Source organism: Pseudomonas sp. 3MAES_34.3B (assembly GCF_058145875.1).
Genome location: NZ_CM176960.1, coordinates 5,281,027 through 5,336,665 on the forward strand (window position 1 = coordinate 5,281,027; position 55,639 = coordinate 5,336,665).

The following is a 55,639-nucleotide window of genomic DNA, read 5'->3' on the forward strand; positions in this document are numbered from 1 at the left end:
GAAGTCCAGCTTTTCGCCCGACTGCTCGAACACGATTCGAACCAACATTTCGTTGAGCAACTCATCGGAGGAATCGCACATCCACTTGCCACTGGCTTCGTCGTAGTCGAAATGGAAGCCGCCCGAACGGGCCGCGAGCCAGAGCTGTCGCAGCGGCTCCTGCCGGCTGAAGATCAGCTGTGTACCGTTTTCAAACCTGACGGTGAGCACACCGGCAGAGTTCTCGACATCGGCGTCCAGATCGCTTTCGTCAAACACGTCTTCCAGGGCTTCCTGGGTGCTGTCCACCAGATCGTGGAAACGCGCTTCGGTCAAACTCATGGGCAACCTCGGTATCGGACGGGCCAAACAACTGCGGCAAGATACGAGCAGATTCCCTCGATTGCAAAGACTATCGGCCAGTAGCGCCGCCGCCCGGCGGGGCGGTCATTTCATAGGCAAGGCAGCGGCTCGCCGGTATACTCGGGCGCAACTGACGGTTTATACAAAGGATTTCGCCATGAAGCGCCTTATCGCCTCATTCGCTGCGCTTGTCGCGGTTGCCTGCCTCGTATCCGCGTGCGGCCAGAAGGGTCCTCTATACCTTCCGGACGACGCCAAACACGACGGCCACAGCCAGTCGCATCAACACGAATAAGGGCCGATATGAACGCTTTTCAATACCGTGACGGCGAGCTGTTCGCGGAAGGCGTAGCGCTGTCGGCCCTGGCCGAGCGCTTCGGTACGCCGTTGTACGTGTACTCGCGGGCGCACATCGAAGCTCAATATCATGCCTACGCAGACGCCCTCCAAGGCGTCGACCACCTGGTGTGCTATGCCGTGAAGGCCAACTCCAACCTGGCCGTGCTCAATGTACTGGCCCGGCTGGGCGCGGGTTTCGACATCGTTTCAGGTGGCGAACTGGAGCGTGTGCTGGCCGCGGGTGGCCGGGCCGACCGCGTCGTGTTCTCCGGCGTGGGCAAAACCCGAGCCGACATGCGCCGGGCCCTGGAAGTGGGTGTGCACTGCTTCAACGTGGAGTCGGCCGATGAACTCGAGCGGCTGCAATCAGTGGCTGCGGAGCTGGGCCTGCGGGCGCCGGTTTCGTTGCGGGTCAACCCGGACGTGGATGCGGGCACTCACCCGTACATCTCCACCGGCCTGAAAGAAAACAAGTTCGGCATTTCCATCGAGCAGGCCGAAGACGTGTACTTGCGCGCCGCTCAATTGCCGAACCTCGAAGTCGTGGGTGTGGACTGCCACATCGGCTCGCAACTCACCACCCTGGCGCCCTTCCTGGATGCGCTGGACCGGCTGCTGGCCCTGGTGGACCGGCTTGGCGATTGCGGCATTCACTTGCGGCATATCGACCTGGGCGGTGGCGTGGGCGTGCGTTATCGCGACGAAGAACCGCCCGAGGTCAGCGAGTACATCCAGGCCGTGCGCGAGCGCACCGAAGGCCGCGACCTGGCCCTGCTGTTCGAGCCTGGCCGGTTCATCGTGGCCAATGCCGGCGTGCTGGTTACCCGGGTGGAGTACCTCAAGCACACCGAACACAAGGATTTCGCCATCGTCGATGCGGCCATGAACGACATGATCCGCCCGGCGCTGTACCAGGCGTGGATGAACGTGGCGGCCGTGAGCCCTCGCCAGGGCGAGCCGCGCACGTATGACATCGTTGGCCCCATCTGCGAAACCGGCGATTTCCTCGCCAAGGACCGTTCGCTGGCCCTGGCCGAAGGCGACCTGCTGGCGATGCACTCTGCCGGCGCGTATGGTTTCGTGATGAGCTCCAATTACAATACCCGCGGCCGTTGCGCCGAGGTGCTGGTGGACGGCACCGAGGCCCATGAGGTTCGCCGCCGCGAAACCATTGCCGAACTCTATGCCGGCGAAAGCCTGCTGCCGGAGTAATGGCCATGCTGCTGCGTTTCACCAAGATGCACGGCCTGGGCAATGACTTCATGGTCATCGACCTGGTCAGCCAGCATGCGCACATCACCCCCAAGCACGCGCGCCAGTGGGGCGACCGGAACACCGGTATCGGTTTTGACCAGCTGTTGCTGGTGGAGGCGCCGACGAATCCGGACGTCGACTTCCGCTATCGGATCTTCAACGCCGACGGCTCGGAGGTGGAACAGTGTGGCAACGGGGCCCGGTGTTTTGCTCGCTTCGTGCTGGACAAGCGGCTGACCGCCAAGAAAAAGATCCGCGTAGAGGTCAAGAAGGGCATCATCGAGCTGGACGTGCGCAACGACGGCCAGATCAGCGTGGACATGGGCCCGCCGCGGCTGTCACCGGCCGAAGTGCCCTTCCAGGCCGATCATGACGAGCTCACCCATGTACTGGAGATCGACGGCATGGCGTATGACATCGCCGCGCTGTCCATGGGCAACCCTCATGCCGTGATGCGCGTGGACAACGTTGACACGGCGCCTGTGCAAACCCTGGGCCCGCGCATCGAGCACCATCCACGCTTCCCCGAGCGGGTCAACGCCGGTTTCCTTCAGGTAGTGGACCGCCAGTACGGGAAGCTGCGGGTATGGGAACGCGGTGCTGGTGAAACCCGGGCCTGCGGTACAGGTGCCTGCGCGGCGGCCGTGGCGGCAATCGCCCAAGGCTGGATGGATTCCCCACTCACCCTGGAGCTGCCTGGTGGCCGGTTGCTGCTGGAATGGGCCGGGGCCGGCCAGCCAGTGATGATGACCGGGCCGGCGGTTCGGGTGTATGAAGGCCAAGTACGCTTGTGACAATGGGAGAGCAGCGACAATGAGCGATGAGCCACAGGTTGTTGCCCATGCCGGCGATACTGATGCCGAGGCCGTGGCGGCTTACCTTCAACGGCACCCTGAGTTCTTCACGGGCCACGAAGCGCTGCTGGCCGACTTGCGCATCCCACACCAGCGAGGCGATACCGTCTCGCTGGTGGAGCACCAGCTCAAGCTGCTGCGCGAGCGCAATACCGAGCTGAGGCAACGCTTGAGCCATCTGATGGACGTAGCCAGAGACAACGACCGGTTGTTCGAGAAAACCCGTCGGCTGATGCTCGACCTTCTGGACGCTACCAGCCTTGAGGAAGTAGTGATGGCCGTGGACGACAGCCTCCGCCAGTCCTTCAAGGTGCCTTTCGTAAGCCTTGTGCTGTTCACCGAGGCGCCGACACCCGTGGGGCGCTCCGTAACCCTTGCCGAGGCACAACAGGCCATAGGCGCGCTGCTGGTCGACCCCCGTCCGGTCACAGGCGCGCTTCGGCCGCATGAGTTGGAATTCCTGTTCGGGGCCGAACATTCGGCTGTCGCCTCCACGGCGCTCGCGCCGCTTGTGCATCAGGGTGTTCAAGGCATCCTGGCCATCGGTAGCGCCGACGCCGATCACTACCGTAGTTCGGTGGGCACATTGTTCCTCGCGCATATCGCCGAGGTTCTGGGCCGCGTGTTACCGCGCTTCACCGGCGCGGTGCGCCCGGCACGTTGACGATGCAAGCGCATGTGGAAGGTTACTGCCACCACCTGCGCACCGAGCGCCAGGCGTCCCCCCATACCCTTCGGGCCTTTCGCAGCGACCTTGCCAAGGTGGCCGAGTACTGCGAGCAGAACGAAATCGCTGCCTGGCCGGACCTCACCGCAGCCAGGCTTCGCCGCCTTGTTGCCCGGCTTCACCAGCACGGGCAGGCGCCCAAAAGCCTTGCCCGGTTGCTATCGGCGGTGCGGGGCTTCTACGGGTGGCTGCTACGCGAAGGGCTCTGCGACCATAATCCTGCGGTAGGCCTGTCGGCGCCCAAAGGTGAGCGGCGTTTGCCGAAAGTGCTCGACACCGACCGCGCCCAGCAACTACTCGATGGCGCAGTGGAAGATGATTTCATCGGGCGCCGCGACCAGGCCATGCTCGAACTGTTCTATTCGTCCGGGCTGCGGTTATCCGAACTTGCCGGGCTGGATCTCGATGCCCTGGACCTCACCGAAGGCCTGGTACGGGTTCAGGGCAAGCGCAACAAGGCACGGGTAGTGCCTGTGGGCGGCAAGGCCCGGGAGGCAGTACGCGAGTGGCTGCGGATGCGTGGCCTGGCAAGCCCTGCCGACAACGCCCTGTTTATCAGCAAGCGCGGCGAACGCCTTGGGCAGCAGGCAATACGGCTGAGGGTTCAGGCCGCCGGCCAGCGTGAACTCGGCCAGCGCCTGCACCCTCATATGCTTCGCCATTCGTTCGCCAGCCATGTGCTGGAGTCCTCCCAGGACCTGCGAGCGGTACAGGAAATGCTCGGCCATGCGGACATCTCCACTACGCAGATCTACACCCATCTGGATTTCCAGCACCTGGCCAAGGTGTACGACAGTGCTCATCCACGCGCCAAGCGCCTAAAGGACGGTGAACAGCCATGACCCTCACATTGGTGACTTTCGACCTGGATGACACCCTGTGGCACACCGCCCCGGTGATCCAGAGCGCCGAGATCGTGTTGCGCGAATGGCTGGCAGCCAACGCACCGAAACTGGGCCCGTTTCCCCCTGAGAGGCTGCACCAGATACGGCAGCGACTGGTAAGCGCCAACCCGGGCCTGGCGCACCGTATCAGCCAATTGCGCCAGCAAGTGCTGTTTATCGCGCTTGAAGAGGCTGGTTACCCCCACGCCCAGGCGCAAGCGCTCGCCCGTGACGGCTTTGAAGCCTTCCTAGAAGCACGCCATCAGGTCAGCTTCTTCCCGGACGCACCGGCCACGCTCGAAGCCCTGTCACAGCGTTACACCCTAGGTGCGATTACCAACGGCAACGCAGACGTTCGACGGCTCGGGGTGGCGGACTATTTCAGCTTTGCGCTATGCGCCGAAGATGTAGGCGTGGGAAAGCCGGACCCACGGCCCTTCGAGGAGGCGCTGCGACGTGGTGGCGCGACGGCAGAGGCCGCGGTGCACGTAGGGGACAACCCGGAGGATGATATCGCTGGCGCGAAGCAGGCGGGGTTCCGGGCAGTCTGGTACAACCCGGCACGCCTGCCATGGAAAGGCGGCAGCGTACCGGACGGTGAGATCGCCACGCTTAGCGAATTGCCCGCGTTGCTGGCCAGCTGGGGCTGACGCAGCGCAAGAAAAAAAACCCACGGCGACGATGGGTTTTTCTTTTTCAGCAGGCAGGCTTCAGATAGGCCGGCTGCCGTACTTGTTGTCCGGCTTGCGAGGCGGGTCCGCCACTACGTTGGGCTCGACTTCCTGAATTCGCCCACCCCGGGACAAGAACTCTTCCATTGCCCTGGCGAGCGCGTCGCGCTCCTTCTGCTTGGCTTCGATGCTGGGAAGTTCGTCCACGCTTACCGCGGCCTTTTTACCCTTGCCAGCAGGGGCCGGGCTATCGCCGGCATCGCTATCGTCCTCGGCAACGTCTTCGGCAGCCGTCTCCAGGCCTTCCTCGGTGTCGTCCTCGTCGCCTACTTCCAGGTCGTCTTGTTCCAGATCGTCGTCGCTCATCGTCCTACCTCATTGTTGCCGGAGCAGTTGTATATAGCCCAGCCGCGCCGGCGAGTTCGGCACAGCCGGAAGAAATACCGAGGGCCCGCGCCCTCACCCTTCGCCATGCAGCGTGGCGATCAAGCGCCTGGGCCCACCGTGGTCGCGGTGCTCTCCCAGGTAAACCCCTTGCCAGGTTCCCAGTGCCAGACGGCCCGAGCGCACCGGCAAGCTGAGCTGACAGCCCAGCAGGCTCGCCTTGAAATGCGCGGGGAGATCGTCGTCGCCCTCATCGTTATGTTCGTACCCTGATGCGCCGTCCGGTATCAATCGGTCAAAGAACCGTTCGAAGTCACGACGCACCGCCGGATCGGCGTTTTCATTGATCGTCAGTGAAGCGGAGGTATGTTGCAACCAGACGTGCAACAAGCCCATCTTGCAAGCCGCCAATTGAGGGAGGCCGGCCAGGATCTCATCCGTTACCAGATGAAAGCCGCGAGGCCGGGCGGCCAGCGTGATGATCGTCTGCTGCCACATGGCGTTCTCCCCCGGTTTCGGGCGCATTCTAGCGCGCTCGAAAAAAAAGCAAAGTCCTGTATCGGTGTAGGCGTTTCCTACAAAAGCAAAAAAGCCCGGCAGCACCTGTAAAAGCCCTGAGGGCGTTTAGGCAGGCGTTCCAAGCAATGACAGATACAGACATAAAAAATGCCCGGAAAGCCGGGCATTTTTTCGCGAGTGGCACGCCAAATGGCGGGCCATGCGTTTTCAGAGGTTGTAGCCGCGCTCGTTGTGCTGAGCGAGGTCCAGGCCAACCGCTTCTTCTTCTTCCGAAGCGCGCAGGCCCATCAACATATCCAGCACCTTGAGAATGACGAAGGTCACGATCGCGGTGTAGATCACGGTAAAGCCAACGCCTTTGGCCTGAATCCACAGCTGTGCGCCGATGTCTTCGACGGTACCGAAGCCGCCCATGGCAGGTGCTGCGAAGATACCCGTGAGCAGTGCGCCGATGATGCCACCGATACCGTGCACGCCGAAGGCGTCCAGGGAGTCGTCGTAGCCCAGCTTGCGCTTGAGGGTGGTTGCGCTGAGGAAGCACAGCACGCCGGCCACCAGGCCGATGATCAGGGCGCCCATCGGGCCCACTGTGCCTGCGGCGGGGGTGATCGCAACCAGACCTGCGACAACGCCAGAGGCGATGCCCAGGGCGCTTGGCTTACCATGGCTGATCCATTCGGCGAACATCCAGCCCAGCGCGGCGGCGCCAGTGGCGATCTGGGTAACCAGCATGGCCATGCCGGCAGTGCCGTTGGCGGCTGCGGCGGAACCGGCGTTGAAGCCAAACCAGCCGACCCACAGCATTGCGGCGCCAACCAGGGTGTAGCCCAGGTTATGGGGGGCCATCGGGGTGGTGGGGTAGCCCTTGCGCTTGCCCAATACCAGGCAGGTCACCAGGCCAGCGATACCGGCGTTGATGTGCACCACGGTGCCGCCAGCGAAGTCCAGTACGCCCCAGTCCCACAGCAGGCCGCCGTTACCACTCCACACCATGTGCGCGATCGGTGCGTAAACGAGGGTGAACCACACGCCCATGAACACAAGCATGGCCGAGAACTTCATGCGCTCTGCGAACGCACCGACGATCAGCGCCGGGGTGATGATCGCGAAGGTCATCTGGAAGGTCACGAAGACCGCTTCCGGGAACAGCGCAGTGGCCGAGGTGAGGCTGGCCGGAGTGATACCTGCCAGGAACGCCTTGCCCATGCCACCCACGAAGGAGTTGAAGTTGATTACGCCCTGTTCCATACCGGTGGTATCGAAGGCAAGGCTGTAGCCGTAGATGAACCAGAGCACGGTTACCAGGCCGGTAATCGCGAAACACTGCATCATCACCGACAGGACGTTCTTGGAGCGCACCATCCCGCCATAGAACAGGGCCAGCCCTGGAATGGTCATGAACAGCACCAGCGCGGTAGACGTGAGCATCCAGGCGGTGTCGCCGGAATTGAGCACAGGGGCCGCCGCCTCATCGGCCAGGGCAAGGCCTGGCATTATCAGAGACAACAGGGCTCCTAGCCCTGCGAATTGACGCAGAGTCATATTGTTTACTCCTGGGGCTTTTTTCTATGGGTCGGCTTAGATAGCGTCGGTATCGGTTTCGCCGGTACGGATGCGGATCGCCTGTTCCAGATTGACCACGAAGATCTTCCCGTCACCGATCTTGCCGGTGTTGGCGGCCTTGGTGATCGCTTCGATCACGCGGTCCAGATCCTTGTCATCAATAGCAACGTCGATCTTCACTTTCGGCAGAAAATCCACAACGTATTCCGCGCCACGGTACAGCTCGGTATGGCCTTTTTGCCGACCGAAGCCCTTGACCTCAGTGACGGTAATGCCCTGCACGCCGATTTCCGACAGCGACTCGCGCACGTCGTCCAGCTTGAACGGCTTGATGATGGCAGTGACTAGCTTCATGAAACTCTCTCCCGAATTGGTGGACTTGCCCCAGGAAAACAAACCCGGCTCAAGTCTAAGCGCAGTGCCCGCCTTTGTAACGCACCGCCGGCTAGGGCCGGCCCGGCCACGGACACTGCTCCTGACGAAACACTTCCCGCTCCGCCTGCACACTGCGTTCGCCTTTCAGGTCGCCATCAGTGCATGGGTCGATTGGCTCCAAGCAGAAACCTTGCCATCTCTGTGTGCCGCTTTGAAATCGGGGCAATCGGAGGTTTTATGCGGCGTGGCCCAGTTCATGGGGTGAGCCCGCGCACAGCAATGGTGCGGGCCAGTGCAATGGCTCGCCCAACAACTGTGCAGCGCTTTGTACCAGGCTGTTCAACCACTGCGTGATACACTTTCGGCAATTTCCTTGTCATGGATCCGCCGCACATGCTTGCGCCAAAAGCCTTCCTCGACGCGCTCACCGATCAGGCCAGCCGCCTGCTTGGCGGCGATGCGCTGCCGCCCCGGCAAGAATTCGAAAGCCAGTTCCGCACGTTGCTCAATAGCGCATTCGCCCGCCTCGACCTGGTCAGCCGCGAAGAATTCGATACCCAAATGGCAGTACTGGCGCGCACCCGTGCCAAGGTGGATGCACTGGAAGCGCGGCTCGCGGAGCTTGAGGCACGTCTGCCGCAAGCCCCTGCCGAAGCGCCCTCGCCGGCTCAGGACTGAAACCACGCACCTCGCAGGTGCTTGCCCTTCCCGCTTGCAGATGCCCGCCGATGAATCGCAACGAACTGCGCAAGGCCGATATCAACCTGATGGTCGTGTTCGAAGCATTGATGCTCGAGCGCAATGTCACCCGCGTCGCGGAGAAGCTGTTTCTCGGCCAGCCTACGATCAGCGCGGCACTCAACCGCCTGCGCGCACTGTTCAACGACCCGTTGTTCATCCGGGTCGGGCATCGCATGGAGCCCACGGCCCGTGCCGAGGAGTTGATCAAGCACCTTTCGCCAGCGCTGGATGCCATGTCTGTAGCACTGAGCCTCAGCCACGACTTCGAGCCCTCGACCAGCAAGATGACCTTCCGTATCGGGCTGTCCGATGACGTAGAGTTCGGATTGTTGCCGCCCCTGCTGCGAGCTCTACGCCAAGAGGCACCCGATGTTGTCGTGGTAGTGCAGCATGTGGACTACTGGCGCATTCCCGACCTGCTTGCCGCCGGTGACATCACCGTGGGAATCAGCCAGACCCGCGGGCTGCCGGCCAATGCCAAGCGCAAGCTGCTGCGTCGAATGCATGCCCGGGTACTGCGAGCTGACATTTCAGGTAGCCCACTCACGTTGGATGAGTACTGCAGTCGGCCTCATGTGGTGGTGTCGCACACAGCCAATACCCGGGGCATAGCCGACGAATGGCTCGATGAAATTGGCCGCACCCGAAAGGTAGTGCTGTCGGTGCCCCAATTCAGCTCACTCCCGGCCATACTTGCGGGGACCGACCTGCTGGCGGGCTGCCCTGATTACGCCGCGACCGCCATGGAAACCTGGGGCACGCTGCACGCCGAGCCGCTCCCCTTTGAAACGCCTGCACTGGAATTGTCCATGGTGTGGCTGAGCATCACCGACACCGACCCCGCCGAGCGCTGGCTGCGAGCACGGCTGGAGCAGCACATGGGCGACGGTGGGGTTTGGGTGTAGGCCGAAGGCTTCGCCTTTCAGGCAAGGTATCGGTTGAACCAGGCCAGGGTACGCTCCCACGCCAGGTTGGCGGCGGCCTGGTCGTAGCGAGGCGTGGAGTCATTGTGAAAGCCATGATTGGCGCCCGGATAAATGTAGGCCTCGTAGGTCTTGTTCGCGGCCTTCAGCGCCTGTTCATAGGCGGGCCAGCCTTCGTTGATGGCGGTGTCCAGTTCGCCATAGTGCAATAGCAGGGGTGCCTTTATCCGGGGAACGTCTTCGGCCTTGGGCTGGCGACCATAGAACGGCACCGCAGCGCTCAGCTCGGGGTAGGCGACCGCAGCGGCATTGGACACGCCACCGCCATAACAGAAGCCGGTAATCCCCACCTTGCCGGTGGCTGCCGGGTGCGCCTTCATCCATTCGATTGCCGCGAAGAAGTCGTTCATCAGCTTCTGCGGGTCAACCTTTTGCTGCAGTTCGCGGCCTTTATCGTCATTACCTGGATAACCGCCTACCGAGCTCAGGCCATCCGGGGCGAACGCCACGAAACCCGCCTTGCCCAGGCGACGTGCAACGTCTTCGATATACGGGTTAAGGCCCCGGTTCTCATGGACCACTACCACGGCTGGCGCTTTTTCCTTCTTCGCCGGCCGTACCAGATACCCTCGCACCTGGCCGTGCCCTTTGGGCGAAGGGTATGTCAGGTATTCGGGAAGGATATCGGGGTCGGTAAATTCGACTTGCTGCGCCAGGGCGTAATTGGGGCTAAGGCTGGCAAGTAACGCCGATGCAGAGAGCCCGGCGACAGTGAAGGCTGCGGCGCGGTCGAGAAAATCCCGCCGGCTGATACGGCCATGGGCGTAGTAGTCATAAAGCTCAAGCAGTTCGGGGGCAAAGTCCTTGGCAGTCAGGCGGGTCATCGGGCGCTCCTTGAGCGTTCAGGCGGGCGTCGAATGACTATAGCCGAGCGGCGAGCAAGCGCAGCCTCGAGGTCAGCTCACTGCCTCGGCGAAAAACCGTGGCAGCACCCAATCCCGGGTAAGCGGCGCCAGTTGTAGGGCCGGCGCTTGTTCGGCATCGACCCAAACCGCTTCTTCTATTTCCGCCGCAGGTTGCACCGGGCCGTCGATCGTCACCTCGAACAGCTCGCAACGCACCTCAAAGCCAGGCTCGTTCGCCGCCGGCGCGGCAAAGGCGCCAAGGTAAGTTGCTTGGGCTGGCTCGATCCGCACGCCCAACTCTTCTTCCAGCTCCCGCGCCAGCGCCTGTACCGGCTGCTCATGGGGCTCGATCTTGCCGCCGGGCTGCATGAAAAAGGCGGTGCCGCGCTTGCGCACGAGCAAGGTACGGCCCTGTGGGTCGAGCAGGAGGGCGGCGGCGATGAGGATGGACTTTGACACTATGAATGATCTCAGATTAAGGAAAATAGACCTCGCCCAGGCGGGACGATCAGCGGAAGCTGAGTAACATCGTTACTTCAGAAAGGTCCGGGATAGGTTTGAAGCCGATCCGTGAGTAAAAAGCCTCGAGTCGGGCATTCAGTGGATGCACGATGATGCCAGTGGACGCGACGATCTGCGCTGCGTAGATTGCCCTCTCGATCGCGTCTTGAACCAGATCCGAAGCTACGCTTTTACCCTGCATTGAAAGCGTCACGCCCATTCGCCCCAAGAGCGTCAGTGGGTGCTCGGCAGGGGAATTGCGCTGTAGCTTTTTAGGCATGATGTCCCTGGCCACGGACGCGTTAGTCAACGTGTAGTAGGCAGCCACTTCGGTGGTGCCTTCGAAGCGACTGACATAGACGGCAGCATGCCTCGTAGTGCTAGCCCGGCGTCGCAGGAAGTCATTGATAGAGGGCTCCCCGCAATCGAACGCACTTAAATCATGGGCTCCGTTCAGTCGTTCAGGCGCGGTGAGGCCCAGCGTTTCGGCCGCTGAAGGAATTGCTGTAAACACTGGTTCTCCCCGATCGGGCTGGCATCCAAGGCTTTTTCAAACCGGTCGAATGCCATGTCATCTAGCACAAAAAGGCGCTGATCGAGCAGCACCTCACGGGCCTTGGTCAATGCGGCATCAACCATAAAGCTGGTCCGGTCTACGCCTAAAGCGTTGACCGCAGCATCGATCAGGTTCCGTTTTTTTATATCTACACGCATGTTGAGCGCGACTGTTCCGCGTTCTGAATTGGGCATTTCTTGCTCACTTGGTTCGATGAACCATTGCGCTGGTATACCGGCGACTATACGAGCGGTGTGTAGCCAGTGTAAAGACGCATGCCCACTTGGGCTAGGTCAATACACATCCTGTTTAACTATCCACGGCTGTCTCCCTTAGCCCTAGGCTAATCTCCGCCCTTCGCAAGGAAGCGATTCACTGGAGCCAGCATGTCCCTCGCTATTGTTTACAGCCGTGCCCAGGTAGGGGTTGGCGCGCCCTCGGTATTAGTTGAAGCGCACCTGGCCAACGGGCTACCGGCGCTTACCCTGGTAGGCCTGCCTGAGGCGTCGGTGAAGGAAAGCAAGGACCGGGTACGCAGCGCCATCGTGAACTCGGGCCTGACCTTTCCACCGCGGCGTATCACGCTCAATCTTGCCCCCGCCGACCTGCCCAAGGACGGCGGCCGGTTCGATCTGGCCATCGCATTGGGCATTCTGGCAGGCAGCGGGCAGGTACCCACCGATGCGTTGCGCGATGTGGAGTGCCTGGGGGAGCTGGCGTTGTCCGGCGCTGTGCGGTCCGTTCAGGGTGTATTGCCGGCTGCGCTGGCGGCACGGGACGCCGGCCGTACCTTGGTGGTACCGCAGGCCAACGCCGAGGAGGCTTCGCTGGCGAACGGGCTTACCGTCATTGCGGTGGGTAACCTGTTGGAACTCGTCGGCCACTTCAACGGGCAAAAGCCCCTCAGCCCCTTCAAGGCGCAAGGGCTGTGCCTGGTTTCCCGGCCGTATCCCGACCTGAACGAGGTGCAGGGGCAAATCGCCGCCAAACGCGCTTTGCTCGTGGCCGCCGCCGGCGCCCATAACCTGCTGTTCAGCGGCCCACCGGGTACCGGTAAAACCTTGCTCGCCAGCCGGTTGCCGGGGTTGTTGCCGCCGCTCAGTGAACACGAAGCACTGGAAGTGGCAGCGATTCATTCCGTCGCCAGCCATGTACCCTTGAGCAGCTGGCCGCAGCGGCCGTTTCGCCATCCACACCATTCGGCCTCCGGGGCCGCGCTGGTGGGCGGCGGTGGCCGGCCGCAGCCAGGCGAAATTACCCTCGCCCACCACGGCGTGCTGTTCCTTGATGAATTGCCCGAGTTCGACCGCAAGGTGCTGGAGGTGCTACGTGAGCCCTTGGAATCGGGCGAGATCGTGATCGCAAGGGCACGGGACAAGATCCGCTTTCCGGCGCGCTTTCAGTTGGTCGCGGCGATGAACCCCTGCCCTTGCGGCTACCTGGGCGATACCACCGGGCGCTGCCGCTGCACCACCGAACAGATCGACCGCTACCGCAACAAGCTCTCCGGCCCCCTGCTGGACCGCATAGACCTGCACGTAACCGTTGCACGAGAAACCACCACACTCAACCCCGACGGGCCACGCGGCGAATCAACCGCCAAGGTTGCGGAACAGGTTGCCCGCGCCCGGGACATCCAGCTTCAGCGCCAGGGGTGCGCCAATGCGTTTCTGGACCTCAACAGCTTGCGCACCCACTGCCAGCTCGCGAAGGTGGATGAAACCTGGCTGGAGCAGGCCTGCGAGCGGCTCACGCTGTCGCTAAGGGCGGCGCACCGGTTATTGAAAGTGGCCAGAACATTGGCAGACCTTGAAGCGCAGGCAAGTATTGGGCGGGTGCATTTGGCCGAGGCATTGCAGTACCGGCCGGCGGCGGGGTGAGGTTGCAAGAACTACCGGATATTTGTGGGACCGCGGGCCCAGGAATGGACTCCCCGCCAAAGTTGGACGCCCTAGCCTCCCATTCGCGAGCTCCGCCTGCGGCTTCGCTTGCTCCTACGATAGCCCGCGCAACTTTCCGCACGGTCAGAAGCCCCTACAGCACCACCCTCAAACACTGCCCCGCGTGGTACAGGGCAAACCCCGTTTCGTACAACCCGCTGCGCAACGTCGGCACGCTGACCGGCCGGTTTTGGGAGAACGGCATGGGCAAGTCATCGGCGCGTTCGTCGATGAGAAAATCGGCCATGGCCGCGCCGAGCACGGTACCGGTGGTATTGCCGCGGCCGTTGTAGCCCGTGACTGCGATCAGGCCCGGTGCCGGCTCGTAAAGCCGCATAAGGTGGTCGGGGGTGAAGTCGATGGTGCCGGTCCAGTGGCATTCCCATTCCACCTGGCCCAGTTCGGGGAAGTAATGGCGTTGGATACGGTCGGCCCAGCTGCGCACGAACCACCCCGGCTTGTTATCCAGCCGGCCCATGCTGCCCAGCAGCAGGCGGCCGTCGTCGTCGCGGCGGATGCTGCTGAGTACGGTGCGGGTGTCCCAGGAACCCTTGGCGTGAGGCAGAATGGCATCTGCCGCCGCGCCACTGAGAGGGACCGAGGCCACCTGCAGGTAGTAGCCCCGGAAGTAATTGTCCTTGAGCGTGTTCCAGTCGCCCTCGGTATAGGCGCCCGTCGCGATCACTACCTTGTCAGCTTCAACGGTGCCGCTGGCAGTGCTCACCTGCCAGCCGGCGCCTTCACGCTGCAAGCCGGTGACCGGGGTGTCCTGATAAAGGTTGCCACCGAGGCGCTGCAGCGTTGCCGCAAGGCCGCGGGTATAGGCCATCGGGTTGATGGTCCCGGCGCGGTGGTCCAGCAATGCCAGCGCCACTTTGCTGGTGCCACAGTATTCGCGGCACCGCGCGCCCGTGAGCAGCTCGATGTTTGCCCCGCGCCGATGCCACTGGTCATGCCTGGCTTGAAGGTCCGCTGCGCCGTTGGCGTTGTGGGCCATGTGCAACGTACCGTCGTTGTGCGCCTGGCAGTCGATGCCATGCCGGGCGATGGTCTCGAACACCTGCGCCGGGGCTTCACCCAACACTTTGTTCAGCCGCCCGCCAATGTCCGCACCCAGCGTCGCTTCCACGTCGTCCGGCTTGATCCAGGTGCCGGCGTTGACCAGCCCCACGTTACGCCCCGAGCCGCCGTGGCCCACCCGGTGCGCATCCAGCAATACCACCTGATAGCCGCGTTCGAGCAGCCGAATGGCGGCGCAGAGGCCGGTAATTCCGCCACCGATCACACACACCTGGGTGCGCACGGTCGTACCCAGCCGGCTGGGTGCCGGCGCGGGGGGTAATACACGTTCCCACAAACATTCCTGGCGCAATTGGCGGGGCGGCATCGCAAGCTCTCAGCTGGTCAATACAAAGGGTATCAGTCGAACACGATGCCTTGGGCCAAGGGCAGGTCGCGTGAATAGTTCACGGTGTTGGTCTGGCGGCGCATGTAGGCGCGCCAGGCGTCGGAGCCGGATTCGCGGCCACCGCCGGTTTCCTTCTCGCCGCCAAACGCACCGCCGATCTCTGCGCCGCTGGTGCCAATGTTGACGTTGGCGATGCCGCAATCACTGCCCGATGCGCTCTGGAAGCGCTCGGCTTCGCGCACATCGGTAGTGAAGATGCACGAGGAGAGACCTTGCGGAACGTCGTTGTTCATTTCCAGCGCTTGCTCGAAATCGTCATAGGCCATCACATACAGGATGGGCGCGAAGGTTTCGTGCTTCACTACAGCGCTTTGAGCGGGCATTTCCACCACCGCTGGCGCTACGTAGTAGGCATCAGGGTACTGGGCTTGAAGCTGGCGCTCACCGCCATGTACTACACCGCCTTCATCACGGGCGCGGGCAAGGGCGTCCTGCATGGCCTGGAATGACTGCCGGTCGATCAACGGGCCGACGAGGTTGTTTTCGCGGGGGTCGCCGATACGCACCTTGGCGTAGGCCGCCTTCACGCGGGCAACCACTTCGTCCTTGATGGAACGGTGCACGATCAACCGGCGCAAGGTGGTGCAACGCTGGCCTGCGGTACCAACGGCGGCGAACAGAATGCCGCGCACGGCCAGGTCCAGATCCGCGCTGGGCGCCAGAATCATCGCGTTGTTACCGCCAAGTTCGAGCAGGCTGCGGCCGAAACGAGCGGCCACACGCGGCCCCACTTCGCGGCCCATGCGGGTGCTGCCAGTGGCACTGACCAACGCCACGCGGGTGTCGTCCACCATGGCTTCACCGGCTTCACGATCGCCCAGCAGCAACTGTGCGAGGCCTTGGGGAGCGTCGCCGAAACGCGCCAACGTCTGCTCCAACAGGGCTTGGCACGCCAGGGCGGTAAGCGGCGTTTTTTCCGAAGGCTTCCACACCACGGCGTTACCGCACACCAAAGCCAGCGCCGTATTCCAGGCCCACACGGCGACCGGGAAGTTGAACGCACTGATCACGCCCACCACGCCCAGCGGATGCCAGCTCTCCCGCATGTGGTGGCCAGGGCGCTCGGAGGCAATGGTCAAGCCGTACAGCTGGCGCGACAGCCCAACCGCGAAGTCGCAGATGTCGATCATTTCCTGCACTTCCCCCAAGCCTTCCTGGGTGATCTTGCCGGCCTCGACGGACACCAGCTCGCCGAGCTGGGCCTTGTTCTCTCGCAGCACCTCAGCGAACTGCCGCACCAGCTCACCGCGGCGAGGGGCCGGCACGTTGCGCCAAGTCAGGAATGCTTTATGGGCCGCGCCAATGCGCGCTTGAACTTCATCCTTGCCCTGCAAGGTGATCGACCCGATCTGGCTGCCGTCGATAGGGGTGAACACGGGATGGTTACCGTCGCGATAAGCCGTGGCGGGCACACCCAGGCGTTGCAGCAAACCGTCGATCATGTGAGTTCTCCGAGAGCATTCAACTTCGATGACTGGGATATTCGCTGCGAGGATCGCTACCCTCAAGCGATCATTTGGCAGCACATCATTCCGCAAGGGAATGACACGGGCTGGTGATTACTCCTGAATGCAGCATCATAGCCCTTCCCGAAAATAAGGAATGAACCGAGGACTTTTTTTCGCTTGCCTCGCTCACGCCTGCGCCGCTTGAATAGGCCACGCTTACCTGCAACGGAGCCCTGCCATGCCCACCACTGGATTCGCCAGCCCGGACGATATCCGCGCCTCGTTTTCCCGCGCCATGTCGGCCATGTATCGCGCTGAGGTGCCGCTGTACGGTGACCTGCTCGCCTTGGTAGCTGACGTCAACCGGGACACTTTGGCCGCGCGGCCCGTGCTTGCAAACGCCCTGCGCCTGGGAGGTGATCTGGAGCGGCTGGATGAGGAGCGTCACGGCGCGATAAGGGTAGGCACCGCCGAAGAACTGGCAACCCTGGCCCGCCTGTTCGCAGTGATGGGCATGCAGCCCGTGGGGTACTACGACCTGTCATCTGCGGGGGTACCTGTGCATTCCACGGCGTTCCGCGCCGTACACGAGGACAGCCTGCGCATCAGCCCATTCCGCGTATTTACCTCGTTGCTGCGGCTGGAACTGATAGACGATGCGCCGTTACGCGAGATGGCCGCCGATTTGCTGGCCAAGCGGCAAATTTTCACGACCAAGGCGCTGGCGCTCATCGACCAATATGAATCACAGGGTGGGCTGACACCGGGCGAAGCGGATAGCTTCGTGGCCGAGGCCCTGGAAACCTTCCGCTGGCACCGCCAGGCAACCGTTACTCAAACGCAGTACCAGATGCTGCACGATCAGCACCGTCTGATAGCAGACGTGGTTGCCTTCAAGGGCCCGCACATCAACCACCTTACGCCTCGCACTCTGGACATCGACCACGTGCAGCAGCAAATGCCCGCGCGCGGGATCACGCCCAAGGCCGTAGTGGAGGGCCCGCCCCCGCGCAAGCAGCCTATCCTGCTGCGGCAGACTAGCTTCAAGGCGCTGGAGGAAGCGGTTGCCTTCACCGATTCACAGGGCGCAGCGGGCTCGCACACCGCCCGCTTTGGCGAAATAGAGCAGCGCGGAGCCGCGCTTACGCCCGCCGGCCGCGCCCTGTACGACCAACTGCTTGAGAAGGCGCGAACGGGCTTGGGCGGCGTACCCGCCGAACGCGATCCGCAGCGCTACAGCGCTTTGCTTGAAGAAGCCTTCCGCGATTTCCCGGACGATGCTCAAGCCCTGCGCGAGCAGGGCCTGGCGTGGTTCCGCTATGCCCCGACCGCCAAGGGCCTTGCACAGGGCAGCCGCGGCAGAGACCTGACCACACTGCTGGCAGAGGGTGCGGTGCAATGCGAGCCCGTGATCTACGAGGACTTCCTGCCGGTAAGTGCGGCGGGGATTTTCCAGTCCAACCTGGGTGGTGAAGCGCGCAGTGAATACGGCAGCAATGCCAACCGCGCGCAGTTCGAACAAGCGCTCGGCCGGCCGGTTATCGATGAAATGGCGCTGTATGAACAAACCCAGATGCGCTCGCTGCAGGCGTGCGAGGCACAGCTGGGTTGACCTTCCGGGCTATCAGCCGCGAACGCGGAAGCGGTCCACTTCACGGCTGAGGTCCGCCGCCAGGCTTTCCAGGTCGCGGGCGGTGATAGCAAGGTTGGACACGGCCTCACGTTGATCGCTGTTGGCGTGGGCAATGCTTTGCAGGTTGCTGCTCAACAGGGTTGCCGTGTCGCTTTGCTCCTGCGTGGCTGTTGCGATGGCGGCGAACTGCTGCCCGGCCATGCGGCTTTGTTCATCGATACGAGACAGCGCGTCGGCCACCTTGGCGTTGCGTGACAGACCTTCCTGCATCAGCTGGTTGCCTTGCTCCATGGTCTGGATCGCCTGACCCGTTTGCTGCTGAATGCTGGCAATCATCGTGGAGATCTCATCAGTGGCCTGCCGGGTACGCGACGCCAGGCTGCGCACTTCGTCAGCTACCACGGCAAAGCCACGGCCCTGCTCGCCCGCACGGGCGGCTTCGATCGCGGCGTTGAGGGCCAGCAGGTTGGTTTGCTCGGCGATGGACGTGATCACGCCAACGATGCCGCCGATTTCCTGAGAGCGCTGCCCGAGCGTGTCGATGACTTTAGCGGTGTCGCCCAGTGCACCTGCGATCTGCTCCAGCGAAGACGAAGCCTGCTCCATGGACGATCGGCCGGTACGGGTATGCTCGGCATTCTGCTGCGCTACCCGTTCGGTTTCGCCCATGTTGTCAGCAATGTTCAACGAGGTCGCGCTGAACTCCTCCACGGCGCCCGCCATGCTGGTGATCTCCCCGCTTTGCTGCTCCATCCCCTCATAGGCGCCAGCGGACAGGCTGGACAGCGCTTTCGCCCGATCGCTCACCTGCTCCGAAGCTGTGCGGATATGCCGGACCATGGTAGCCAGGGCATCGCCCATATGGTTGAAGCTGCGTGCCAGCTGGGCAATTTCGTCCTTGCCGGCCACATTGAGACGCGCCTCCAGGTCGCCCGCGCCCAAGGCTTCGGCCTGGCGAACAAGGTCGCCCAACGGCTTGAGCCGGCGGCGCAGCAGCACGATGGCGGCACCGACTGCCAGCACCGTGGCCAGCAAGCTACCCAGTACCAGCTGAGTGCCTACTTTCCACGTTACCGCGCGCAGCTCCTCCAGGGGCATACTCGCCACTACGCTCCACGGGCCTTGCTTGAAAGGCACTGCCACGGAGTAGTAGCCGGCATCGCCGTCGTCCCAGAAGCGGCCCTTTCCGGAACCGCCGTCGGCACGAATGGCCTTGGCAGCGGCGTCCAGGTTCTTGACCCCGGCCGGCTGCACCAGCCACTGGCTCTGTGCATCGAGCAGTGCGAGGGAGCCACTTTTGCCAATACGGAATTGGGTGAGGTTGTCGAACTGTGCTTTCTGGGCATCGGTGTAATCGAAGCCGACGAACAGCACAGCGATCACCTTGCCCGAGGCGTCACGCACTGGCGTGTATTGCGTCATGTAGGAGCGGCCGAACAATGCAGCGGCACCCACATAGTTTTGCCCGCCAAGCAGGCGCTGGTAGGCAGGGTTAGCGTGATCGAGCTGGGTGCCGATCGCCCGGGTGCCGTCCTGTTTGGTCAGGGACGTGCTGATGCGTACGAATTCTTCACCGCTGCGCACAAATACCGTGGCCACGCCTGCGGTCATCTTGCGGAAGTCGTCCACCTCACGGAAGTCGTTGTTCAGCACTTCATCGCCCAGCCATAGCCCAGGCGTAGCAGCACCGGCAACGGTCACCGGCTGCTCGGGGTGAAGGCTCAGGCCAGCGGCGAACCGGGACTCGAACAAACCGCTCAGGCGCTGGGTGCTTTCGCGTAGCGTGTTATGGAAAGTGTCCAACTGCTCGGACAACAGGCGAGCCTCACTGGCCATATGTTCCTGGCGGGTCACCAGGTTGGCCTGGTCCAGAGAGCGCAGCGCAAACGCGGTACTGCCGCTGATCACTACGACCAGGACAAAAGCGAGCGCAGTGCCCAGCTGCCTGGCGATTAAAGCACGGGGTTGATTCATTTCAGCTCCTGTTGGAAGTGCCAGCTGGGCCGGTCTTGAGGCTTCCAAGGGTTTGTTCGGATAGTGTTGGATCCTGCCCGCGGGATCCCTGTAAGGAATTCGGCGGGGCCCGCGCATACTTGAGCGGCATGCGTGGTTATTACGGGCGAGCGTTACCGCAGCACAGTCACCGCTGGCATCTGCATGGTTGCAGCTTCGGTGCGCAGGTAATCGCTCAACCTGCGGATACGGTCGTTGCCGGGGCGCGTGCCCGGCCACACCAGGTAGTAGCTTTCACCACTGGCCACGGCGGTCGGCATGGGCAGGCTCAACCGACCTGCGGCGACGTCTTCGGCGACCATCAGCAGGTCGCCGATAGATACCCCATAGCCGCGAGCGGCGGCAATCATACCTAATTCCAGCGTATCGAATACCTGCCCGCCCCGAAGGGATACGCCAGCGTCCAGCCCCAGGCGTTGCAACCAGCGTCGCCAATCCCGGCGATCCGGGGTGGGATGGAGCAGTTCAGCCCGCGCAAGGCGCTCAGGTGTCCACGGTGCCTGCGCGGCGAGCTCCGGCCCACCCACGGGAATCAGAAGCTCATCGAACAGCCAGGTCGCCTCCCAGTCGGCGGGGAACTTGCCATTGCCCAGTAACACAGCGCAATCGAAGGGCTCCAGGTTGAAGTCCACTGCATCCACTTCCATCCATGCACTGGTCAGTTGAACCTCATTGCCGGCCTGCAGGTGGCGAAACCGACTGAGCCGCGCCAGCAGCCAGCGCATCGTCAAGGTGGAAGGCGCTTTCATACGTAAAATTCCGTCCTCCCCGAGCAGCGTGGCGCAAGCCCGCTCAAGCGAAGAGAAGCCGTCGCGCACACCTGGCAACAGCAGCCGCCCAGACTCACTTAATTGCAGGCTGCGCCCGGCACGCAAGAACAGACGGCAGGCAAAGTAGTCTTCGAGCGTGCGCACGTGCCGGCTGACCGCGCTTTGAGTAATGGACAGTTCTTCGGCAGCACGGGTGAACGAGCTATGTCTTGCCGCAGCCTCGAAGGCGCGCATGGCGTAGAGCGGCGGCAATCGGCGAGTCATCACGAATCCCATGGGTTGAGCGCCAGGCATGAGTCATACTCATGCCACCGATCGCTATTATCCTTTTGTTAGCGAGCCGGGCAAGGCGCAGAATCACCTCTCCGATTCACTGGATCCTCTTTGCACATGCCGTTGACTCCTCGCTCCGAACTCAAGGCGCTGTTACGCCTGGCAGGCCCGCTGATCGCTTCGCAGCTGGCGCATATGTTGATGATCCTGACTGACACCATAATGATGGCGCGCATCGGCCCGCAGGCGTTGGCCGGCGGAAGCCTCGGGGCCGCCAGCTATTCGTTCGTGTCGATTTTCTGCATTGGCGTGATCGCCGCGGTCGGCACGCTGGTATCCATTCGTCACGGCGCTTCAGACCCTGCCGGTGTCACTCGGCTGACCCAGGCGGGGTTGTGGCTGGCATGGAGCCTCGCACTGGCCGGCGGGATACTGCTGTGGAACCTGCCGCCCGTGCTGCTGCACCTGGGCCAGGCGCCCGAAAACGTCGCCGCGGCCAGCGAATTCCTGAAGGTGCTGGCGTTCGCCCTCCCCGGCTCGCTGAGCTTTATGGCATTACGAGGCTTTACCAGCGCAGTGGGCAAGGCCGCGCCTGTGATGGTCATCAGCGTTGCAGCCACGGCATTGAACCTCGTATTGAACCTCGCTCTGATCGACGGCTGGTTCGGCCTGCCTTCGCTGGGGTTGATGGGTATCGGCCTGGTGACGGCTACCGTTACCACGGTGATGGGGCTCAGCCTGGCAGGCTATGTAAGCCGGGGGCGGAGCTATGCTGCCTACCCCTTCCTCCAGGGCCTGGGGCGACCCTCCACCGAGGCGCTCAAAGAGTTGTGGCGCCTGGGGCTGCCCATCGGCGGCACTTATGCGGTGGAAGTAGGCCTGTTCGCGTTCGCGGCGCTGTGCATGGGCAACATGGGCCAGACCCAACTTGGTGCGCACCAGATTGCCCTGCAAATTGTGTCTGTCGCCTTTATGGTACCGGCGGGCCTTTCCTACGCCGTTACATTGCGCATCGGTCGCCACTATGGCGCAGGCCAGTTGAATCAGGTACGTCAGGCCGGGCGAGTAGGTATTGGCTTCGGTGCCGCGATCATGCTGAGCTTCTCCCTCGTGCTATGGCTGATGCCGGGAGCGCTGGTGGGCCTGTTCATTGACCGCAGCAACCCTGCGTTCGCGGACATTTACACGCTGGCGCTGCAGTTGCTCGCGGTAGCGGCCTGGTTCGAACTCTTCGATGGCGTACAAACCATCGCCATGGGCGCCATTCGCGGCTTGAAGGACGCCCGCCTTACGTTCCTGGTAGGCCTGGCCTGCTACTGGCTGGTTGGCGCGCCGGCCGCCTGGCTGCTTGCGTTCAACCTGGGCCACGGCGCCGTGGGCGTGTGGTGGGGCCTGGCCCTGGGGCTGGCGTGTGCGGCCATCAGCCTTACCGTTGCGTTCGAGGGGAAGCTCAAGCGGCTGCAGCCGCCGCTCGGCACCGGGCAAGCGGCCAGCGAGCCGGCTTGAGTTTCAGCGGTCAGCGCAGCCGTGCGTCGGCGTGGTGGTCTAGCCCGGCCTGGAGGTAGGCCATCAGGGGCTGCAGTGGCAGGGGCCTGCTGACCAGGAACCCCTGCACCTGGTCACATCCATACCTGCGTAGCTCGTCGAGCTGCTGCACCGTTTCCACACCTTCGGCAACCACTTCCAGATGCAGGTTGTGGGCAAGGTTGACCATCGCTTTGACGAGTTGCCGGCTTTCAGCGCGCTCGTCCATGCCTGCCACGAAGCTACGGTCGATTTTCAGCAAGGCAATGGGCAGGCTGCTCAAATGCACGAAAGAGGAGAAGCCAGTGCCGAAGTCATCCAGTGAAAAGCGGACCCCAAGTTGGCCCAGGGCGTCCATGGTATGGCGCACCTGATCGTTGCGCCGCATCACGGCGGTTTCGGTGAGCTCGAACTCAAGCCAACTGGCGTCTATGTCTCGGTCGTTTATCAGGCGGCTGAGTGTGCTCAGCAGCTGGCTGTCCTGAAACTGCCGAAAGGAGAGGTTCACTGCCATGTGCAATGGCGCGATGCCGGCGTTGCGCAGGGTTTGCATATCCTCCAGGGCCCTGGCGAGCACCCAGTAGCCCAGCGGTACGATGAGCCCGCTTTGCTCCGCGAGGGGGACGAACTCGCTTGGGCCTAACAGGCCCCGCTCCGCATGGCGCCAGCGCACCAAAGCTTCAAGCCCCACGATACGGCCGCTGGGCAGATCCAGACGGGGCTGATAGTGCATTTCCAGCTCGTCACGGCGCAGCGCCCGGCGCAGCTCGCCTTCCAGGTCTGCCATGCTGCGGGCATGGCGATTGATCCGTTCGTTGAACACGTGAAAGGTACAGCCCTGAACGCTCTTGGCCTGGCGCATGGCGATATGGGCGTGCCACATGAGTGGATCGGGGTCGGTGCGCGCCTGCCCGTGGGCAATACCCAGGCTACAACCGATCAACAGGCTTTCGCCGTCAACCCAGTAAGGTTCGCCCAGCGCTTCGATGATCTGCTCGGCGAGGCGCTCGGCGCGTTGCGAATCCCGACGGGTATCAATAAGCAAGGCAAATTCATCACCCCCCAAACGCGCCAGCCTGTCGCCGGGGCCCAACTGGGCCTTGAGCCTGGCCACCACCTCAAGGATGAGCCGGTCTCCGGCCTGGTAGCCCAGGCAGTCGTTGGCATGGCGGAAGTTATCCAGGTCGAGATGGCCCAGTGCCAGGCCCCGGCCATCTCCACCCGCCAGGCTCGTCGCCAGGGTGGCCAGAAAGCCTTGCCGATTGGCTATGCCCGTGAGCGTGTCTTCTTCGGCCAGCCGCTGCAAGGTGCCTTGCAGCACACTGCGCTCACACACGTGGCGCACGCAGCGGCGCAGGGCGTCGGCATTCAGATGAGGCAACACCAGCCAGTCGCTCACGCCAACCGGCGGCTCCAGGGGTTCGCGTTCCAGCAGCAACACCTGCGGCCAGGCACACCGCCCCGCCGGGGGCTGACATTCAGGCGTGGCCAGCACCAATACAAGGCCTGCTTCCTCGGCGAATTCGCCCCAATGCGCGCCCCACTCCGTCGCTCTGAGCAACGTGCACGCCTCGCTCAACCCGGCGAGGCATTTACGCACTGCGGCTTCCCACACGTCCTGTTGCGCGATCAGCAGCAGCCGCAAGGGTTCAGTGAGCGTAGACAAGCGAGCTCCTTAAAAGCATGACGCCCCATGGCGCGCAATTGATCTGGCGGGCCAATGATAATGATTTGCAAGGACGCAAGCACCATGATCGACGTCACCCTGTACAAACAGGTGGCCAGGTACAACCAAAGTAACAAAATCCATAAAAAAACATAGAGGGTGAGAGACGGTCGCGGCAGAAAGCGCCTGTCCTGTTAAAATGCGCGACTCTTTTTTTGCGACCCCTCTGGAATCCATGTCTCGGCTCAACCCCAGGCAACAAGAAGCCGTGAACTACGTCGGTGGCCCATTGCTGGTGCTGGCTGGCGCCGGCTCGGGCAAGACAAGCGTGATCACCCGCAAGATTGCCTACCTCGTGCAGCAGTGCGGCATGCGTGCCCAATACATCGTGGCGGTGACCTTCACCAACAAGGCCGCGCGCGAGATGAAAGAACGCGTGAGCAGCCTGCTGCGTGGTGGCGAGGGCCGCGGGCTTACCGTGTCTACCTTCCATAACCTGGGGCTGAACATCATCCGCAAGGAGTACGCGCGGCTAGGCTACAAGCCTGGGTTCTCGATTTTCGACGAGAGCGATATCAAGGCGCTGCTCACCGACATCATGCAGAAGGAATACGCCGGCGACGACGGGGCGGACGAGATCAAGCACATGATCGGCAGCTGGAAAAACGACCTGATACTGCCGCCCGAGGCACTTGAAAGCGCCCGCAACCCTCGTGAGCAAACCGCGGCCATCGTGTACGCCGCCTACCAGCGCACGCTCAAGGCTTATAACGCACTGGATTTCGACGATCTCATCCTGCTGCCGGTCAAGCTGTTCCAGGACCACCCGGACATCCTGGAAAAATGGCAGAACCGTGTGCGCTACCTGCTGGTGGACGAGTACCAGGACACCAACGCCAGCCAGTACCTGCTGGTGAAACAGCTGATCGGTACCCGCAACCAGTTCACCGTGGTAGGGGACGACGACCAGTCGATCTACGCCTGGCGCGGCGCGCGGCCGGAAAACCTGATGCTGCTCAAGGAGGACTACCCTTCGTTGAAGGTGGTGATGCTGGAGCAGAACTACCGTTCTACCAGCCGTATCCTGCGCTGCGCCAACACCTTGATCGCCAATAACCCTCACGCGTTCGAGAAGCAGCTGTGGAGCGAAATGGGCCATGGCGACGAAATCCGGGTAATCCGTTGCAAAAACGAGGACGCCGAAGCCGAGCGGGTGGCGATGGAGATTCTCACGCTGCACCTGCGCACCGACCGCCCCTACCGGGACTTCGCCATCCTTTACCGTGGGAACTATCAGGCGAAGCTGATCGAGCTCAAGTTGCAGCACCATCAGGTGCCGTACCGGTTATCCGGCGGTACCAGTTTCTTCGCCCGCCAGGAAGTGAAGGACCTGATGTCCTATTTCCGCCTGCTGGTGAACCCGGATGACGACAACGCCTACTTGCGGGTGATCAACGTACCACGGCGGGAGATCGGCTCCACTACGCTGGAAAAGCTGGGTAACTACGCCACGCAGCGGGGTACCTCGATGTACACCGCAAGCGCCGAGCTCGGCCTGGCTGAACATCTGGACACCCGTTACGTGGACCGCCTGCAACGCTTCAAGCGCTGGATGGACGGCGTGCGGCACCAGGTCGCTCAAGACGATCCGATCGCCGCGCTGCGCGCCATGGTGACGGATATCGACTACGACAACTGGATTCGCCAGAACAGCTCCAGCGACAAGGCGGCCGACTATCGTATCGGTAACGTGAATTTCCTGATCGAAGCGCTGAAAAACACCCTCGAAAAAGACGAGGACGGCGACATGACGATCGAGGATGCCATCGGCAAGCTGGTGCTACGCGATATGCTCGAACGCCAGCAGGAAGAAGAAGACGGTGCCGACGGCGTGCAGATGATGACCCTGCACGCCTCCAAGGGGCTGGAGTTTCCCTATGTCTTTATCATGGGCATGGAAGAGGAAATCCTCCCGCACCGCTCCAGCATCGAAGCCGACACCATCGAAGAGGAACGCCGCCTGGCCTATGTGGGTATCACCCGCGCCCGGCAAACGCTGGCCTTCACCTTCGCAGCCAAACGCAAGCAATATGGAGAGGTTATCGACTGCTCACCCAGCCGGTTCCTCGATGAACTTCCCGCCGACGACCTGGCCTGGGAAGGTTTGCAAGACACCCCCGTGGAGGTAAAAGCCGCCCGGGGCAACCATGCATTGGCGGACATCCGCGCCATGCTCAAGCGCTGATCCAAGGAGCCCCCGTGGAAGCCCTGCATAACAAGATCCGTGAAGAAGGGATCGTATTGTCCGACCAGGTACTCAAGGTGGACGCCTTCCTCAATCACCAGATCGACCCTGCCCTGATGCAAGCCATCGGCGAGGAATTCGCCCGCCGTTTCAGCGGCCTGGGTATCGACAAGATCGTCACCATCGAAGCCTCCGGCATTGCGCCGGCGGTAATGACCGGGTTGATCCTGGGCGTGCCGGTGATATTCGCCCGCAAGCATGCTTCGCTGACCCTTACCGAGCACCTGCTTACCGCCCCGGTGTATTCCTTCACCAAGCAGACGGAAAGCACAGTCGCCATTTCGCCGCGGCACTTGGCCAAGGATGATCAGGTATTGATCATCGACGACTTCCTCGCCAACGGGCGGGCGTCCCAGGCGTTGATTTCGATCATCCACCAGGCCGGTGCCCACGTGGCCGGGCTGGGCATCGTGATCGAAAAGTCCTTCCAGACCGGCCGTGCCCAGCTGGAAGAGCAGGGTTACCGGGTAGAGTCGCTAGCGCGGGTCGCATCCCTGGCTGGCGGCAAGGTGACGTTCATACCTGAATGACGCATTAGCCGGGAGGGGGTTTTCAGCGTCCTCCCGGCACTGCCTTGTTACTCCAGGTCGCGGTTACTCCAGGTCGCGCGCAGGCGTGGCGGCCATGGGGGCAGGCATGGGGGTTGGCCAGTGCGGCCGAGTGGCCTGTAACCCCGCCAACAGCAGCCGCTGCTCCAACTGCTCACGCAGGCCTCCGGGCTCGTCCAGGCTCATGCGCGCCAGGTGTTCGGGATACAGCGAAGCGCTGGGCGCGTCCAGCGCAGCACGTCCCAAGTCCAGCAATTCGGTGAGGTGGAATTTGCTTTTGAGCCAGTTCAGCGCTCGCAGAAGGTCTTTTTCCGCTTCCGAGAAATCGCTGCCTAAAGGGTATTCCGGGAACAGGTGAGCATGCCGAGTACGGATGTCCTCCAGCCGCTGCGGGGTGTTATCCGTGAAGCGCGCGTCTATCCGGAAGTCTCTTGGCAGTTTGCCCGCCAGCTGTGCCTGGTCGAGAAGCGCCGGCTGAAACCGCGAGTCAGCGATGTTCAGCAACGCCTCGATTACCTGAGCGTCGCTTTTGCCGCGCAAGTCCGCGATGCCGTATTCGGTGATCACGATATCGCGCAAGTGCCGTGGGATGGTGCAGTGGTTCTGCTCCCACACGATATTGGAGCTCACCACGCCACCGCTTTCACGCCAGCTGCGCAGGAGCAGGATGGACCTTGCCCGCTCAAGTTCATGCCCTTGCACCACGAAGTCGAACTGACCTCCTACACCGCTGAGCACGCGGCCGTCTTGCAACTGGTCGGACGCCGCCGCACCGAACAGATTGACGCTCAACGCAGTGTTGATGAACCGGGCGTGTCGGCGCTGCTGACGCTTGAGGTCTTCATCGCCATACAGCTTGTTCACGTAGCTGATGGCAGTCATGGCGAAACGGGCCCTGGCCTGTAGCGGCATTTCCCGAAGCCGGGCATAGAACGCCGAGGGGCCCAGGAAGAAGCCACCGTGGAGCACCGCGCCCTCTTCATCCAATTCGGGGCCGGGGCCGTTGGGGCCGCCCGTCACGCGGCGGCGCAGTACGCCGGCATCGGCGAGCACCAGCAAGCCATTGACGAACATTTCGCTGCAGCCATAAAGCCCTTCGGCAAAGGGCGCCAGCCCGCCTTCCCTCTGGATCAGCTCATCCCACTGTTGTAGCTGGGCTTCCTGCACCAGGGAGCGATACCCTGTGTTGTCTGCCTGGCGGGCAAGCAACGCCGCGGTGATCGCATCGCCCAGCGCGCCGATGCCTATCTGCAACGTACCGCCATCGCGTACCAATGTACTGGCATGCAAACCGATGAAGTGCTCACGTACGCCAACTGGCTGATTGGGCGTAGAGAACAGCGGCGTTTGCTCGGGGGTATCAATCAGCAGGTCGAACTGTTCGCGCGGGACCTCCGCCTCGCCCGGCATGTAGGGCAGTTGAGCATGTACCTGGCCCAGCATCAGAATGGTTTCACCGCCCCAGCGGCGGTGCTCCAGCATGGGCAGCAGGTCGAGCGTGATATCAGGATTGCAGCTGAGGCTGAGCAAGCCAGGCCGTTGTGGGTCTTCAGCCACGAGTTGGGCCACGAGGTTGATGCCTTGGGCATTGATGTCTCTGGCCGCATGGCTGTAGTTGCTGCTTACATAGCCCTGCTGGGCCTGATGGCTACCCCCGAGCGCACCGGGCTGCATGAAAAACTGCTCGACCCGCACGTTTGCTGGCAAGGCGTCGGCCGCCAGGTCCGCTACAAAGTCCAGCTCAGGGTAATCGCCGTAAACCCGTTCGATGAAGGGTTCCAGAAAACGACGTTGCAATCCGTCGCCCAGTGGCGGGCGGCTCAGGCACAGGGCGGTATAAATCGTGAGCTGCCGCTCGGGAAGGGCTTTGATCCGGGCGTACAAAGCGTTGGCAAACCGGTTCGGCTTGCCCAACCCAAGGGGAAGACCAAGCCGGATATGCGCGGGCAAGCGCTCCAACACTACATCTACCGCGCGTTCCAGGCTTAGCACATCAGTCATCACAACCTCCGTTTCGGATGCTCTGTGACTATGACCGCGCCGCGGTTGAATGTTTCGGTACGGCGGATGTGGGAGTAGGCGTCAGCCTGCGAATAGGCCATCGAGGCAAACCGCTGGCTCAGAAATTCGCCGGGGTTGCCGCGCTGATCAGCCGAGCGGGAACGTCGTAGGGGTTGCGGAAGCGGTGCGGGCGGGTGCTTTCAAAGTAGTAACTGTCGCCAGCTTCCAGCACGAACGTTTCCAGGCCCACGACAAGCTCCAGGCGGCCCTCGATGAGGATGCCGGTTTCCTCGCCGTCATGCGTGAGCATTTCTTCGCCAGTATCGGCGCCCGGAGGATAGATCTCGGTCAGAAAGGCAATCGCGCGGCTGACGTGGCCTCGCCCAACCAGCTTCATGGTGACTTCGCCGTCAGAGATATCGATCAGCTCGTTGGCCTTGTAGACAATCTGGGCCGTGCTTTCGGGGGCGAGTTCCTCGGAAAAGAACTCCACCATGGACATGGGTATCCCGCTCAGCACTTTGCGCAGCGAACTGATCGACGGGCTTACGCTGTTTTTCTCGATCATCGAGATGGTGCTGTTGGTCACCCCCGCGCGTTTGGCCAACTCACGTTGAGACAGGCCCTTGAGCTTGCGAATGGCTTGCAATCGTTCACCGACGTCCAATGACGGAACCCTCCTCGGGGCATCTGCTGGCAATAATGAACGGTATGATCGCAACAGCGTTCAGTATTTACAACACCCGCACCCGCCGAAGGGTTATTTCGCAGCTACCTGCGGTTTACTCGCTGTACACGAGCGGCACCCGCTTGAGGTTGCAGAACAGCTGGTAGGGAATGGCTTGCGCCCAGGTGGCCACTTCGCTGGCAAGTACCTGGCGCCCCCACAGCTCAACCGGGCTGCCGAGGGTGGCTTCGGGTACGTCGGTAAGGTCCACGCACAACATGTCCATGGACACCCGGCCCAGCAGGCGGCTTCGTTTACCGGCCACCATCACCGGTGTGCCAGTAGGTGCATGACGTGGGTAGCCATCGGCGTACCCCATGGCAACCACGCCCACGCGCATCGGGCGGTCGGTCACGAAGCTCTGCCCGTACCCGATCGGCTCGCCTTCGGGCAATTCACGCACGCAGATCACCCGGGATTCAAGCGTCATCACCGGCTGCAGGCGGTCGGCGTTGGGGTGTGGCTGTTCGAAGGGGCTGGCGCCATACAGCATGATCCCTGGGCGCACCCAGTCACTGGGCACTTGTGGCCAACCCAGCACAGCGGGTGAGTTGCGCAAGCTCACTTCGGCGGCGAGGCCTTCGCTGGCCTGGTTGAACTGCGCCACTTGCTCGGCGCTGCGAGGGTTGTCCAACTCATCGGCGCTGGAGAAATGGCTCATCAACACTACTTTGGCGACCTTGCCGCTTGCCAGCAGGCGCTGATAGGCCATGGCATAGTCGGCCGGATGTACACCTACCCGGTGCATCCCGGAATCCATCTTCAGCCACACCGTGATCGGCGTTTGCAACAAGGCCTGCTCTATCGCCTCCACCTGCCACAGCGAGTGAGCCACGCACCAGAGATTGTGCTCGGCGATCAGCGGCAATTCAGCGGCTTCGAAGAAACCTTCCAACAGCAGGACAGGCGCCTGGATACCTGCCTCGCGCAGCTGCAAGGCCTCCTCGATACAGGCCACCGCGAAACCATCGGCCACCTCGGCGAGCGCTTGCGCGCAACGCACCGCGCCGTGCCCATACGCATCGGCCTTGATAACCGCCAAGGCGCGAGCGTCAGTGAGCTCGCGCGCCAGACGGTAATTTTCACGCAGGGCTTGCAGGTCGATAAGGGCACGGGCGGGGCGCATGACAGGGCTCTTCGAGGTTGAGGTTCAGGCAGAAAAAACCCGGCTGATCCGAAGACCCGCCGGGCGAGGAATCGTTACTTCAGGGCAGCAGTCACCGACAGCTCAACGAGAATTTCCGGCTCGCACAGCTTGGCCTCCACCGTCGCCCGGGCTGGCGCAAAGCCTTTGGGCAACCAGGTGTCCCACACGGCATTCATGCCTTCGAAATGAGCGTCGATGTCTTTCAGGTAAATGGTCACCGAGAGCAGCTGCTCCTTGCTGGAGCCCGCCAGGTCGAGCAGCCGCTCGATGTTTGCCAGGGTTTCCCGGGTTTGTTGCTCGATGCCGGCCGTCATGTCGTCGCCGACCTGGCCAGCCAGATACACCACGCCGTTATGGGTGACGATCTGGCTCATGCGTTCATTGGTGAGCTGGCGCTGGATTACCATGCCTGGCGTTCTCCTGGTGACCGCCGTAGCGGGAAATGTCGAGGCCCTGGGCGCTGATTTGCGGCTTCTTGCGCGCCATCAGATCCGCGAGCAGGCGACCCGAGCCGCAGGCCATGGTCCAGCCAAGCGTACCGTGGCCGGTATTGAGGAACAGGTTGCGCATCGGCGTCGCCCCCACGATAGGCGTGCCATCGGGCGTGGTCGGGCGCAAGCCTGTCCAGAACGTAGCCTGCGCAAGGTCGCCGCCGCGAGGATAGAGATCATTCACGATCATCTCCAGCGTTTCGCGCCGGCGGGGGTTGAGCGACAGATCGAAGCCGGCAATCTCTGCCATGCCCCCTACCCGAATGCGATTATCGAAACGGGTGATCGCCACCTTGTAGGTTTCGTCGAGGATGGTCGACGTAGGTGCCATCGACGCATCGGTAATCGGCACGGTCAGCGAGTAACCCTTCAGTGGATATACCGGCGCCTTGATCCCCAATGGCTTCAGCAGCGCAGGCGAGTAACTGCCCAGCGCAAGCACGTAGCGGTCAGCAGTTTCCAGCTTGCCGTCGATGACCACACCGTTCACGCGGTCGCCGGCGAAATCCAGCCGCTCGATGGTTTGCCCGAACCGGAACTCCACGCCCAGCGCCTTGGCCATTTCTGCCAGGCGCGTGGTGAACATCTGGCAATCGCCGGTTTGATCGTTAGGCAGGCGCAGCGCGCCTACAAGCAAATCCCCGGTGGCCGCAAGCGCGGGCTCCACACGGGCGATGCCGGCGCGATCAAGCACTTCGTAAGGCACACCCGACTGTTTCAAAACGGCGATGTCCTTCGCCGCGTTATCCAGCTGCTCTTGGGTACGGAACACCTGCGTAGTGCCCAGTGTGCGGCCTTCGTAGGTGATGCCGGTTTCGGCACGCAACTCATCGAGGCAATCGCGGCTGTACTCCGACAGCCGTACCATCCGCTCCTTGTTGATCGCATAGCGGCTGGCCGTGCAGTTACGCAGCATTTGCGCCATCCACAGGTATTGGTCCAGGCTGCCGGTAGCCTTGATCGCCAACGGAGCATGGCGCTGCGCCAACCATGTGAGCGCCTTGAGTGGAATACCCGGCGCGGCCCAGGGCGAAGCATAACCAGGGGATACCTGGCCTGCGTTGGCGAAACTGGTTTCCATCGCCACCGCAGGCTGACGGTCGACCACTACAACCTCGAAGCCCTGCCGCGCGAGGTAATACGCGGTAGTGGTGCCGATCACCCCACTGCCCAATACCAGTACTCGCATGTTCAACCCCTTCTCGCGGCCGGCCGCGGTTCGAATGTGTTCTAGACGAAATTGACGGCAGTATATGGACTGGAAACCAGTGCTATTCACTGTATGTAGCGCTATATTTGGCGAGAATTCTCGGCAAAATTGGCTTTTCCGGAGGGGCATCGCCTATGCGCACCCATCATCAGACCAAGCGCGAGCTTGATAGGATTGACCGCAATATTCTGCGCCTGTTGCAGGCCGACGGGCGCCTGTCCTTCACCGAGCTGGGGGAAAAGGTGGGGCTATCCACCACGCCCTGTACCGAGCGTGTTCGGCGGCTGGAGCGAGAAGGCATCATCATGGGCTATTACGCTCGGCTCAATCCGCAACACCTGAAAGGTAGCCTGCTGGTGTTCGTGGAAATCAGCCTGGACTACAAATCCGGAGATACCTTCGAGGAGTTCAGGCGGGCAGTGCTCAAGTTGCCACACGTATTGGAATGCCATCTGGTGTCTGGGGATTTCGACTACCTCGTAAAGGCACGCATTTCCGAAATGGCTTCCTACCGCAAGTTGCTGGGGGACATTTTGTTGAAGCTGCCGCACGTGCGTGAATCCAAAAGTTACATTGTGATGGAAGAGGTCAAAGAAAGCCTCACGCTGCCAATACCGGACTGACCCGTGCATGAATACACCCACGGGTGTTAAATTTAGCTAACAGCCACACCACCAGGATGCGCTTATGGATGCCACCGTCCGGCATGCCTCACCTTCCGATCAACCCGCTTCCTATTACGAAGCGACTCGCCTTGGCCTGCCGGAATATCCTCACCTGCAGGGTGAGCTCAAGGTCGACGTGTGCATCGTGGGCGGCGGCTTCAGTGGCCTCAATACCGCCATCGAGCTGGCCGAACGGGGGATGAGCGTGGCGCTGCTCGAGGCGCGAACCATTGGCTGGGGCGCCTCGGGGCGTAACGGAGGGCAGTTGATTCGTGGGGTGGGCCACGACGTTGAGCAGTTCGAGCCCTTGCTTGGGCATGGCGGCGTGCGCCAGCTCAAGCGGATGGGCCTTGAGGCGGTGGAGATCGTTCGGCAGCGAGTCGAAAAATACGACCTGGCATGCGACCTCACCTGGGGTTATTGCGATCTGGCCAACAAGCCCGTCCAGTTCGAAGCATTCGCCGCGGAAATAGCCGAGTTACGCGGGCTGGGGTACCGCCATGCCATGGAGTTGATCACCACGCAGCAGTTGCCCGGCGTGGTAGGTTCCGCGCGCTATCACGGTGGCCTGGTCGACATGGGCTCTGGCCACCTGCACCCTTTGAATCTGGCGCTTGGGGAAGCTGCCGTGGCGCGACGCCTGGGCGCCCATGTGTTCGAACGTTCAGCAGTGACCCGTATCGACTACGGGCCGGAAATAAGCGTGCACACTGCGTACGGCTCGGTTCGCGCCGAGACACTGGTGCTGGCTTGCAACGCCTATCTGGGTAGCCTGAACCCTGAGCTGGGCGGCAAGGTGTTGCCAGCGGGAAGTTACATCATTGCCACCGAGCCGCTGCCCGAGGCACTTGCCCATGAGCTACTGCCGCGCAATATGGCGGCGTGCGATCAGCGAGTCACCGTGGATTACTTCCGCCTTTCCGCGGACCGCCGGCTGCTGTTCGGCGGCGCTTGCCACTATTCCGGGCGCGATCCGCAGGACATTGCCGCCTACATGCGCCCCAAGATGGTAAAAGTTTTCCCGCAGCTGAGCGGCGTGCGCATCGACTACCAGTGGGGCGGCATGATCGGGATCGGCGCCAACCGGTTGCCTCAGATCGGCCGCCTCGCCAGCCACCCCAACGTGTACTACGCCCAGGCCTATGCCGGGCATGGCCTGAACGCTACCCACTTGGCGGGGCGGCTGCTGGCCGAGGCCATTACCGGCAAGGTAGGCGGCGGGTTCGACCTGTTCGCAAAGGTGCCGCACATGACCTTCCCCGGAGGCAAGCATCTGCGTTCGCCCTTGCTGGCCCTCGGCATGCTATGGCACCGGCTCAAGGAACTCGTCTGAGCCGGCGGCCTATTCTCGCCAGAACGGCTTCAACCCCTCCTCCCTCTGCTGCTGGGCAGTCAGGCCCACATCCGCCAGTTCGCTGGCAGAGAGCGCCAGCAGTTGGCGGCGCGTGACCCACCGGTGGCACATCAACGCCCAGCGGCTCAGTCCGGCGGGCCCGCTTTTGCCGGCACCCACGCTGCGGGTCGACGGGTCCAGTTCCTGTTGTTTGAGATAGAGCCGTACATCTGTGAAGCCGTTCATGTCTGAAGCCTCCCGTGCATCCTGGACGAAAGGATGCCACTGGCGGCCAGCGCATTACAGATTCAAAAGTCATCCTTCTTTTCCATACAGATGGCGGCTTTACTACGCTGAATGCTATATTTCTGCCAAATCTGTACTGTCTCAGCGCGTACTACTAGCGAAGAGTATTCCATGACCCTCTACATGAACCTTGCCCGCCTGCTTGAAGACCGAATCGAACAGGGCTTGTATCGCCCCGGTGATCGGTTGCCCTCGGTCCGTGCGCTCAGTACAGAACACGGCGTGAGTTTAAGCACCGTACAGCAGGCCTATCGGCTACTCGAAGACAACGGCCTGGCCGCGCCGCGCCCGAAATCGGGGTACTTCGTATCGAACAAGACACTGCCGGCACTGCCAGAAGTGGGTCGCCCGGCGCAGCGCCCCGTGGACATTTCCCAGTGGGACCAAGTGGTGGAGCTGGTACGCACCCCACCCCGCAAGGACATTGTGCAGCTAGGGCGCGGCATGCCTGACGTGACCAGCGCCACCCTCAAGCCACTGTTGCGCAGCCTGGCTCAGCTCAGCCGGCGCCAGGACATGCCCGGGCTGTATTACGACACGGTGTATGGCACCGAAGCACTGCGCGAGCAGATCGCCCGCCTGCTGGTGGATTCGGGCTGCCGCCTGACCGCCGCCGACCTGGTGGTGACTACCGGTTGCCATGAAGCGCTGTCCAGCAGCGTGCGCGCCATTTGCCAGCCAGGGGATATCGTCGCGGTAGATTCGCCCAGCTTCTTCGGCGCCATGCAAACCCTCAAGGGGCTGGGCATGAAGGCGCTGGAAATCCCTACCGACCCTCTTTCCGGGATCAGCCTGGAGGCATTGGAACTGGCACTGGAACAGTGGCCGATCAAGGTTATTCAGCTCACGCCCAACTGTAACAACCCCTTCGGCTACATCATGCCGGAAGCGCGTAAACGGCAGCTGTTGACCTTGGCGCAGCGCTACGACGTGGCCATCATCGAGGACGACGTGTATGGCGACCTTGCGTATACCTATCCCCGCCCGCGCACCATCAAGTCGTTCGACGTGGATGGCCGGGTACTGCTGTGCAGCTCGTTTTCCAAGACACTCGCGCCGGGCCTGCGGGTTGGCTGGGTCGCGCCAGGGCGCTACCTTGAGCGAGTACTGCACATGAAGTACATCGGCACCGGCAGCACGGCTACCCAGCCACAATTGGCGATTGCCGATTTCATCGAGGGCGGTCATTACGAGCCCCACCTGCGCCGCATGCGTGCGCAATACCAACGCGGCCGTGACCAGATGACCGACTGGGTGCGGCGCTATTTCCCCGAAGGTACTCGCGCCAGCCGTCCCCAGGGCGGCTTCATGCTGTGGATCGAATTGCCGGAAGGCTTCGACACGCTGCGGCTGAATCAGGCGCTGCTCGGGCAGGGGGTACAGATTGCGGTAGGCAGCATCTTCTCGGCCTCCGGCAAGTTTCGTAACTGCCTGCGCATGAACTTCGCGCCCCGCCCTACCCCCGCCCTCGAAGCTGCTGTAAGGCAGGTGGGTGAAACCGCAAGCGCCTTGTTGGCCAGAATGCAGGCCGTTGGGGCGTAACTTTCCAAGCGCAACGGTTGTCACATAGGCTCTATGGATCGCAGCGAGACCGCTATGCCCCTCACTGCCCGCCTGCTGGCGGTTGTGCTCTTGAGCCTGGTGCTTGCGGGTTGCGCGGGCCAGGCGCGGCCGCCCGTGCCCAGTGAAAGGATCCCGGCGGAGCAATCTGCATTCGGCCGCTCCGTTCTTGAACAGGCCCACGGCCACCCGGGGCAATCCGGCTTTCGGCTGTTGCCCGATAGTGGCGAAGCGTTTCGCGCCCGCGCGGAGTTGATCCGCAACGCGCGAACCAGCCTGGACATTCAGTATTACATCGTGCACGACGGGCTCAGTACCCGCACATTGATGCGCGAGCTACTGGACGCTGCCGATCGGGGGGTGCGGGTGCGCATCCTGCTCGATGACACTGCCAGCGATGATCTTGAGGGCCTGCTGGAAACGGTGGCCAGCCATCCCGACATCGAGGTGCGCCTGTTCAACCCCACTCACCTGGGGCGCGGCACCGGTGTTACCCGGGGCTTTGGCCGCCTGCTCGACCTGTCCCAGCAGCACCGGCGCATGCACAACAAGGTCTGGATCGCTGACGACAGCGCGGCCATCGTGGGCGGACGCAACCTGGGCGATGAATACTTCGACGCCAAGCCCAACCTGAATTTCACTGACATCGACCTGCTGGGGTTCGGCCCGGTGGCCCGAGACCTGGGTTACAGCTTCGACCAGTATTGGAACCATCGGCTCAGCCGGCCGCTTGGAGAGCTTTCCGATGTACCCGTCGCGCGTCAGGCACTACCGGGCTTTCGAGAACGGTTGGATGCGTCATTGCGCAAGGCGAGCGTAAAACAGAAAGCCCTGTATGACCGTTTGATGAGCTACCGCGACGCTCCACGGCTCAGCACGTGGCGCCAGGAGCTGATCTGGGCGCCCAGCACCGTGATGTGGGACGCACCAGCCAAGATCCTCTCCAGCGGCGAGCCAGACCCTCACCTGTTGCTCACCACCCAGTTGGCCCCTGAGTTATTGAGTGTCCACCAGGAGCTATTGCTGATTTCAGCGTACTTTGTGCCTCGTGAACCCGGCTTGCTGTACCTCACCAGCCGCGCAGACGAAGGGGTAGCTGTCTCGCTGCTCACCAATTCACTGGAAGCGACCGACGTGCCAGCGGTGCACGGCGGTTATGCGCCCTACCGCAAGGCACTGCTGGAGCATGGCGTTCGGCTTTTCGAGCTGCGGCGGCAACCGGGGGACGACGCAGGGTTCTCCTACCGGCTGCATGGCAGCTCTGCCTCCAGCTTGCACAGCAAGGCGATGGTGCTGGATAAGCGCAAGGTATTCATTGGTTCGTTCAACTTCGATCCGCGTTCGGTACTGTGGAATACCGAGGTGGGTGTACTGGTCGATAGCCAGGAACTTGCAGGGTACACCCGTGAGCTTGCATTGCAGGGAATGTCACCAGCCTTGAGCTACCAGGTAGAGCTCAATAACGACGAGCTTGAGTGGGTGACTGAGGACGACCATCGCGTGCATGTGCTCAAACGCGAGCCCGGCGAGTGGTGGCGACGGCTCAACGCCTGGGTGAGCCAGCGCATCGGGCTGGAAAAGCTACTTTGACATGACCGCGGCAAGCGGATTTTGTGGGAGTAGGCGCAAGCCTGCGAACTTGCCAGGCTACGCCTGGACCCTACACCGCCTTTTCAGCCGCAAGCACGGGCTGACGACAGGCCAGCAGTACCAGGCCGGCCGCACCGGCGGCCATCATCAAGGGCAGCGCATGGCCGGTTAGCCATTGGTTACCCGCGCCGGCAATCAGGGGCCCGATCAGGCAACCGACCCCCCACAACTGCGCCACATGGGCGTTGGCCCGCACCAGCTCGTCGTGACGGAACTGCTCGCCGATGAACACCAGCGACAATGTAAACAAGCCTCCGGCGCTGGCGCCGAACAGCACCCACAACCCCCACACCATCGGATGATGGATGGCCAACGGGATCAACGCGCTGCTGACCGCCAGCAGGCCCGCGCAACCCAGGAACAGGCCGCGCCGGGGCAGGTAGTCCGCCAACACACCGATGGGCAGCTGTAAAACCGCATCGCCCAGTACCACGGCGCTGACCATGTACAAGGCGATGCGGGCGTCATATCCCTGTTGCAGGCAGTACACCGGCAACAGGGACAGGATCAAGGCTTCAAAGCCCGCGAACAAGGCAATAGCGTAGGCAATTACCGGCATGCGTCGGCAAAAAATCCACAGGTCCGCCAGGGTGACCGTCTCCGCCTCGGTGACCGGCGCGCCGCCACGGCCGAGCAACAAGAACGGAGACACCAGCAGCAACGCTGTCGCCAGCCAGAAGCCATGATCCTGTTCGGTACCAATCGCGCCAAGAAGCAGCGGACCGGCCAATTGACTGAGGGCATAGCAGCAGCCATATAACGCGACCAGTCGGCCGCGCCATTGCTCCACCACCAGCTGGTTGATCCAGCTTTCGCCCAAAACAAAAACAATGGTGAGCACACTGCCGATCACCAGGCGCAGCAGTATCCACAAAGGGTAGCTGGGCCAGAGCGCCAGCAGCCCAATCGAAACAGCGCCCGCGCCCAGGCATAACTGCATGGCGCGACCGGTGCCGAAGCGAGCAGCGAGGCGGCTGGATACCCGAGCCCCCAGCAGCACGCCCAGCGCCGGCATTGCGGACATGATCCCGATTGCGAAATTGCCATAGCCCCAGCTTTCCAGCCGCAGCGATACCAGAGGCATGCTCATGCCCAACGCCAGGCCAACGCTCAGCACCGACGACAGCACGGCAAAATACGTTCCCCACGGCATCGAGGCGCTCCTGCGAGAAAGGCGAGGCGCCCCCGGCCATTCCAGGCCAGGGGCTGGGCGGGATTACAACTTGATCCAGGTAGCTTTCAGCTCGGTGTACTTGTCGAAGGCATGCAGCGACTTGTCACGGCCGTTGCCCGACTGCTTGAACCCACCGAACGGTGCGGTCATGTCGCCGCCATCGTACTGGTTCACCCATACGCTACCGGCACGCAGGGCGCGGGCGGTGTTATGGGCCTTGGACAGGTCGGCTGTCCACACGCCTGCGGCCAGGCCGTAGGGGGTGTCGTTGGCGATAGCCACGGCTTCTTCGGCGGTATCGAAGGTGATCACCGACAGCACTGGGCCGAAGATTTCTTCCTTGGCGATACGCATGGCATTGCTCACGCCGTCGAAGATGGTGGGTTCCACGTAGGTGCCACCGGTTTCCTCGAGGATGCGCTTGCCGCCTGCGACCAGCGTTGCACCATCGCTATGGCCAGCATCGATGTACGACAGCACGGTGTTCATCTGCTGGGTATCGACCAGCGCACCCACAGTGGTTTGTGGGTCCAGCGGGTTGCCTGGCTTCCAGCCCTTGAGCGCCTCGACCACCATCGGCAGGAAGCGATCCTTGATCGAACGCTCTACCAGCAGGCGCGAGCCCGCGGTGCACACTTCACCTTGGTTGAAGGCAATGGCGCTGGCGGCCGATTCAGCGGCGGCTTGCAGATCCGGTGCGTCAGCGAAGACGATGTTCGGGCTTTTGCCGCCTGCTTCGAGCCAGACGCGCTTCATGTTGGACTCGCCTGCATACACCATCAGCTGCTTGGCGATACGGGTAGAGCCCGTGAACACCACGGTATCCACATCCATGTGCAAGGCCAGGGCCTTGCCGACGGTATGGCCATAGCCAGGCAGTACGTTCAGCACGCCAGCGGGAATACCCGCCTCGATGGCCAGTTGCGCGATGCGGATGGCGGTGAGCGGGGATTTTTCCGACGGCTTGAGCACCACCGAGTTACCGGTAGACAGCGCAGGGCCCAGCTTCCAGCACGCCATCATCAGAGGGAAGTTCCACGGCACGATCGCCCCTACTACGCCCACGGGCTCACGGGTTACCAGGCCCAACTGGTCGTGAGGGGTGGCAGCCACTTCGTCGTAGATCTTGTCGATGGCCTCGCCGCTCCAGCTCAGCGCATTGGCTGCGCCCGGAACGTCGATGTTCAATGAGTCGCCGATCGGCTTGCCCATGTCGAGGGTTTCGAGCAAGGCCAACTCTTCAGCATTGGCCTTGAGCAGGCCGGCAAAACGAATCATCACCGACTTGCGCTTGGCCGGCGCCAGGCGGGACCAGGCACCGGATTCGAATACCTGGCGAGCATTGGCTACCGCCAGGTTGGCGTCTGCTTCATCACAGCTGGCTACAAGGCCCAGCAGTCGACCATCGACCGGGCTCACGCATTCGAACGTAGCGCCCGACACTGCGTCAGTGTATTGGCCATTGATAAAGGCGCGGCCTTCGACTTTCAGGGCATCGGCCCGCTGTTGCCAGTCAGCCAGGGTCAGGGTGGACATAACGAACTCCTCTTATAGATTTATAGGCAGGGAGCTCGCGTCGAAACAGCGACCAGACCCAAGCTCGGCCAAAGGCGTTCACCCTAAACCACTGCCGCAAAGCTTTCAATATATTTGACAGCGCGCAGCAATCGGCAGTCTCATGTGCGTTTTATTGAACAACCAAGGAGATCGTCATGAGCGTCGAGCAAATCGTGGATTTCGCCATTGGGACGCCAGATCCCGTCCGCTACCGGCCAGCCGCGGAAAAAATCATCGCAGGCGAACCGGACCAGGCGGTCTTCAACCACTACAGCAGCCCGTGTGAGCAATTCTCGGCGGGCGTATGGGAAGGGGCGGTTGGCCAGTGGACGGTCAGCTACAGCGAACATGAGTACTGCGAAATCGTTCAAGGGGTGTCGGTGCTTCGCGATGAGGCCGGCAATGCCCGCACCGTGCGTGCCGGCGACCGGTTCGTGATCCCCGCAGGCTTCAAGGGCACCTGGGAAGTGCTAGAGCCCTGCCGGAAGATCTACGTCGTGTTTGAAGCGCATAAGTAACGCAATCCTGGGTCGGCTACTGGCGATGATCAGCGTGCCTCGACCGAGGCGCCCATCAAAAGGAGTTGACCCATGACCAATGAAGAAATCGTTCAGATGCTGCAAGGCCTTATCGGCATCACTTATGCCCCAAGCGTGAAGGCCCACATCAGTGACGTAACTGGCCGCGCCGTGGTGATCGGCCCGAACGAGATGCATACCAAAATCTTCGACCCGGAGCGCGTGCACATCCAGGCTGATACCAATGGCATCATCACCGGGTTCGCTTTCAACTGATCTGAAACCGCACCCTGGGCGAAAAAAAACCCGCTTCGAAAGAAGCGGGTTTTTTTCGTAAGCGCAGATCAATTACTTGATCTTGGCTTCCTTGTAGATCACGTGCTTGCGAACCACCGGATCAAATTTCTTGATCTCGATCTTGTCGGGGGTGGTACGTTTGTTCTTGTCGGTGGTGTAGAAGTGGCCGGTACCGGCGCTCGACACCAAACGGATCAATTCACGCATGATTTTCTCCCTTAGACCTTGATGCCATCGCGGCGAATATCGGCCAGAACGGCGTCAATGCCACGCTTGTCGATGATACGCATGCCTTTGGCGGATACGCGCAGACGCACGAAACGCTTTTCGGACTCGACCCAGAAGCGATGGTGCTGCAGGTTCGGCAGGAAACGACGACGGGTTTTGTTGTTTGCGTGGGAAATGTTGTTCCCGGTTACCGGACCCTTACCGGTAACTTGACAGACTCTCGACATGCCTCAGCCCTCTAAACCACATGCCCAACCCGGCATGGGTTGGCCGCTTTATCTCTCAGTCAAAATTGGCGCGAAGGCTCGAAACCCTTCAAACACCGTGTTTCGCAGGGGCAGACGGCACGGCCGCACAGGCTCGGCTCGATGAGCTAAACGCTCTACCCCTAGAAAAGAGCGCTGCTTTATACCAGAAAGCGTGGCCCACAACAACAGGGGCAACCCCCGCCCGGCGCTTCTCGGCCGCGCAATGCCTGGGTTGCAATGGTTGCAGCGGTGCCGCCATTCGTCGAACAGGAGTGAAAATTTGAATGGCGAAAACGAAACGAGATCTCTAGGGTAGGAAATCCAGACTGCACCGGCAGATGGCCCACTCCCGAACGCCAAGGAATCGACCATGCGTCTTGCCTACACCCCGCTACTGCTCGCGGTACTCGGCGCCTGTGCCACCGCGCAGGCCAAACCGCTTTCCGTTTGCACCGAGGCCAGCCCCGAGGGCTTCGACGTGGTGCAGTATAACTCGCTCACCACCACCAACGCCTCTGCGGACGTGTTGATGAACCGCCTGGTGGACTTCGACGCCAAGGCCGGCAAGGTTGTACCGAGCCTGGCACAGCAGTGGTCGGTCAGCGAAGATGGCCTTACCTACACGTTCAACCTGCGCCGGGGCGTGCGCTTCCATGGTACGGAGTATTTCAAGCCTACTCGTGAGCTGACGGCGGAGGACGTTGTGTTCAGCTTCAAGCGCATGCTCGACCCTGCCAATCCATGGCACAAGGTTGCCCAAAGCGGGTTCCCCCACGCGCAATCCATGCAGTTGCCCAGCCTCGTGAAACAGATCGACGCACCGGACGCCGCTACGGTGCGCTTCGTGCTGGATCATCCTGATGCAACCTTCCTGGCTACGCTCAGCATGGGTTTCGCCTCGATCTACTCCGCCGAGTATGCCGACCAGCTGATGAAGGCCGGCACGCCTGAAAAGCTCAACAGCCAACCCATTGGCACCGGGCCGTTCATTTTTGTGCGGTACCAGAAGGATGCTCAGGTGCGCTACAAGGCAAACGCCGAGTACTTCGGCGGCAAGCCTGCGGTAGACCCGCTGATCTATGCGATCAGCCCCGATCCGAATGTGCGTATGCAACGGCTGCGGGCGGGCGAATGCCAGGTGGCGCTGTCACCCAAGCCACAGGACATTGCAAGCGTCAGGGCCGACAGCAAACTGCAGGTGCTGGACACCGCAGCCTTCATGACAGCGTTCGTGGCGATAAACAGCCAGCATCCACCGCTGGACAAGCCTGCCGTGCGCCAGGCCATCAACCTGGCCTTCGACAAGGCCAGTTACCTCAAGGCCGTGTTCGAGGACACCGCGCAGCCTGCCAATGGCATTTACCCCACTAATACCTGGGGCTATGCCGCCGATGCGCACCTCTACGACCACAACCCCGACAAAGCGCGCAAATTGCTGGCCGACGCCGGGTTCAAGGACGGCTTCAGCACCACCATCTGGACTCGCCCCAGTGGCAGCCTGCTCAACCCCGCGCCGGCGGCCGGCGCCCAATTGCTGCAGGCTGACCTTGCCCAGGTTGGCATCAAGGCAGACATCCGCACCATCGAATGGGGCGAGTTGATCCGCCGCGCCAAGGCCGGCGAGCATGATCTGTTGTTCATGGGCTGGGCGGGCGACAACGGCGACCCGGATAACTTCCTTACCCCGCAGTTTTCCTGCGCGGCGGTGCAGTCGGGAACCAACTTTGCCCGTTATTGCGACCCAACCCTGGATGGCCTGATCACCAAGGGCAAGGCCGGCCGCACCCAGCAGGAGCGCAGCGAGCTGTATCACCAGGCGCAGGCCCTGATACAGAAGCAGGCGCTATGGCTGCCATTGGCCCATCCAGAGGTAACGGTGCTGGCCAGCAAAAATCTGAAGGGCTATGAGCCAAGCCCCTTCGGCCGCCAGGATTTCAGCCACGCAAGCCTGGACTGAACAGGCGTGGCCGCCTTGCACGGGCGGCCTGCGCTTGAAGCTTTACATCAGACCCAGCTCGGCCATGGACAGTGGCTCGCCTTCGCCAATGATGAAGTGGTCGAGCACCTTGACGTCGATGTAGGCCAGCGCCTCTTTTATGCGCCGCGTGAGATGGCGATCCGCCTGGCTGGGCTCGGATACCCCGGAGGGATGGTTGTGACACAGAATAAGCGCGGCGGCGTTGTGAGCGAGTGCGCGCTTGACCACCTGCCGGGGGTAGACACTGGCGCTGTCGATCGAGCCGTGAAACAGGGCTTCGAAACCCAGCACCCGGTGGCGGGAGTCCAGGTACAGGCAAGCGAACACCTCATGGGGTTCGTGCCGTAGCATGGCCTTCAGGTAATCGCGAACGGCCGTGGAGTTCTCCAGGGCCGAATCCCGCTTGAGCTGCTCAGCCAGGTGGCGGCGCGCGATTTCCAACACGGCCTGCAGCTGCGCGTACTTGGCCTCACCCAGGCCCAGATGCCCGCTGAAGGTCGGCAGGTCGGCCTGCAATAGCCCCCGCAACCCGCCCATTTCATCCAGCAGCCGCCGCGCCAGGTCTACCGCGCTGAAGCCCTTCACGCCGGTACGCAGGAAAATTGCCAGTAGTTCGGCGTCCGAGAGCGTGTGGGCGCCACGGCTGAGCAGTTTTTCCCGGGGGCGTTCCGCCGCGGGCCAGTCTCGAATAGCCATCGTTGCCTCCTTGTCGGCCTTGGGCGCCGCTGTTCCGTCGCAGGCGCTGTGCTATCTTAGCCCAACTTTTTTAGCGCAAAGCCCAGCGATGCCAGGCATGCGTTCAAGGATCATTTCTGATCGTAACCACAAGCGGATAAAGGCAGGCTCAATGCAGCGGCTGTATCGAAAACGCATCGTTCTTGGCGTGGGCGGTGGCATAGCCGCTTACAAAAGCGCCGAACTGGTTCGCCGGCTGCTTGAGCAGGGCGCCGAAGTGCGCGTGGTAATGACACGGGGCGGCAGTGAGTTCATCACTCCGCTGACCATGCAGGCGCTTTCCGGGCACCCGGTGCATCTTGATTTGCTCGATCCCGCCGCCGAAGCCGCCATGGGGCATATCGAACTGGCACGCTGGGCAGACCTGGTGCTGATCGCGCCCGCCACGGCGGACCTCATCGCCCGCCTGGCCCAGGGGCTGGCCAACGATCTGCTGACCACCCTGGTGCTGGCCACCGATGCAACAGTCGCGCTGGCCCCGGCAATGAACCAGGCCATGTGGCGAGACCCTGCTACCCAAGCCAACCTGCAAACCGTGCAAGCCCGAGGCCTGAAAGTGTTCGGGCCCGCCTCCGGAAGCCAGGCATGCGGCGACATCGGTTTGGGCCGCATGCTGGAGCCTACCGATCTGGCCCACCTGGCCGCCGATTGCTTCCGCCGCGAGGCCCTGACCGGTAAGCATGTACTCATCACCGCCGGGCCTACGCAGGAAAACATCGACCCGGTGCGCTACATCACCAACCATAGCTCCGGAAAAATGGGCTTTGCCCTTGCCGAAGCTGCGGCGGAAGCGGGCGCGAAAGTGACGCTCGTCAGCGGCCCGGTGCATTTGCCTACCCCGGATCGGGTCAGTCGCATCGATGTGGTGAGCGCGCGTGACATGCTTGCCGCCTGCGAAGCCGCCATGCCTTGCGATATCCTCATCGCGTCGGCTGCGGTCGCCGATTACCGCCCTGAAGTGGTCGCCACGCAAAAGCTGAAGAAGGACCCGTCCACCGCCGACGGCCTTCTGCTGCGCATGGTCCGCAACCCGGACATTCTTGCCACGTTGTCTGGCCGGGCGGATCGCCCCTTCAGCGTGGGCTTCGCCGCCGAAACCGAAAACCTTCTCGACTATGCCGCCCGCAAATTGCGCGACAAGAACCTCGACCTGATCGTGGCCAATGACGTCGCCAACCCGAGCATCGGCTTCAACAGCGAAGAGAACGCCTGCAGTGTCATTGACCGACAGCTCAATGAAACGCTGCTTCCACAGACCAGCAAAGGCAAGATCGCGCGCCAATTGATCGCGCTGATCGCCAACCGCATCAACCAGGTTCAATAAACATCATGCACGCCCTGCAAGCCCGTATTCTCGATCCACGCCTGGGCAGCGATTTCCCGCTGCCAGACTACGCCACACCCGGTTCTGCCGGCCTTGATCTGCGGGCCATGCTGCCAGCGGATATCACCCTGGCCCCGGGGCAGACGGTGTTGATCCCCACAGGCCTGTCCATTTTCATTGCCGACCCGGGCCTTGCGGCCCTGGTATTGCCTCGCTCAGGCCTGGGTCACAAGCATGGAATCGTATTGGGTAACCTGGTGGGCCTGATCGACTCCGATTACCAGGGCGAGCTAATGGTCTCTTGCTGGAACCGTGGCAACACGGCGTTCGAAATCAAGGTGGGCGAGCGAATCGCTCAACTGGTGTTGGTACCGGTGGTACAGGCGCGGTTCGAGGTGGTCGAGGCATTTGACCAGAGCCAGCGCGGCGCGGGTGGATTCGGGCACTCCGGGAGCCACTGAGAACCGCTTCATCGAAGGCATCGTCGACAGCGGACACAAGGAGCGGTTGTGAAAGGTATCACTGAGCAAGTCCCGAAAACGCCTGCCGACGAGGATGGCGCCACTGACCTTCAATTGCTGCGGCCCGGCCTGGTGGTTGCGGCGATCGGGCTGCTGGTCGCGGCGCTGCTGCTGTGGATCGGCCAGCCAGGGCCGTCCCAGCAAGCCTGGCGCTGGCAGCTGGCGCAATCTGCGGCATCTGCCCAGGCGGCGACCCTGCGGCAGGCTTTTGCCCAAATCGCCGCTGACACCCAGGCCGCGGCCGGGGACCCTGCTCTGGTAGCCGCGTTGCAAAGCGGTGACGCGGCACGCCTGCGAAATGCCGAGGCCGGCCTTCGTTACCGCGATGGGGTTATCGACGCCTTTGTTACCTCCTTGGGCCAGGGCGAACCGGATGAAACCCGTACGGCGCCTTTCACCTTCGCCGCGCTCGACCTGCTGCGCCGTAGCGAAGCCGGCTCGCCTCCCCCTCTGGAAGCCCAACGCGCAGGGCAGCGTTGGCTCGTTTACAGTGCGGCCCCGGTAAAGGCATCGGGCACCCAGCAGGTTGTGGGTACCGTGCTGCTGGCAGTCGATATGCAGCGTGCATTGCGGGGCCTGCCTGCCCTGCCGCCAGAAGCTGGCGAACTGGTGCTCCAGCAGCGTTTCGGTGACGGGCCAGTGCAGGTTCTCTATCAAAGCGGGACGCCAGGCTCGGCCCGGCCCTATAGCCTGGACCTGGGCAACCCACACTGGAGCCTACGCTTCACACCAGGCACGGCCTACGATGCCCCGGTGCAATGGATATCCCTTCTGATGGCGGTAGCGGCGCTACTGATCGCAGCCGGCGCGTTCTGGGTCGCGATGGTGATGGTGGTTCGCGGGTTGCGCGGGCGCCTGCGTGACGATGCTCGACAATTGAATCAACTGCTGGACGAACTCTCGGGCGGAAAAGTCGTCAAAGCGTTCAGTTTGAGCCTCGCAGAGCTGAACGGGTTGGCCCAGGCCCTGGCCCGCTTCTCCTTGCGCGATCGCCGAACCGATCCCGGCGCCGTGGTGGCGCCTGACCTCAACGGCATTACGACTCGCAGCGCCCCGGCCGCCCAAACCCACCGCTCCGCCGAGCCGGAGGGTGCTCGGCTGCCGTTTCAAGAGACTGACGTACTTGGTGTCGGGATCCTCGACACCGACCAGGACTTTCTGCGAATGGAGCATCCCCCCGCTATGAACAGCATTGCACAAGTCGCACCCAATGTTCCCGCCAGCATTTTCCGCGCCTATGACATTCGCGGCATCGTGCCGGAAACACTGACCGCGGAAACCGCTTACTGGATCGGCCGCGCCATTGGCTCGCAAAGCCTGGCTCAGGGCGAGCCGCATGTGTCGGTAGGCCGTGACGGCCGCTTGTCCGGCCCGGAGCTGGTAGCGCAGCTGATTCAAGGTATCGCCGACAGCGGTTGCCATGTAAGCGACGTGGGCATGGTCCCGACGGGCGCTCTTTATTTCGCGGCGAATGTGCTTAAAGGCAAATCCGGCGTAATGCTCACCGGTAGCCATAACCCGGCGAACTACAACGGCTTCAAGATCATCATCGCTGGCGACACCTTGGCCAACGAGCAGATCCAGAAGCTGTACGAGCGTATCCGTGACAACGACCTGGCCAGCGGCAAGGGGACCATCGAAAAGGTCGATATCCTCAGCCAGTACGATGCCTACATCCAGAAAGACATCGCCGTGCCACGCAAACTGAAGGTGGTAGTGGACTGCGGCAACGGCGTAGGCGGCGTGATCGCGCCCCAGCTGATCGAGAAGCTAAACTGCGAAGTCATTCCGCTGTTCTGCGATGTGGACGGCAACTTCCCGAACCACCATCCGGATCCGGGCAAGCTGGAAAACCTCGAAGACCTGATCGCCAAGGTCAAGGAAACCGGCGCGGACCTGGGCCTGGCATTCGACGGCGACGCGGACCGTGTAGGCGTGGTGACCAACGCCGGGAACGTTGTATATCCCGACCGCTTGCTGATGCTCTTTGCCCAGGATGTGCTGTCCCGCAACCCTGGCGCGGACATCATCTATGACGTGAAATGCAGCCGCCGCCTGAAGGCCCAGATCGAGGGCAACAAAGGTCGCCCGGTGATGTACAAGACCGGCCACTCGCTGATCAAGAAAAAGATGAAGGAAACCGGTGCTCTGCTCGCTGGCGAAATGAGCGGCCACGTATTCTTCAAGGAACGCTGGTTCGGCTTTGACGACGGCATCTATGCGGCCGCGCGCCTGCTGGAAATCCTCAGCCAGAAGTCGCAGAACGCCGAAGACGTGTTCGCTGCCTTCCCGAACGATGTTTCCACCCCGGAAATCAACATCAATGTGACTGAAGAGAGCAAATTCAGCATCATTGATGCATTGCAGCAAAACGCGGAATGGGGCGATGCCAGCCTGAACACCATCGACGGTGTTCGTGTGGACTACCCCAACGGCTGGGGCCTGGTACGTGCTTCCAACACCACCCCGGTGCTGGTACTGCGTTTCGAGGCGGAGAACGACGCCGAGCTCGAGCGCATCAAGGCCGTGTTCCGCGAGCAACTCACCCGTATTTCACCCGACCTGAAGATACCGTTCTAACCCAGCCAGGAGCCCTGCATGACCCTCGAACGCGATGCCGCCACCAACGTTGCCAAGGTACTGTCCGAAGCCTTGCCGTATATCCGACGCTTCGTCGGTAAAACGTTGGTGATCAAGTACGGCGGCAACGCTATGGAAAGCGAGGAGTTGAAAACCGGCTTTGCCCGCGACGTCGTTCTGATGAAAGCGGTGGGTATCAACCCGGTGGTCGTGCATGGCGGCGGGCCTCAAATTGCTGACCTGCTCAAGCGGTTGAACATCGAGAGCCACTTCATCGATGGCATGCGTGTCACAGACGCGCAGACCATGGATGTGGTGGAGATGGTGCTCGGTGGCCAGGTGAACAAAAGCATTGTGAACCTGATCAACCGCCACGGCGGCAGTGCCATTGGCCTGACCGGCAAGGATGCCGAGCTGATCCGCGCCCGCAAGCTGACCGTTACGCGGCAGACGCCGGGCATGGACAAGCCTGAAATCATTGATATCGGGCTGGTAGGCGAAGTGAGCGGGGTAAACACCGAGCTGCTGAACATGCTGGTGAAGGGCGATTTCATTCCGGTGATCGCCCCTATCGGCGTGGGCGCCGATGGCGAGTCCTACAACATCAACGCCGACCTGGTGGCAGGTAAGGTAGCCGAAGCGCTGAAGGCTGAAAAGCTGATGCTGCTCACCAACATTGCAGGCTTGATGGACAAGCAAGGCAACGTGCTTACAGGCCTTACGACTGAACAAGTGAACGAGCTGATTGCCGACGGCACTATCTACGGCGGCATGCTCCCGAAAATTCGCTGCGCGCTGGAAGCCGTGCAAGGCGGCGTGAACAGCTCACACATCATCGACGGCCGAGTACCCAATGCCGTACTGCTGGAGATCTTCACCGACAGCGGCGTGGGTACCTTGATCTGCAACCGCAAGCGGCATTGATTGATCACAGGAATAGGCGGAGCCTGCGATCAAGCTCCAGCCTGCCTACCGTCAAGGCGTCAACAATTGTTCCAGCCGAGCACGGTCCGCGTTGAACGCGCGGTCCGTGTCTTCGCGCATCTGCTGATAGCGCTGCAATTGCGCGTTCAAGTCGCCCCGGCGCTGGCGCAAGGCTTCAAGCTGATCCAGCACCCCAGCCGAAACCGCCTGGCCGTTGCGCTCCTGGTTGGCAGCCTCGCCCTGTAGCGAGGCCTGTTGACCTTGCAAGGTCTGCAGATCCCCTCGAGTCAGCGAAATCATTCCGTCGATCTCGCCGAGCCGGCGTTGGCGCGCTCGTTCCAGGTCGTCCACCCCGGTGTACCGCGCACGCAGCTTTGCGTCAGCCTCGGTCCGGGCGCGCTTGGCGCTGGCCGCCTGCGTCTCTTGCGCGCTGGGTGCCGGAGGAATGGTTTGAAGTACACGGCCCTGCGCGTTCAGGATCTGATAACCCTTGGAGATAAACTCGGGCGGCACGCCTTGCCGATCCAGCACCACCACGCCTCGATCATCGGTATAGCGATACAGCTGCACCGGAGGTGGCGGCGCGGCCAGCACTGCAAAGGGAAATAGCAGCGCCAGCCCCCACCCCAGGCCATGTCGCACGGTCAGATTCCGTATTGCGCGCGGTAAGCTTCCACCGCAGGCAAGTGCTGCTTGAGCTGGGCATCTTCGGCAAGGTATTCGAGTACCTGATCCAGGGAAACGATGCTCACGACTGGAATACCGTAGTCGCGCTCCACTTCCTGAATGGCAGACAGCTCGCCCTTGCCACGCTCCTGGCGGTTGAGGGCAATCAACACAGCGGCGGCGCGAGCCTGCTCGGCCTGGATGATGGTCATGACTTCGCGAATAGCAGTGCCTGCGGTGATCACGTCGTCGATGATCAGCACGTCGCCCTTGAGCGGCGCGCCAACGAGGCTTCCGCCCTCGCCATGATCCTTGGCTTCCTTGCGGTTGAAGCACCAGGGCACATCGCGCCCGTGCTTGTCCGCCAACGCCACGGCGGTTGCCGAGGCCAGCGGGATGCCCTTGTACGCCGGGCCGAACAGCACGTCGAAGTTCAGGCCGCTGTCGACGATCGCCGAGGCATAACACTGCCCGAGACGTGCCAGTGCCGAGCCTGTATTAAACAGGCCGGCATTGAAGAAGTAAGGACTGGTGCGCCCGGACTTCAGGGTAAACTCGCCGAAGCGCAGCACGCCCCGCTCGATGGCAAAACGAATGAAGTCACGCTGGTAGGCTTGCATGTAAAAGTCCTGAATACCACGGATTTAGCTAAATAACTTGACCTCGGGTATCATACACGCACGAGATTTTTGGGGCCATTTATGCGGATCATCAGTGTGAACGTCAATGGGATTCAGGCAGCTGTGGAGCGAGGCTTGCTCAGCTGGCTGCAGGCCCAGAACGCCGACGTGATCTGCTTGCAGGATACCCGCGCCTCGGCGTTCGAACTGGACGATTCCGCTTATCAGCTCGATGGCTATTTCCTGTATGCAGCCGACGCGGAAGTGCCGGCCCAGGGTGGCGTCGCGCTTTATTCGCGGTTGCAACCCAAGGCGATCATCAGCGGCCTGGGGATTGAAACGTCCGATCGTTTCGGGCGCTATCTGCAAGCGGATTTCGACAAGGTCAGTATTGCCACCCTGCTGTTCCCTTCCGGGCGCGGCGGCGATGAAGAGCTGAATCAGAAATTCAAGTTGATGGACGACTTCGCGCGTTATCTTGATAAACAACGCCGCAAGCGTCGCGAGTACATCTACTGTGGCTCGCTTTACGTCGCCCAGCAGAAGCTCGATATCAAGAACTGGCGCGACAGCCAGCAGTCTCCTGGCTTCCTGGCGCCGGAACGTGCCTGGATGGATGAAATCGTCGGCAACATGGGCTATGTGGATGCCCTGCGCGAAGTGAGCCGTGAAGGCGACCAGTACAGCTGGTGGCCAGACAGCGAACAGGCGGAGATGCTGAACCTGGGCTGGCGCTTCGACTACCAGCTACTCACGCCCGGGCTTCGTCGCTTCGTACGCAGCGCTCGGTTACCGCGCCAGCCACGGTTCTCCCAGCACGCGCCGTTCATCGTGGATTACGACTGGACGCTGACGATCTGAGCCGCGCCTGTTGATGTAACAGCGGGCCGTTGGAAGCGGGCAAAGCTCGCGAATTGGTTATTTTTCCATTCGCGAGCTTTGGCATGCGCCCATAAAGTTGGACGAGTAAATCAGGCTGCTGCGGCCTGGGTCCTGTACGCCACAGGGCTCAGGCCGTCGAGCTTCATCTTGATGCGGTAATGATTGTAATAGTGAATGTATTCCTCAATCGCCGTCCATAGCTGATCGATGCTGGTAAAGCGCTCCCGGTAGAAGAACTCCGTCTTGAGCGTGCCGAAAAAACTTTCCATGGCCGCGTTGTCCAAGCAGTTACCTTTGCGCGACATGCTCTGTTCCAGACCCGCTGCCTGTAGCCGGTCGCGGTACTCCTGATAGCGGTAGTGCCAGCCCTGATCCGAGTGCAGCAGCGGCGTGGCACCGTCCGGCAAGCGCTTCAGAGCCTGCTCCAACATTTGCCCCACCAGCGCATACTGTGGGCGTTCGGCGAGCTGATAGGCCACGATCTCGCCGTTGTACAAGTCCAGCACGGGCGACAGGTACAGCTTTTCACTGCCCACCTTGAACTCGGTCACGTCGGTCACCCACTTCTGATTCGGCGCCTCGGCCTTGAAATTCCGGGCCAGCAGGTTGGGCGCGGCTACCCCTATCAGGCCGTTGTACGACTTGTACCGCTTGGGTCGTACCTTGCATTGAAGCCCCATCTCGCCCATCAGCCGACGCACTTTCTTGCTGTTGACCAGCTGCCCGTCGTGACGCAGGGTCGCGGTCACGCGGCGGTAGCCGTATCGGCCCTTGTGCTGATCCTGAATGCTCTGGATCGCAGCTTTCAGCGGGGCGCTCATGTCCCCGGCAGCAATCGCCTTGAGTTGGTAGTAGTAGGTGCTGCGCGCCAGCCCGGCCGCCTTGAGCAGCGCATCAAGGTCAAAGTCCGACCGCAGCGCGGTGACTATCCGGGCTTTTTCTTCCCGGCTGCCGCCTGCCTTTCCTTTTCCTCCCTTAACGCCTTCAACTTTTTTAGGTAAGCGTTCTCCACCCGAGCCTGGTACAGCCTGGCCAGCAACTGGTCATGGGTCAGGTCTTCATCCTTGATCGACTCGGATGGAAGGGGCGTCTGGGGTTTTGGAAATTTCGGCTTGGACATGACAACAGGCAATTCCTGGGGCCCCGGGCGCGGGGCTTCGATGGCGCTACTGTAGTACTCACGCTCCCATCTGCCCACCTGGCTGGAACAGCCGAGGTTGAACAGGGCCGCGACCTCTCGAAGCGATAGGTGATCGCGCCACTTCGTTTGCAGTACCATCAGCTTGAATTCGGTGGTGTACGACTGGCGCGCACGCGGCGTGACACCCTGTTCGCCATGTTGCCTATAGGCCGCAATCCAGCGGCGCAGCAGCGTGGGATCAACGCCGAAGTCGGCGCCAACGCGGCGAAAACCGTAGGCCCCAGAGAGGAAGGCGCCGATCGCTGAAAGCTTGAACTGCGTACTGTACTTGCTCATGAATACACCCCAGAGGTTGGATGGATGTCCAACTTCTAGGGCGCGCCTCACTTCGCCCGCTTCCTACAGGGTTAGATACAAATGATCAATCGGCCAAAGCGGTCTGCTGAATTTCGAACAGGTCCACCATGCCTTTGCGCGCGAGGGCAAGCATGGCATTGAGGTCTTCAGGCTGGAACGGCGCGCCTTCGGCGGTGCCCTGCACTTCAATGAAGCCGCCGGTGCTGGTCATGACCACGTTGAGGTCGGTTTCTGCTGCGGAGTCTTCCAGGTAATCGAGGTCCAGCACGGGCTCGCCTTGGTACATCCCTACCGATACCGCCGCGATCATCTGCTTGAGCGGATCGCCCGCCTTAAGCCCGCCGCGCTTCTTGATGACCTTCAGCGCGTCGATCAAGGCAACCATGGCGCCCGTAATGGAGGCTGTGCGCGTACCGCCGTCAGCCTGGATCACGTCGCAGTCTACGTACAGCGTGATGTCGCCAAGCTTGGACATGTCCAGCGCCGCACGCAGCGAGCGGCCGATCAGGCGCTGGATTTCCAGCGTACGGCCACCCTGCTTGCCGCGGCTCGCCTCGCGTTGATTTCGCTCGCCAGTGGCGCGGGGCAGCATGCCGTATTCGGCCGTAAGCCAACCCTGGCCTTGGCCCTTGAGGAAGCGCGGCACGCCACTTTCGACGCTGACGGTGCAGATCACCCGAGTGTCGCCGAATTCGACCAGCACCGAACCTTCGGCATGCCGGGTGTAGTTGCGAGTGATGCGGATCGAGCGAAGCTGATCGGCGGCGCGACCACTGGGACGTTTCATCTGGGTTACCTGTACGGATTGAAAAACTGCCCAACAGTATAAAGCCGAGCCGGCGTGACAGGTATTTAAAACACCTCAGCCGACGCGCGGACCAACATCGCCCCACCACAGTGCATTGGGGGCAAGCCTCGCTTGAGTTACACTCTTGCGCCTTTATCGCCCCCTGCGGCTCGGCCTTTCAAGCCGCTATCACGAGGTTCCCTCCCATGGTCCATAGCATGACCGCCTTCGCCCGGGCTGAACGCGCCGGGGCCCATGGCACCCTTTCCTGGGAGCTGCGCTCGGTCAACCATCGCTACCTAGAGCCGCACCTGCGGTTGCCGGATGCCTTCCGTGAACTTGAAGGGGCTGTGCGCGAGGCGCTGCGCGGCGGGCTGTCGCGCGGCAAGGTGGAATGCACCCTGCGCTGGAGCGAAGAAGCAGGCAGCCAGGCGCCGAAGCTGGACCTGGCACGCGCCGCAGAGCTGATCGAGGCCGCCCAGGCCGTGGCTGCCCTCATTCAGCAGCCCGCCGCGATCGACCCACTACAAGTGCTGGCGTTGCCTGGCGTGATGGTCAGCGAAAGCGTGGATACCCAGGCGATGCAGGCCAGCGCCCTAGCGCTGTTCAACGACGCACTGGCAGAAATGAAAGCAGGGCGCGCCCGGGAAGGCACCGAACTTGCGAAGCTGATCAATGATCGGCTCGATGCCATGGCTGAAGATATCGCCGCGCTGCGCGAACAGGTGCCACAGATGCTGGCTGCCCACCGGCAGAAAATCCTCGACCGCTTCGCCGAAGTACGCGCCGAGCTCGACCCCGTACGCCTGGAGCAGGAGCTGGTACTGCTGGCCCAGAAAAGCGACGTGGCAGAAGAGCTGGACCGCCTGGCCACCCATGTAAGGGA

General features: G+C 62.0%; 55 protein-coding genes (2 of these 55 running past the window's edge). 26 read left to right on the forward strand and 29 right to left on the reverse strand.

What is annotated here, in order from left to right; all coding sequences use genetic code 11:
* Positions 1–321, reverse strand: the 5' portion of a protein-coding gene (gene cyaY, locus AC3Z8Y_RS23800) for an iron donor protein CyaY (RefSeq protein WP_490087826.1). It extends 12 nt beyond the left edge of the window; 321 of the gene's 333 nt are visible here — the first part of the coding sequence; its start codon is at positions 319–321; the stop codon falls past the left edge of the window.
* Positions 322–499: 178 nt separating this feature from the next.
* Here cyaY and lptM point away from each other — a divergent pair, with 178 nt between their 5' ends.
* Genes lptM through AC3Z8Y_RS23830 form a run of 6 tightly spaced genes read left to right on the forward strand, consistent with a single transcriptional unit; the run spans position 500 to position 5,050 of the window.
* Entirely contained in the window at positions 500–637 is a 138-nt protein-coding gene (gene lptM / locus AC3Z8Y_RS23805) for an LPS translocon maturation chaperone LptM (RefSeq protein WP_181111059.1), read from the forward strand.
* Between the two features lie 8 nt (positions 638–645).
* Positions 646–1,893, forward strand: a complete 1,248-nt coding sequence (gene lysA, locus AC3Z8Y_RS23810) for a diaminopimelate decarboxylase (RefSeq protein WP_490087827.1) — start codon at positions 646–648, stop codon at positions 1,891–1,893.
* 5 nt (positions 1,894–1,898) lie between these two features.
* Entirely contained in the window at positions 1,899–2,729 is an 831-nt protein-coding gene (gene dapF, locus AC3Z8Y_RS23815) for a diaminopimelate epimerase (protein WP_490087828.1), read from the forward strand.
* A gap of 19 nt (positions 2,730–2,748) precedes the next feature.
* Positions 2,749–3,453: a DUF484 family protein gene (locus AC3Z8Y_RS23820; protein WP_490087829.1), complete on the forward strand. Its 705-nt coding sequence runs from the start codon at positions 2,749–2,751 to the stop codon at positions 3,451–3,453.
* A gap of 2 nt (positions 3,454–3,455) precedes the next feature.
* The gene (xerC, locus tag AC3Z8Y_RS23825; RefSeq protein ID WP_490087830.1) at positions 3,456–4,358 is read left to right on the forward strand and encodes a tyrosine recombinase XerC; all 903 of its coding nucleotides are present in this window, start codon (positions 3,456–3,458) and stop codon (positions 4,356–4,358) included.
* On the forward strand, positions 4,355–5,050 hold the full coding sequence (locus tag AC3Z8Y_RS23830; protein WP_490087831.1) for an HAD family hydrolase: 696 nt from the start codon (positions 4,355–4,357) through the stop codon (positions 5,048–5,050). The genes xerC and AC3Z8Y_RS23830 overlap by 4 nt, the downstream gene beginning before the upstream one ends.
* A 60-nt stretch (positions 5,051–5,110) precedes the next feature.
* On the opposite strand, the gene sutA is transcribed toward AC3Z8Y_RS23830, so the two are convergent.
* The 4 genes from sutA to glnK all read right to left on the reverse strand — a co-directional run bounded on the left by sutA (position 5,111) and on the right by glnK (position 7,891).
* Positions 5,111–5,437, reverse strand: coding sequence for a dormancy-specific transcriptional regulator SutA (sutA, locus tag AC3Z8Y_RS23835; RefSeq protein ID WP_181111065.1), 327 nt, complete (start codon positions 5,435–5,437; stop codon positions 5,111–5,113).
* A gap of 93 nt (positions 5,438–5,530) precedes the next feature.
* Positions 5,531–5,953, reverse strand: a complete 423-nt coding sequence (locus AC3Z8Y_RS23840) for a secondary thiamine-phosphate synthase enzyme YjbQ (protein ID WP_490087832.1) — start codon at positions 5,951–5,953, stop codon at positions 5,531–5,533.
* A 228-nt stretch (positions 5,954–6,181) separates the two neighbouring features.
* A complete protein-coding gene (locus AC3Z8Y_RS23845; protein ID WP_181111067.1) occupies positions 6,182–7,516 on the reverse strand; it encodes an ammonium transporter in 1,335 nt (444 codons plus the stop codon).
* A 36-nt stretch (positions 7,517–7,552) separates the two neighbouring features.
* Positions 7,553–7,891, reverse strand: a complete 339-nt coding sequence (glnK, locus tag AC3Z8Y_RS23850; protein WP_002555808.1) for a P-II family nitrogen regulator — start codon at positions 7,889–7,891, stop codon at positions 7,553–7,555.
* A 414-nt stretch (positions 7,892–8,305) separates the two neighbouring features.
* On the opposite strand from glnK, the gene AC3Z8Y_RS23855 reads away from it, so the two are divergent.
* Together AC3Z8Y_RS23855 and AC3Z8Y_RS23860 are read left to right on the forward strand one after the other, a co-directional pair.
* A complete protein-coding gene (locus AC3Z8Y_RS23855) occupies positions 8,306–8,590 on the forward strand; it encodes an accessory factor UbiK family protein (protein WP_490087833.1) in 285 nt (94 codons plus the stop codon).
* 50 nt (positions 8,591–8,640) lie between these two features.
* Positions 8,641–9,558, forward strand: a complete 918-nt coding sequence (locus tag AC3Z8Y_RS23860; protein WP_490087834.1) for a LysR substrate-binding domain-containing protein — start codon at positions 8,641–8,643, stop codon at positions 9,556–9,558.
* A gap of 17 nt (positions 9,559–9,575) precedes the next feature.
* On the opposite strand, the gene yghX is transcribed toward AC3Z8Y_RS23860, so the two are convergent.
* The 4 genes from yghX to AC3Z8Y_RS23880 form a co-directional block, all read right to left on the reverse strand.
* Entirely contained in the window at positions 9,576–10,460 is an 885-nt protein-coding gene (yghX, locus tag AC3Z8Y_RS23865; protein ID WP_490087835.1) for a YghX family hydrolase, read from the reverse strand.
* Positions 10,461–10,532: 72 nt separating this feature from the next.
* Complete coding sequence (locus AC3Z8Y_RS23870) at positions 10,533–10,940, reverse strand: NUDIX hydrolase (RefSeq protein ID WP_490087836.1); 408 nt, start codon at positions 10,938–10,940, stop codon at positions 10,533–10,535.
* A gap of 49 nt (positions 10,941–10,989) precedes the next feature.
* Entirely contained in the window at positions 10,990–11,496 is a 507-nt protein-coding gene (locus AC3Z8Y_RS23875) for a hypothetical protein (protein WP_490087837.1), read from the reverse strand.
* Positions 11,436–11,732 (reverse strand): type II toxin-antitoxin system TacA family antitoxin, encoded by a 297-nt coding sequence (locus AC3Z8Y_RS23880; protein WP_490087838.1) that lies wholly within the window; start codon positions 11,730–11,732, stop codon positions 11,436–11,438. Before AC3Z8Y_RS23880 ends, AC3Z8Y_RS23875 begins: the two co-directional genes overlap by 61 nt.
* A 192-nt stretch (positions 11,733–11,924) precedes the next feature.
* On the opposite strand from AC3Z8Y_RS23880, the gene AC3Z8Y_RS23885 reads away from it, so the two are divergent.
* Positions 11,925–13,418, forward strand: a complete 1,494-nt coding sequence (locus AC3Z8Y_RS23885) for a YifB family Mg chelatase-like AAA ATPase (protein ID WP_490087839.1) — start codon at positions 11,925–11,927, stop codon at positions 13,416–13,418.
* Between the two features lie 154 nt (positions 13,419–13,572).
* Here AC3Z8Y_RS23885 and amaA read toward each other — a convergent pair whose 3' ends face one another.
* On the reverse strand, positions 13,573–14,865 hold the full coding sequence (amaA, locus tag AC3Z8Y_RS23890) for an L-pipecolate oxidase (RefSeq protein ID WP_490087840.1): 1,293 nt from the start codon (positions 14,863–14,865) through the stop codon (positions 13,573–13,575).
* A gap of 32 nt (positions 14,866–14,897) precedes the next feature.
* Positions 14,898–16,388 carry an L-piperidine-6-carboxylate dehydrogenase gene (amaB, locus tag AC3Z8Y_RS23895; RefSeq protein ID WP_490087841.1) on the reverse strand — a complete coding sequence of 497 codons (1,491 nt, stop codon included), beginning with the start codon at positions 16,386–16,388 and terminating at the stop codon, positions 14,898–14,900.
* A 244-nt stretch (positions 16,389–16,632) separates the two neighbouring features.
* Between amaB and hglS the strand changes: the two genes are divergently transcribed.
* Positions 16,633–18,006 carry a 2-oxoadipate dioxygenase/decarboxylase HglS gene (gene hglS / locus AC3Z8Y_RS23900; RefSeq protein WP_490087842.1) on the forward strand — a complete coding sequence of 458 codons (1,374 nt, stop codon included), beginning with the start codon at positions 16,633–16,635 and terminating at the stop codon, positions 18,004–18,006.
* A gap of 12 nt (positions 18,007–18,018) precedes the next feature.
* Here hglS and AC3Z8Y_RS23905 read toward each other — a convergent pair whose 3' ends face one another.
* A complete protein-coding gene (locus AC3Z8Y_RS23905; RefSeq protein ID WP_490087843.1) occupies positions 18,019–20,001 on the reverse strand; it encodes a methyl-accepting chemotaxis protein in 1,983 nt (660 codons plus the stop codon).
* Between the two features lie 152 nt (positions 20,002–20,153).
* The gene (locus tag AC3Z8Y_RS23910) at positions 20,154–21,074 is read right to left on the reverse strand and encodes a LysR substrate-binding domain-containing protein (protein WP_490090078.1); all 921 of its coding nucleotides are present in this window, start codon (positions 21,072–21,074) and stop codon (positions 20,154–20,156) included.
* 120 nt (positions 21,075–21,194) lie between these two features.
* Between AC3Z8Y_RS23910 and AC3Z8Y_RS23915 the strand changes: the two genes are divergently transcribed.
* The gene (locus AC3Z8Y_RS23915; RefSeq protein ID WP_490087844.1) at positions 21,195–22,589 is read left to right on the forward strand and encodes a NorM family multidrug efflux MATE transporter; all 1,395 of its coding nucleotides are present in this window, start codon (positions 21,195–21,197) and stop codon (positions 22,587–22,589) included.
* A gap of 10 nt (positions 22,590–22,599) precedes the next feature.
* Here the strand turns inward: AC3Z8Y_RS23915 and AC3Z8Y_RS23920 are convergent, their stop codons facing one another.
* The gene (locus AC3Z8Y_RS23920; RefSeq protein WP_490087845.1) at positions 22,600–24,273 is read right to left on the reverse strand and encodes a putative bifunctional diguanylate cyclase/phosphodiesterase; all 1,674 of its coding nucleotides are present in this window, start codon (positions 24,271–24,273) and stop codon (positions 22,600–22,602) included.
* 235 nt (positions 24,274–24,508) lie between these two features.
* Here AC3Z8Y_RS23920 and rep point away from each other — a divergent pair, with 235 nt between their 5' ends.
* Positions 24,509–26,518 carry a DNA helicase Rep gene (gene rep / locus AC3Z8Y_RS23925; protein ID WP_181111081.1) on the forward strand — a complete coding sequence of 670 codons (2,010 nt, stop codon included), beginning with the start codon at positions 24,509–24,511 and terminating at the stop codon, positions 26,516–26,518.
* A gap of 14 nt (positions 26,519–26,532) precedes the next feature.
* On the forward strand, positions 26,533–27,108 hold the full coding sequence (locus AC3Z8Y_RS23930; RefSeq protein ID WP_490087846.1) for a xanthine phosphoribosyltransferase: 576 nt from the start codon (positions 26,533–26,535) through the stop codon (positions 27,106–27,108).
* Between the two features lie 63 nt (positions 27,109–27,171).
* Here the strand turns inward: AC3Z8Y_RS23930 and AC3Z8Y_RS23935 are convergent, their stop codons facing one another.
* The 5 genes from AC3Z8Y_RS23935 to dadA all read right to left on the reverse strand — a co-directional run bounded on the left by AC3Z8Y_RS23935 (position 27,172) and on the right by dadA (position 32,681).
* Entirely contained in the window at positions 27,172–29,127 is a 1,956-nt protein-coding gene (locus AC3Z8Y_RS23935) for an acetyl-CoA hydrolase/transferase C-terminal domain-containing protein (RefSeq protein ID WP_490087847.1), read from the reverse strand.
* Between the two features lie 118 nt (positions 29,128–29,245).
* Positions 29,246–29,794 carry a cupin domain-containing protein gene (locus AC3Z8Y_RS23940; protein WP_490087848.1) on the reverse strand — a complete coding sequence of 183 codons (549 nt, stop codon included), beginning with the start codon at positions 29,792–29,794 and terminating at the stop codon, positions 29,246–29,248.
* A gap of 115 nt (positions 29,795–29,909) precedes the next feature.
* On the reverse strand, positions 29,910–30,980 hold the full coding sequence (gene alr, locus AC3Z8Y_RS23945; protein ID WP_490087849.1) for an alanine racemase: 1,071 nt from the start codon (positions 30,978–30,980) through the stop codon (positions 29,910–29,912).
* Between the two features lie 74 nt (positions 30,981–31,054).
* Positions 31,055–31,408 (reverse strand): RidA family protein, encoded by a 354-nt coding sequence (locus AC3Z8Y_RS23950; RefSeq protein WP_490087850.1) that lies wholly within the window; start codon positions 31,406–31,408, stop codon positions 31,055–31,057.
* Positions 31,380–32,681, reverse strand: a complete 1,302-nt coding sequence (gene dadA, locus AC3Z8Y_RS23955) for a D-amino acid dehydrogenase (protein WP_490087851.1) — start codon at positions 32,679–32,681, stop codon at positions 31,380–31,382. The genes AC3Z8Y_RS23950 and dadA overlap by 29 nt, the downstream gene beginning before the upstream one ends.
* A gap of 155 nt (positions 32,682–32,836) precedes the next feature.
* Between dadA and AC3Z8Y_RS23960 the strand changes: the two genes are divergently transcribed.
* Together AC3Z8Y_RS23960 and AC3Z8Y_RS23965 are read left to right on the forward strand one after the other, a co-directional pair.
* On the forward strand, positions 32,837–33,325 hold the full coding sequence (locus tag AC3Z8Y_RS23960; protein WP_181111088.1) for an Lrp/AsnC ligand binding domain-containing protein: 489 nt from the start codon (positions 32,837–32,839) through the stop codon (positions 33,323–33,325).
* 64 nt (positions 33,326–33,389) lie between these two features.
* The gene (locus AC3Z8Y_RS23965) at positions 33,390–34,700 is read left to right on the forward strand and encodes an NAD(P)/FAD-dependent oxidoreductase (protein WP_490087852.1); all 1,311 of its coding nucleotides are present in this window, start codon (positions 33,390–33,392) and stop codon (positions 34,698–34,700) included.
* A gap of 9 nt (positions 34,701–34,709) precedes the next feature.
* Here AC3Z8Y_RS23965 and AC3Z8Y_RS23970 read toward each other — a convergent pair whose 3' ends face one another.
* The gene (locus AC3Z8Y_RS23970) at positions 34,710–34,946 is read right to left on the reverse strand and encodes a DUF1127 domain-containing protein (protein WP_490087853.1); all 237 of its coding nucleotides are present in this window, start codon (positions 34,944–34,946) and stop codon (positions 34,710–34,712) included.
* A gap of 171 nt (positions 34,947–35,117) precedes the next feature.
* On the opposite strand from AC3Z8Y_RS23970, the gene AC3Z8Y_RS23975 reads away from it, so the two are divergent.
* Together AC3Z8Y_RS23975 and AC3Z8Y_RS23980 are read left to right on the forward strand one after the other, a co-directional pair.
* Positions 35,118–36,548, forward strand: a complete 1,431-nt coding sequence (locus AC3Z8Y_RS23975; protein ID WP_490087854.1) for an aminotransferase-like domain-containing protein — start codon at positions 35,118–35,120, stop codon at positions 36,546–36,548.
* Between the two features lie 54 nt (positions 36,549–36,602).
* Positions 36,603–38,156: a phospholipase D family protein gene (locus AC3Z8Y_RS23980; RefSeq protein WP_490087855.1), complete on the forward strand. Its 1,554-nt coding sequence runs from the start codon at positions 36,603–36,605 to the stop codon at positions 38,154–38,156.
* A 70-nt stretch (positions 38,157–38,226) separates the two neighbouring features.
* Here AC3Z8Y_RS23980 and AC3Z8Y_RS23985 read toward each other — a convergent pair whose 3' ends face one another.
* Together AC3Z8Y_RS23985 and AC3Z8Y_RS23990 are read right to left on the reverse strand one after the other, a co-directional pair.
* On the reverse strand, positions 38,227–39,369 hold the full coding sequence (locus tag AC3Z8Y_RS23985; protein WP_490087856.1) for an MFS transporter: 1,143 nt from the start codon (positions 39,367–39,369) through the stop codon (positions 38,227–38,229).
* Between the two features lie 63 nt (positions 39,370–39,432).
* Positions 39,433–40,926: an aldehyde dehydrogenase gene (locus tag AC3Z8Y_RS23990; protein WP_490087857.1), complete on the reverse strand. Its 1,494-nt coding sequence runs from the start codon at positions 40,924–40,926 to the stop codon at positions 39,433–39,435.
* A 176-nt stretch (positions 40,927–41,102) separates the two neighbouring features.
* Between AC3Z8Y_RS23990 and AC3Z8Y_RS23995 the strand changes: the two genes are divergently transcribed.
* Both AC3Z8Y_RS23995 and AC3Z8Y_RS24000 read left to right on the forward strand, forming a co-directional pair.
* On the forward strand, positions 41,103–41,465 hold the full coding sequence (locus AC3Z8Y_RS23995; protein ID WP_181111095.1) for a cupin domain-containing protein: 363 nt from the start codon (positions 41,103–41,105) through the stop codon (positions 41,463–41,465).
* A 72-nt stretch (positions 41,466–41,537) separates the two neighbouring features.
* A complete protein-coding gene (locus tag AC3Z8Y_RS24000; RefSeq protein WP_490087858.1) occupies positions 41,538–41,741 on the forward strand; it encodes a hypothetical protein in 204 nt (67 codons plus the stop codon).
* A gap of 72 nt (positions 41,742–41,813) precedes the next feature.
* On the opposite strand, the gene rpmG is transcribed toward AC3Z8Y_RS24000, so the two are convergent.
* Both rpmG and rpmB read right to left on the reverse strand, forming a co-directional pair.
* The gene (gene rpmG / locus AC3Z8Y_RS24005; RefSeq protein ID WP_003457707.1) at positions 41,814–41,969 is read right to left on the reverse strand and encodes a 50S ribosomal protein L33; all 156 of its coding nucleotides are present in this window, start codon (positions 41,967–41,969) and stop codon (positions 41,814–41,816) included.
* Positions 41,970–41,980: 11 nt separating this feature from the next.
* A complete protein-coding gene (gene rpmB / locus AC3Z8Y_RS24010; protein ID WP_040260312.1) occupies positions 41,981–42,217 on the reverse strand; it encodes a 50S ribosomal protein L28 in 237 nt (78 codons plus the stop codon).
* Positions 42,218–42,608: 391 nt separating this feature from the next.
* On the opposite strand from rpmB, the gene AC3Z8Y_RS24015 reads away from it, so the two are divergent.
* Positions 42,609–44,195 carry an ABC transporter substrate-binding protein gene (locus tag AC3Z8Y_RS24015; RefSeq protein WP_490087859.1) on the forward strand — a complete coding sequence of 529 codons (1,587 nt, stop codon included), beginning with the start codon at positions 42,609–42,611 and terminating at the stop codon, positions 44,193–44,195.
* Between the two features lie 42 nt (positions 44,196–44,237).
* Here AC3Z8Y_RS24015 and radC read toward each other — a convergent pair whose 3' ends face one another.
* Positions 44,238–44,912 (reverse strand): RadC family protein, encoded by a 675-nt coding sequence (radC, locus tag AC3Z8Y_RS24020; RefSeq protein ID WP_490087860.1) that lies wholly within the window; start codon positions 44,910–44,912, stop codon positions 44,238–44,240.
* A gap of 151 nt (positions 44,913–45,063) precedes the next feature.
* Here radC and coaBC point away from each other — a divergent pair, with 151 nt between their 5' ends.
* The 4 genes from coaBC to argB all read left to right on the forward strand — a co-directional run bounded on the left by coaBC (position 45,064) and on the right by argB (position 50,300).
* Positions 45,064–46,275, forward strand: a complete 1,212-nt coding sequence (coaBC, locus tag AC3Z8Y_RS24025) for a bifunctional phosphopantothenoylcysteine decarboxylase/phosphopantothenate--cysteine ligase CoaBC (protein WP_490087861.1) — start codon at positions 45,064–45,066, stop codon at positions 46,273–46,275.
* Between the two features lie 5 nt (positions 46,276–46,280).
* Positions 46,281–46,736 carry a dUTP diphosphatase gene (gene dut / locus AC3Z8Y_RS24030; protein WP_181111100.1) on the forward strand — a complete coding sequence of 152 codons (456 nt, stop codon included), beginning with the start codon at positions 46,281–46,283 and terminating at the stop codon, positions 46,734–46,736.
* A 1,242-nt stretch (positions 46,737–47,978) separates the two neighbouring features.
* On the forward strand, positions 47,979–49,376 hold the full coding sequence (locus AC3Z8Y_RS24035) for a phosphomannomutase/phosphoglucomutase (RefSeq protein WP_490090079.1): 1,398 nt from the start codon (positions 47,979–47,981) through the stop codon (positions 49,374–49,376).
* Positions 49,377–49,394: 18 nt separating this feature from the next.
* Complete coding sequence (argB, locus tag AC3Z8Y_RS24040) at positions 49,395–50,300, forward strand: acetylglutamate kinase (protein ID WP_181111101.1); 906 nt, start codon at positions 49,395–49,397, stop codon at positions 50,298–50,300.
* A 51-nt stretch (positions 50,301–50,351) separates the two neighbouring features.
* Here the strand turns inward: argB and AC3Z8Y_RS24045 are convergent, their stop codons facing one another.
* Both AC3Z8Y_RS24045 and pyrE read right to left on the reverse strand, forming a co-directional pair.
* Positions 50,352–50,942 carry a DUF4124 domain-containing protein gene (locus tag AC3Z8Y_RS24045; RefSeq protein ID WP_490087862.1) on the reverse strand — a complete coding sequence of 197 codons (591 nt, stop codon included), beginning with the start codon at positions 50,940–50,942 and terminating at the stop codon, positions 50,352–50,354.
* Positions 50,943–50,944: 2 nt separating this feature from the next.
* Positions 50,945–51,586, reverse strand: coding sequence for an orotate phosphoribosyltransferase (gene pyrE, locus AC3Z8Y_RS24050; RefSeq protein ID WP_490087863.1), 642 nt, complete (start codon positions 51,584–51,586; stop codon positions 50,945–50,947).
* A gap of 81 nt (positions 51,587–51,667) precedes the next feature.
* On the opposite strand from pyrE, the gene crc reads away from it, so the two are divergent.
* The gene (gene crc / locus AC3Z8Y_RS24055; RefSeq protein WP_181111104.1) at positions 51,668–52,447 is read left to right on the forward strand and encodes a catabolite repression control protein Crc; all 780 of its coding nucleotides are present in this window, start codon (positions 51,668–51,670) and stop codon (positions 52,445–52,447) included.
* A gap of 110 nt (positions 52,448–52,557) precedes the next feature.
* Here the strand turns inward: crc and AC3Z8Y_RS24060 are convergent.
* Together AC3Z8Y_RS24060 and rph are read right to left on the reverse strand one after the other, a co-directional pair.
* Positions 52,558–53,945, reverse strand: a protein-coding gene (locus AC3Z8Y_RS24060; protein WP_490086846.1) for an IS3 family transposase whose coding sequence is annotated in 2 segments (ribosomal slippage) — positions 52,558–53,429 and positions 53,429–53,945 — 1,389 coding nt in all. Because the reading frame shifts where the segments join, the coding sequence is not laid out codon by codon here.
* A gap of 85 nt (positions 53,946–54,030) precedes the next feature.
* The gene (rph, locus tag AC3Z8Y_RS24065; protein ID WP_181111105.1) at positions 54,031–54,753 is read right to left on the reverse strand and encodes a ribonuclease PH; all 723 of its coding nucleotides are present in this window, start codon (positions 54,751–54,753) and stop codon (positions 54,031–54,033) included.
* Between the two features lie 206 nt (positions 54,754–54,959).
* On the opposite strand from rph, the gene AC3Z8Y_RS24070 reads away from it, so the two are divergent.
* Positions 54,960–55,639, forward strand: the 5' portion of a protein-coding gene (locus AC3Z8Y_RS24070) for a YicC/YloC family endoribonuclease (RefSeq protein WP_490087864.1). Its footprint extends 184 nt past the window's final position; only the first 680 of its 864 coding nucleotides appear in the window; the start codon lies at positions 54,960–54,962; the stop codon falls past the right edge of the window.

Bases quoted from the DNA above. Each gene is read 5' to 3' on its own strand.
- lptM (WP_181111059.1), top strand. From the start codon at position 500: ATGAAGCGCCTTATCGCCTCATTCGCTGCGCTTGTCGCGGTTGCCTGC.
- lysA (WP_490087827.1), top strand. From the start codon at position 646: ATGAACGCTTTTCAATACCGTGACGGCGAGCTGTTCGCGGAAGGCGTA.
- dapF (WP_490087828.1), top strand. From the start codon at position 1,899: ATGCTGCTGCGTTTCACCAAGATGCACGGCCTGGGCAATGACTTCATG.
- AC3Z8Y_RS23820 (WP_490087829.1), top strand. From the start codon at position 2,749: ATGAGCGATGAGCCACAGGTTGTTGCCCATGCCGGCGATACTGATGCC.
- xerC (WP_490087830.1), top strand. From the start codon at position 3,456: ATGCAAGCGCATGTGGAAGGTTACTGCCACCACCTGCGCACCGAGCGC.
- AC3Z8Y_RS23830 (WP_490087831.1), top strand. From the start codon at position 4,355: ATGACCCTCACATTGGTGACTTTCGACCTGGATGACACCCTGTGGCAC.
- sutA (WP_181111065.1), bottom strand. From the start codon at position 5,437: ATGAGCGACGACGATCTGGAACAAGACGACCTGGAAGTAGGCGACGAG.
- AC3Z8Y_RS23840 (WP_490087832.1), bottom strand. From the start codon at position 5,953: ATGTGGCAGCAGACGATCATCACGCTGGCCGCCCGGCCTCGCGGCTTT.
- AC3Z8Y_RS23845 (WP_181111067.1), bottom strand. From the start codon at position 7,516: ATGACTCTGCGTCAATTCGCAGGGCTAGGAGCCCTGTTGTCTCTGATA.
- glnK (WP_002555808.1), bottom strand. From the start codon at position 7,891: ATGAAGCTAGTCACTGCCATCATCAAGCCGTTCAAGCTGGACGACGTG.
- AC3Z8Y_RS23855 (WP_490087833.1), top strand. From the start codon at position 8,306: ATGCTTGCGCCAAAAGCCTTCCTCGACGCGCTCACCGATCAGGCCAGC.
- AC3Z8Y_RS23860 (WP_490087834.1), top strand. From the start codon at position 8,641: ATGAATCGCAACGAACTGCGCAAGGCCGATATCAACCTGATGGTCGTG.
- yghX (WP_490087835.1), bottom strand. From the start codon at position 10,460: ATGACCCGCCTGACTGCCAAGGACTTTGCCCCCGAACTGCTTGAGCTT.
- AC3Z8Y_RS23880 (WP_490087838.1), bottom strand. From the start codon at position 11,732: ATGCCCAATTCAGAACGCGGAACAGTCGCGCTCAACATGCGTGTAGAT.
- AC3Z8Y_RS23885 (WP_490087839.1), top strand. From the start codon at position 11,925: ATGTCCCTCGCTATTGTTTACAGCCGTGCCCAGGTAGGGGTTGGCGCG.
- amaA (WP_490087840.1), bottom strand. From the start codon at position 14,865: ATGCCGCCCCGCCAATTGCGCCAGGAATGTTTGTGGGAACGTGTATTA.
- amaB (WP_490087841.1), bottom strand. From the start codon at position 16,388: ATGATCGACGGTTTGCTGCAACGCCTGGGTGTGCCCGCCACGGCTTAT.
- hglS (WP_490087842.1), top strand. From the start codon at position 16,633: ATGCCCACCACTGGATTCGCCAGCCCGGACGATATCCGCGCCTCGTTT.
- AC3Z8Y_RS23905 (WP_490087843.1), bottom strand. From the start codon at position 20,001: ATGAATCAACCCCGTGCTTTAATCGCCAGGCAGCTGGGCACTGCGCTC.
- AC3Z8Y_RS23910 (WP_490090078.1), bottom strand. From the start codon at position 21,074: ATGACTCGCCGATTGCCGCCGCTCTACGCCATGCGCGCCTTCGAGGCT.
- rep (WP_181111081.1), top strand. From the start codon at position 24,509: ATGTCTCGGCTCAACCCCAGGCAACAAGAAGCCGTGAACTACGTCGGT.
- AC3Z8Y_RS23935 (WP_490087847.1), bottom strand. From the start codon at position 29,127: ATGACTGATGTGCTAAGCCTGGAACGCGCGGTAGATGTAGTGTTGGAG.
- alr (WP_490087849.1), bottom strand. From the start codon at position 30,980: ATGCGCCCCGCCCGTGCCCTTATCGACCTGCAAGCCCTGCGTGAAAAT.
- AC3Z8Y_RS23950 (WP_490087850.1), bottom strand. From the start codon at position 31,408: ATGGTAATCCAGCGCCAGCTCACCAATGAACGCATGAGCCAGATCGTC.
- dadA (WP_490087851.1), bottom strand. From the start codon at position 32,681: ATGCGAGTACTGGTATTGGGCAGTGGGGTGATCGGCACCACTACCGCG.
- AC3Z8Y_RS23960 (WP_181111088.1), top strand. From the start codon at position 32,837: ATGCGCACCCATCATCAGACCAAGCGCGAGCTTGATAGGATTGACCGC.
- AC3Z8Y_RS23965 (WP_490087852.1), top strand. From the start codon at position 33,390: ATGGATGCCACCGTCCGGCATGCCTCACCTTCCGATCAACCCGCTTCC.
- AC3Z8Y_RS23970 (WP_490087853.1), bottom strand. From the start codon at position 34,946: ATGAACGGCTTCACAGATGTACGGCTCTATCTCAAACAACAGGAACTG.
- AC3Z8Y_RS23975 (WP_490087854.1), top strand. From the start codon at position 35,118: ATGACCCTCTACATGAACCTTGCCCGCCTGCTTGAAGACCGAATCGAA.
- AC3Z8Y_RS23980 (WP_490087855.1), top strand. From the start codon at position 36,603: ATGCCCCTCACTGCCCGCCTGCTGGCGGTTGTGCTCTTGAGCCTGGTG.
- AC3Z8Y_RS23985 (WP_490087856.1), bottom strand. From the start codon at position 39,369: ATGCCGTGGGGAACGTATTTTGCCGTGCTGTCGTCGGTGCTGAGCGTT.
- AC3Z8Y_RS23990 (WP_490087857.1), bottom strand. From the start codon at position 40,926: ATGTCCACCCTGACCCTGGCTGACTGGCAACAGCGGGCCGATGCCCTG.
- AC3Z8Y_RS23995 (WP_181111095.1), top strand. From the start codon at position 41,103: ATGAGCGTCGAGCAAATCGTGGATTTCGCCATTGGGACGCCAGATCCC.
- AC3Z8Y_RS24000 (WP_490087858.1), top strand. From the start codon at position 41,538: ATGACCAATGAAGAAATCGTTCAGATGCTGCAAGGCCTTATCGGCATC.
- rpmG (WP_003457707.1), bottom strand. From the start codon at position 41,969: ATGCGTGAATTGATCCGTTTGGTGTCGAGCGCCGGTACCGGCCACTTC.
- rpmB (WP_040260312.1), bottom strand. From the start codon at position 42,217: ATGTCGAGAGTCTGTCAAGTTACCGGTAAGGGTCCGGTAACCGGGAAC.
- AC3Z8Y_RS24015 (WP_490087859.1), top strand. From the start codon at position 42,609: ATGCGTCTTGCCTACACCCCGCTACTGCTCGCGGTACTCGGCGCCTGT.
- radC (WP_490087860.1), bottom strand. From the start codon at position 44,912: ATGGCTATTCGAGACTGGCCCGCGGCGGAACGCCCCCGGGAAAAACTG.
- coaBC (WP_490087861.1), top strand. From the start codon at position 45,064: ATGCAGCGGCTGTATCGAAAACGCATCGTTCTTGGCGTGGGCGGTGGC.
- dut (WP_181111100.1), top strand. From the start codon at position 46,281: ATGCACGCCCTGCAAGCCCGTATTCTCGATCCACGCCTGGGCAGCGAT.
- AC3Z8Y_RS24035 (WP_490090079.1), top strand. From the start codon at position 47,979: ATGAACAGCATTGCACAAGTCGCACCCAATGTTCCCGCCAGCATTTTC.
- argB (WP_181111101.1), top strand. From the start codon at position 49,395: ATGACCCTCGAACGCGATGCCGCCACCAACGTTGCCAAGGTACTGTCC.
- pyrE (WP_490087863.1), bottom strand. From the start codon at position 51,586: ATGCAAGCCTACCAGCGTGACTTCATTCGTTTTGCCATCGAGCGGGGC.
- crc (WP_181111104.1), top strand. From the start codon at position 51,668: ATGCGGATCATCAGTGTGAACGTCAATGGGATTCAGGCAGCTGTGGAG.
- rph (WP_181111105.1), bottom strand. From the start codon at position 54,753: ATGAAACGTCCCAGTGGTCGCGCCGCCGATCAGCTTCGCTCGATCCGC.